Source organism: Cryobacterium ruanii, assembly GCF_004404055.1.
Taxonomy (GTDB): Bacteria; Actinomycetota; Actinomycetes; order Actinomycetales; family Microbacteriaceae; genus Cryobacterium; species Cryobacterium ruanii.
This window is the reverse complement of sequence record NZ_SOHK01000004.1, coordinates 114,221-164,330: the sequence shown is the minus strand read 5'-3', so window position 1 is coordinate 164,330 and position 50,110 is coordinate 114,221. Positions and strand designations below refer to the sequence as shown.

General features: G+C 63.8%; 45 protein-coding genes, 1 tRNA gene and 2 pseudogenes (1 of these 48 only partly in view). 29 read left to right on the top strand and 19 right to left on the bottom strand.

Annotated elements, in window-relative coordinates; translation table 11 throughout:
• Together E3T47_RS01520 and E3T47_RS16710 are read right to left on the bottom strand one after the other, a co-directional pair.
• On the bottom strand, positions 1-588 hold a 588-nt coding region (locus E3T47_RS01520; protein ID WP_166805577.1), incomplete at its 3' end, for a DDE-type integrase/transposase/recombinase.
• Between the two features lie 12 nt (positions 589-600).
• Positions 601-984, bottom strand: a pseudogene (locus E3T47_RS16710) (transposase); the annotation flags it as partial.
• A gap of 67 nt (positions 985-1,051) precedes the next feature.
• On the opposite strand from E3T47_RS16710, the pseudogene E3T47_RS16210 reads away from it, so the two are divergent.
• The 3 genes and pseudogenes from E3T47_RS16210 to E3T47_RS01505 form a co-directional block, all read left to right on the top strand.
• A pseudogene (locus E3T47_RS16210) lies at positions 1,052-1,469 on the top strand (transposase); the annotation flags it as partial.
• A gap of 490 nt (positions 1,470-1,959) precedes the next feature.
• On the top strand, positions 1,960-2,943 hold the full coding sequence (locus tag E3T47_RS01510; protein WP_134553876.1) for a GDP-mannose 4,6-dehydratase: 984 nt from the start codon (positions 1,960-1,962) through the stop codon (positions 2,941-2,943).
• A 3-nt stretch (positions 2,944-2,946) separates the two neighbouring features.
• Entirely contained in the window at positions 2,947-3,933 is a 987-nt protein-coding gene (locus E3T47_RS01505) for a GDP-mannose 4,6-dehydratase (RefSeq protein ID WP_134553875.1), read from the top strand.
• 54 nt (positions 3,934-3,987) lie between these two features.
• Here the strand turns inward: E3T47_RS01505 and E3T47_RS01500 are convergent, their stop codons facing one another.
• The 4 genes from E3T47_RS01500 to E3T47_RS01485 form a co-directional block, all read right to left on the bottom strand.
• Positions 3,988-5,163: a glycosyltransferase gene (locus E3T47_RS01500; RefSeq protein WP_134553874.1), complete on the bottom strand. Its 1,176-nt coding sequence runs from the start codon at positions 5,161-5,163 to the stop codon at positions 3,988-3,990.
• A 166-nt stretch (positions 5,164-5,329) separates the two neighbouring features.
• Entirely contained in the window at positions 5,330-6,799 is a 1,470-nt protein-coding gene (locus E3T47_RS01495) for a sugar transferase (RefSeq protein ID WP_134553873.1), read from the bottom strand.
• 304 nt (positions 6,800-7,103) lie between these two features.
• Positions 7,104-7,820 (bottom strand): response regulator transcription factor, encoded by a 717-nt coding sequence (locus E3T47_RS01490; protein WP_134553872.1) that lies wholly within the window; start codon positions 7,818-7,820, stop codon positions 7,104-7,106.
• A gap of 74 nt (positions 7,821-7,894) precedes the next feature.
• Positions 7,895-9,205, bottom strand: a complete 1,311-nt coding sequence (locus E3T47_RS01485) for a sensor histidine kinase (RefSeq protein WP_134553871.1) — start codon at positions 9,203-9,205, stop codon at positions 7,895-7,897.
• 151 nt (positions 9,206-9,356) lie between these two features.
• Here E3T47_RS01485 and E3T47_RS01480 point away from each other — a divergent pair, with 151 nt between their 5' ends.
• A complete protein-coding gene (locus tag E3T47_RS01480) occupies positions 9,357-10,325 on the top strand; it encodes a beta-propeller fold lactonase family protein (RefSeq protein WP_166805576.1) in 969 nt (322 codons plus the stop codon).
• Positions 10,326-10,421: 96 nt separating this feature from the next.
• On the top strand, positions 10,422-11,981 hold the full coding sequence (locus E3T47_RS01475; RefSeq protein ID WP_134553869.1) for an amidohydrolase: 1,560 nt from the start codon (positions 10,422-10,424) through the stop codon (positions 11,979-11,981).
• 7 nt (positions 11,982-11,988) lie between these two features.
• Here the strand turns inward: E3T47_RS01475 and pstB are convergent, their stop codons facing one another.
• From pstB to E3T47_RS01435, 8 genes are all read right to left on the bottom strand, one after another.
• Positions 11,989-12,768, bottom strand: a complete 780-nt coding sequence (gene pstB / locus E3T47_RS01470; protein WP_134553868.1) for a phosphate ABC transporter ATP-binding protein PstB — start codon at positions 12,766-12,768, stop codon at positions 11,989-11,991.
• A 30-nt stretch (positions 12,769-12,798) separates the two neighbouring features.
• Entirely contained in the window at positions 12,799-13,887 is a 1,089-nt protein-coding gene (gene pstA, locus E3T47_RS01465; protein WP_134553867.1) for a phosphate ABC transporter permease PstA, read from the bottom strand.
• Positions 13,887-14,828 carry a phosphate ABC transporter permease subunit PstC gene (pstC, locus tag E3T47_RS01460; RefSeq protein WP_134553866.1) on the bottom strand — a complete coding sequence of 314 codons (942 nt, stop codon included), beginning with the start codon at positions 14,826-14,828 and terminating at the stop codon, positions 13,887-13,889. Before pstC ends, pstA begins: the two co-directional genes overlap by 1 nt.
• Before the next feature lie 157 nt (positions 14,829-14,985).
• Complete coding sequence (pstS, locus tag E3T47_RS01455; RefSeq protein ID WP_134553865.1) at positions 14,986-16,080, bottom strand: phosphate ABC transporter substrate-binding protein PstS; 1,095 nt, start codon at positions 16,078-16,080, stop codon at positions 14,986-14,988.
• Positions 16,081-16,237: 157 nt separating this feature from the next.
• A complete protein-coding gene (locus tag E3T47_RS01450) occupies positions 16,238-17,182 on the bottom strand; it encodes an NUDIX hydrolase (protein WP_134553864.1) in 945 nt (314 codons plus the stop codon).
• Positions 17,182-19,353: an RNA degradosome polyphosphate kinase gene (locus tag E3T47_RS01445; protein ID WP_134553863.1), complete on the bottom strand. Its 2,172-nt coding sequence runs from the start codon at positions 19,351-19,353 to the stop codon at positions 17,182-17,184. The genes E3T47_RS01450 and E3T47_RS01445 overlap by 1 nt, the downstream gene beginning before the upstream one ends.
• Positions 19,354-19,487: 134 nt before the next feature.
• Positions 19,488-20,375, bottom strand: coding sequence for a mycothiol synthase (gene mshD, locus E3T47_RS01440; RefSeq protein WP_134553862.1), 888 nt, complete (start codon positions 20,373-20,375; stop codon positions 19,488-19,490).
• Positions 20,344-21,036, bottom strand: coding sequence for a response regulator transcription factor (locus E3T47_RS01435; protein WP_134553861.1), 693 nt, complete (start codon positions 21,034-21,036; stop codon positions 20,344-20,346). The genes mshD and E3T47_RS01435 overlap by 32 nt, the downstream gene beginning before the upstream one ends.
• A gap of 72 nt (positions 21,037-21,108) precedes the next feature.
• On the opposite strand from E3T47_RS01435, the gene E3T47_RS01430 reads away from it, so the two are divergent.
• The 4 genes from E3T47_RS01430 (at position 21,109) to E3T47_RS01415 (ending at position 24,463) form a co-directional block, all read left to right on the top strand.
• Complete coding sequence (locus E3T47_RS01430) at positions 21,109-21,363, top strand: hypothetical protein (RefSeq protein WP_134553860.1); 255 nt, start codon at positions 21,109-21,111, stop codon at positions 21,361-21,363.
• 142 nt (positions 21,364-21,505) lie between these two features.
• On the top strand, positions 21,506-22,291 hold the full coding sequence (locus tag E3T47_RS01425) for a heme-binding beta-barrel domain-containing protein (RefSeq protein WP_134553859.1): 786 nt from the start codon (positions 21,506-21,508) through the stop codon (positions 22,289-22,291).
• A 185-nt stretch (positions 22,292-22,476) separates the two neighbouring features.
• Positions 22,477-23,685 carry a CAF17-like 4Fe-4S cluster assembly/insertion protein YgfZ gene (gene ygfZ / locus E3T47_RS01420; RefSeq protein ID WP_134553858.1) on the top strand — a complete coding sequence of 403 codons (1,209 nt, stop codon included), beginning with the start codon at positions 22,477-22,479 and terminating at the stop codon, positions 23,683-23,685.
• Positions 23,686-23,710: 25 nt separating this feature from the next.
• Positions 23,711-24,463: a phosphoglyceromutase gene (locus E3T47_RS01415; protein ID WP_134553857.1), complete on the top strand. Its 753-nt coding sequence runs from the start codon at positions 23,711-23,713 to the stop codon at positions 24,461-24,463.
• 205 nt (positions 24,464-24,668) lie between these two features.
• Here E3T47_RS01415 and phoU read toward each other — a convergent pair whose 3' ends face one another.
• Positions 24,669-25,325 (bottom strand): phosphate signaling complex protein PhoU, encoded by a 657-nt coding sequence (gene phoU, locus E3T47_RS01410; RefSeq protein WP_134553856.1) that lies wholly within the window; start codon positions 25,323-25,325, stop codon positions 24,669-24,671.
• Between the two features lie 178 nt (positions 25,326-25,503).
• On the opposite strand from phoU, the gene E3T47_RS01405 reads away from it, so the two are divergent.
• Positions 25,504-26,694, top strand: coding sequence for a sensor histidine kinase (locus E3T47_RS01405; protein WP_134553855.1), 1,191 nt, complete (start codon positions 25,504-25,506; stop codon positions 26,692-26,694).
• Positions 26,691-27,374: a response regulator transcription factor gene (locus E3T47_RS01400; protein WP_134553854.1), complete on the top strand. Its 684-nt coding sequence runs from the start codon at positions 26,691-26,693 to the stop codon at positions 27,372-27,374. Before E3T47_RS01405 ends, E3T47_RS01400 begins: the two co-directional genes overlap by 4 nt.
• Positions 27,375-27,430: 56 nt before the next feature.
• On the opposite strand, the gene E3T47_RS01395 is transcribed toward E3T47_RS01400, so the two are convergent.
• Complete coding sequence (locus tag E3T47_RS01395; protein WP_134553853.1) at positions 27,431-27,946, bottom strand: hypothetical protein; 516 nt, start codon at positions 27,944-27,946, stop codon at positions 27,431-27,433.
• Between the two features lie 178 nt (positions 27,947-28,124).
• On the opposite strand from E3T47_RS01395, the gene E3T47_RS01390 reads away from it, so the two are divergent.
• From E3T47_RS01390 to ptsP, 12 genes are all read left to right on the top strand, one after another.
• A complete protein-coding gene (locus tag E3T47_RS01390; protein WP_134553898.1) occupies positions 28,125-28,607 on the top strand; it encodes a CarD family transcriptional regulator in 483 nt (160 codons plus the stop codon).
• A 146-nt stretch (positions 28,608-28,753) separates the two neighbouring features.
• Positions 28,754-29,956 (top strand): 2-C-methyl-D-erythritol 4-phosphate cytidylyltransferase, encoded by a 1,203-nt coding sequence (ispD, locus tag E3T47_RS01385; RefSeq protein WP_134553852.1) that lies wholly within the window; start codon positions 28,754-28,756, stop codon positions 29,954-29,956.
• Between the two features lie 183 nt (positions 29,957-30,139).
• Positions 30,140-31,111, top strand: coding sequence for a thiamine pyrophosphate-dependent dehydrogenase E1 component subunit alpha (locus E3T47_RS01380; RefSeq protein WP_134553851.1), 972 nt, complete (start codon positions 30,140-30,142; stop codon positions 31,109-31,111).
• A gap of 5 nt (positions 31,112-31,116) precedes the next feature.
• A complete protein-coding gene (locus E3T47_RS01375; protein ID WP_134553850.1) occupies positions 31,117-32,136 on the top strand; it encodes an alpha-ketoacid dehydrogenase subunit beta in 1,020 nt (339 codons plus the stop codon).
• A 1-nt stretch (position 32,137) separates the two neighbouring features.
• Positions 32,138-33,490, top strand: coding sequence for a dihydrolipoamide acetyltransferase family protein (locus tag E3T47_RS01370; protein WP_134553849.1), 1,353 nt, complete (start codon positions 32,138-32,140; stop codon positions 33,488-33,490).
• A 73-nt stretch (positions 33,491-33,563) separates the two neighbouring features.
• Entirely contained in the window at positions 33,564-33,821 is a 258-nt protein-coding gene (locus E3T47_RS01365; protein ID WP_134553848.1) for an HPr family phosphocarrier protein, read from the top strand.
• Positions 33,822-34,004: 183 nt separating this feature from the next.
• Positions 34,005-34,703 carry a PTS glucitol/sorbitol transporter subunit IIC gene (srlA, locus tag E3T47_RS01360; RefSeq protein WP_241981843.1) on the top strand — a complete coding sequence of 233 codons (699 nt, stop codon included), beginning with the start codon at positions 34,005-34,007 and terminating at the stop codon, positions 34,701-34,703.
• A gap of 2 nt (positions 34,704-34,705) precedes the next feature.
• Positions 34,706-35,743, top strand: a complete 1,038-nt coding sequence (srlE, locus tag E3T47_RS01355) for a PTS glucitol/sorbitol transporter subunit IIB (RefSeq protein ID WP_134553847.1) — start codon at positions 34,706-34,708, stop codon at positions 35,741-35,743.
• Between the two features lie 53 nt (positions 35,744-35,796).
• Positions 35,797-36,183: a PTS glucitol/sorbitol transporter subunit IIA gene (locus tag E3T47_RS01350; RefSeq protein ID WP_241981842.1), complete on the top strand. Its 387-nt coding sequence runs from the start codon at positions 35,797-35,799 to the stop codon at positions 36,181-36,183.
• Positions 36,184-36,618, top strand: coding sequence for a transcriptional regulator GutM (locus tag E3T47_RS01345; protein ID WP_134553846.1), 435 nt, complete (start codon positions 36,184-36,186; stop codon positions 36,616-36,618).
• A 141-nt stretch (positions 36,619-36,759) separates the two neighbouring features.
• Positions 36,760-38,082 carry an NAD(P)H-dependent oxidoreductase gene (locus E3T47_RS01340; RefSeq protein ID WP_134553845.1) on the top strand — a complete coding sequence of 441 codons (1,323 nt, stop codon included), beginning with the start codon at positions 36,760-36,762 and terminating at the stop codon, positions 38,080-38,082.
• Between the two features lie 102 nt (positions 38,083-38,184).
• On the top strand, positions 38,185-39,846 hold the full coding sequence (gene ptsP, locus E3T47_RS01335) for a phosphoenolpyruvate--protein phosphotransferase (protein WP_134553844.1): 1,662 nt from the start codon (positions 38,185-38,187) through the stop codon (positions 39,844-39,846).
• 293 nt (positions 39,847-40,139) lie between these two features.
• On the opposite strand, the gene E3T47_RS01330 is transcribed toward ptsP, so the two are convergent.
• Entirely contained in the window at positions 40,140-41,090 is a 951-nt protein-coding gene (locus tag E3T47_RS01330) for a sugar-binding transcriptional regulator (RefSeq protein ID WP_134553843.1), read from the bottom strand.
• Positions 41,091-41,213: 123 nt separating this feature from the next.
• Here E3T47_RS01330 and cysS point away from each other — a divergent pair, with 123 nt between their 5' ends.
• Positions 41,214-42,629 (top strand): cysteine--tRNA ligase, encoded by a 1,416-nt coding sequence (cysS, locus tag E3T47_RS01325; protein ID WP_134553842.1) that lies wholly within the window; start codon positions 41,214-41,216, stop codon positions 42,627-42,629.
• The gene (gene rlmB / locus E3T47_RS01320; protein ID WP_134553841.1) at positions 42,629-43,780 is read left to right on the top strand and encodes a 23S rRNA (guanosine(2251)-2'-O)-methyltransferase RlmB; all 1,152 of its coding nucleotides are present in this window, start codon (positions 42,629-42,631) and stop codon (positions 43,778-43,780) included. The genes cysS and rlmB overlap by 1 nt, the downstream gene beginning before the upstream one ends.
• 67 nt (positions 43,781-43,847) lie before the next feature.
• Here the strand turns inward: rlmB and E3T47_RS01315 are convergent, their stop codons facing one another.
• Both E3T47_RS01315 and E3T47_RS01310 read right to left on the bottom strand, forming a co-directional pair.
• Positions 43,848-45,158: a DUF4032 domain-containing protein gene (locus E3T47_RS01315; protein ID WP_134553840.1), complete on the bottom strand. Its 1,311-nt coding sequence runs from the start codon at positions 45,156-45,158 to the stop codon at positions 43,848-43,850.
• 147 nt (positions 45,159-45,305) lie between these two features.
• Positions 45,306-46,403, bottom strand: coding sequence for an ABC transporter ATP-binding protein (locus E3T47_RS01310; RefSeq protein WP_134553839.1), 1,098 nt, complete (start codon positions 46,401-46,403; stop codon positions 45,306-45,308).
• Between the two features lie 209 nt (positions 46,404-46,612).
• Between E3T47_RS01310 and E3T47_RS01305 the strand changes: the two genes are divergently transcribed.
• From E3T47_RS01305 to E3T47_RS01290, 4 genes are all read left to right on the top strand, one after another.
• On the top strand, positions 46,613-47,527 hold the full coding sequence (locus E3T47_RS01305; protein WP_134553838.1) for a DsbA family protein: 915 nt from the start codon (positions 46,613-46,615) through the stop codon (positions 47,525-47,527).
• Positions 47,528-47,636: 109 nt separating this feature from the next.
• A tRNA-Thr gene (locus tag E3T47_RS01300) sits at positions 47,637-47,709 on the top strand.
• 146 nt (positions 47,710-47,855) lie between these two features.
• Positions 47,856-49,451 carry an ABC-F family ATP-binding cassette domain-containing protein gene (locus E3T47_RS01295; protein ID WP_134553837.1) on the top strand — a complete coding sequence of 532 codons (1,596 nt, stop codon included), beginning with the start codon at positions 47,856-47,858 and terminating at the stop codon, positions 49,449-49,451.
• Positions 49,452-49,604: 153 nt separating this feature from the next.
• A protein-coding gene (locus E3T47_RS01290) for a DMT family transporter (RefSeq protein ID WP_241981841.1) crosses the window boundary here: on the top strand, positions 49,605-50,110 show its 5' portion. Its footprint extends 475 nt past the window's final position; only the first 506 of its 981 coding nucleotides appear in the window; the start codon lies at positions 49,605-49,607; its stop codon lies beyond the right edge, outside the window.

Genomic DNA, 50,110 nt, shown 5'->3' with positions numbered 1-50,110 from the left:
CCCGACGCCACCCCGGCGGTCGGCCCGGCGATCGCATCGGTTTACGCCCCAGCTGTGTGGCCATCCAACCTTTTGGACGTCCCATAATCCACCTCCATATTCGAGGTGTTGCTTCCACCCGTTGAATCTGCCTTGGGTGCCACGATCCGAGTGAAAGATGACCTGCTTGGGCCGTTCACCGTGGAGAGCCATCGCCATGACCAAGGCGTCCTGGATCAGGTCGGTGCGCATGTGGTCGGGGATTGCCCAGCCAATCACGCGGCGCGAGTGCGCGTCGATGACGGTGGCCATATACAGCCACCCTTCCCAGGTCCTCAGGTAGGTGATGTCGTCGACCGAGGCCCGGTTCAGGGCCCCGGTGTCCCACTGCCGTTTGACGGCGTCGACCGGGTAGGCATCCTCGGCTTGGCTGACCGTGGTGGTGCGCCAGCGTTTCGGGCTGATGTCCACCAATCCCAGGCGGCGCATAGTCGTGGCCACGGTCTTGCTGGAGATGATCTCGCCGTCGGCGCGGAGGTCGGCGAGGATCCGCGGGGACCCGTAGATCTCGTCTGAGTCGCACGCGACCCTCTGCTCATGTTCTCCCACCAGACTGCCCTCTCAGACTGGCTGCGGCCCAGCCAGGCGTAGTAGCCCGACCGGGAAACGGCGAGGAGGCGGACCATGCTGAAGTTGTTCTTCTCCGTCAGCATCTGTGCGAACGCTTGGCGTTCGTATCCGAGGCTTCCTGGGCGAAGATGAGGGAGGCTTTTTTAGGAACGCTCGATCCAGTTTCAGGTCCGCGTTCTCTTTATGCAGCCGCAGCAGTTCGGCCTTCTCGGTCTCCGTGATCCCGGCTTCGCCGGCGGTTTGGCTGGCTTTGAACAGGTTCACCCACCGTCCCAGAGTGGCTTCGTTGACTCCGATCTCGCGGGCGACAGTTGCCACCGCGCGACCGGTGTGATTCACCAGCTTGACGTCCTCGTCTTTGAACTCAGGAGTGCACTCCCGGCGTGTGTTTCACATGATGAACATTCTCTCTTGCGAGTTGTCCACTAATGGGGGTCAAGGCCAAACCCTGCAAACCGGTCGTGGTCTCGTCACCGATAAGCAACAATGTTGGCTGGCCGCCTACTCCCAAGAGGACACGTACCTCGAGGTTCAGGTGACCTGAGGGATCTACCAGCGCATCATCGCCGCCTACCGAAACGCCGACAAGAAGATCGGAAAGGCCATGATGCAAGCGGTGATCGGCTCGATAAGTCACGACGTCCCAAGGCTCCTGGTAGAGATCCGCCGTCTCGCCCGGACTCTGTAACAGCGCGCCGTCGACATCCTCGCCTTCGTCGAGACGCAGGGATCCTCGAACGGCCAGACTGAGGCTATCAACGGACGGCTAGAGCGCCTCTGCTGCACAGCCTTGGCTTCCCGAACCTGACGCACCATACATCGCCCGCTCGCTCCTTCAGGCCGGCGGATTCCGACCCTGAATACACTCCTGATTGCGAAAAGTCGCTTCGCATCCCAAATCCAACTGGGTCTGTCTGATCTTCCTTTTGTTTTTCGGCACATGCACCGTAAGTTCTTGGCAGCTATGTGTCTTTTTTCAACGTCCGCCATCAAACGAACCTAGACGGTTTCGGTTGGCTAACGTTGGCGCTTTTGCGGGTCACCCTCAGTGGGCCTGAATCCGAAACATGGTCGATACAATGAAATATCGGTTAGTGGCAACTAAATACTAAAGAAAAAGTATGCGGTCACCCATTCGATGACGACACGTTGTTCGTCGAACCCCGCGCTCCTTATACGGTAGGTGAGGCAGTAAGGAATTCTCCGACATGGTCGGGCGTGCGGTGGTCGTTGATGTACTAGTGTCGCAGTGGGGCGGAAATGAAACGAACCCTGCGCCATGCCTTGTAAGGGATGTGGTGGTCGTCGTGACTTTCTACACTCACCGTCGTGCACAGAATGGAACCTGCTATGCCCCGTGCCCTGATTACTGGAATCACCGGACAGGATGGTATGTATCTTTCGGAACTTCTGCTCAGCAAGGGGTACGCGGTCTATGGCCTTATCCGAGGACAGAACAATCCGAAACTAGATCTTATACGTCAGACAGTACCGGAGGTAAAACTGATCAACGGTGACCTAACCGACGTTTCCAGCCTTACCCGCGTGCTCAACATCGCCCAGCCCGACGAGGTGTATAACCTGGGGGCTATCTCGTTTGTGGCCTACTCCTGGGAAAATTCGTCTATGACCTCGGATGTTACAGGGAAGGGCGTGCTCAATATTCTTGAAGCTACGCGCCTCTACGCCGGTAATGACATCGCCAAAGTGCGTTTTTACCAGGCTTCCTCATCGGAGATGTTTGGCAAGGTTCAAGAGGTGCCGCAGCGTGAAACCACGCTCCTATGGCCGCGGTCCCCGTACGGAGTGGCCAAGGTGTTCGGGCACTACATGACTATCAACTACCGCGAGTCCTACGGCATGCACGCGAGCAGCGGCATCCTTTTCAACCATGAGTCGCCTCGTCGTGGGCCGGAGTTTGTCACACGCAAAGTATCGCAAGCGGTGAGTCGCATCAAGCTGGGCCTTCAATCTGAACTGACTTTGGGTAATCTCGATGCGAAGCGCGACTGGGGTTTCGCTGGCGACTACGTAGATGCAATGTGGCGCATGCTGCAACAACCGGTAGCTGATGACTATGTAATCTCCACCGGCGAAACCCATTCCATCCGAGAATTGTTGGATGTGGCATTTGAGGCTGTCGGCATTGAAGATTGGAGCCCGTATGTGAAACAGGACCCGAGATTTATGCGACCGGCTGAGGTCGACCTGCTGATCGGCGATCCGAAAAAAGCACGCGACGTGCTTGGGTGGACGCCGACGGTTTCGTTCAAAACGTTGGTTCAGATGATGGTCGAGAACGACTTGGCTGAGCAGTCTGTGCTGGTGCACTAGAGAATGACGTCGCCTCGGGCGCTGGTCACAGGAATCACAGGTCAGGATGGCAGCTATCTTTCGGAGAGGCTTCAGGCCTTGGGCTGGGACGTCCATGCTTTGGTTCGTGCGGACGACTTGAGTGTCCCGCAGCCGGGCTTGCTCTCGGTGACAACACATGTGGGCGACCTTGCCGATGCCGCAGGCTTGGAGCGTCTCGTGAACGACACCGAGCCAAATGTAATATTCAATCTCGGTGGTATCAGCTCTGTGGCGTATTCCTGGGAGATGCCTGTCGCGACCGGCCAGATAAGTGGCCTCGCAGCCGTTGCCCTCCTGGAAGCCGCCTGGAGCTTTCAGGAGCGTTCCGGGCGTGATGTGCGCTTTGTGCAAGCGTCAAGTTCCGAAATATTTGGAGACACTCGCGAGGTACCGCAAACCGAACGCACGCCCCTTGTGCCAATTTCACCGTACGGCCTCGCCAAGACCTATGCTCATCAGGCGGTGGCAATGTACCGCTATAAAGGAATGCATGCTTCTTCGGGCATTTTGTACAACCATGAGTCCCCGCGGCGACCGCCGACATTTGTGACGCGCAAGATTACGATGGCGGCCGCTGCGATTGCCAGTGGCGCATCGGAGAAGCTCTTCCTAGGCAACCTCGAATTGAAGCGTGACTGGGGGTGGGCGCCTGACTACGTCGACGCTCTTTTGCTTATGAGCAATGCTGTGGTGGCAGATGACTACGTTATAGCTACGGGAAAGTCGCACTCTGTGAGAGATTTTGTGGTGGCGGCCTTTAAAGCCGTCGGCATTGATGACTGGGAACCGGTTGTTGGCATCGACCAGCGTTTTGTGCGTCCGGCCGATGCGCACGAGATGCGGGGCGATGCTTCGAAAATTCAGTCGGCGCTCGGATGGGAACCCGCCGTTGATTTCGAGCAACTCGTTATGCGCATGGCCCTCCACGACCTGGATCTCTTGGCCGGGGAATCGTCGCGGCACGATTGAGTTTGGTACCGGAACAGTGCCAACTCTCAAAATTGTTCCCTGGGCCCCCGACAGTTACAGAAGTACGCCCGTGCCTAATCGTGTCGATTGCTGGGTGGCTTCGAAACTAGTTTCTCCCCGCAGTCCATGGTTCACCCAACTCTGCAACTCAGATCGAAAAAGAACTGAATCGAAACGTCTCGCCGATTCTTGCACTGCGCCCCGGTCGAGCGAGGAAGCGGCATCGATGGCGCGGATTAGGTCCTCTCCGTCGAATCGATCGAGTTGAAACCCCGATATTCCATGGGTGACTGATTCGCTCGTGCCGCCCACGGTATTGACGAGAACGGGGCATCCGGCGGCCATTGCCTCGATGGGCATAATGCCAAAGTCCTCGATTGGTGGAAAAACGTAGGCTAAAGCTCGCTGATAGAGGCAATACAGTAAGCTGTCACTCGGCGATTGAATGATGGTGACAGGAACTGAGGCGGTTTCGGCCTGGGCGCGCAACTTATCGGCCAGAGGACCATTCCCAGCAATTACCACGGGGAGCCGTGCGCGCTCACCGGCTCTGATGACGATGTCGAGACCCTTGTATTCCACGAAACGCGACGCGCCAAGCAGAAAGGTCTGCGGCAGGCCTTCGATGAGGCGCGTTTCTTTCTCCGAAATCTCACTGGTCCAGTCACGCACGCTCATGATCCGATTGACGTCGACCGGCGGATAAATAACGCGGGAGTCACGATTCCACGACCGAAGAATTCGTTCCCGCACGAACTCGCTATTGGCTGCGAGGTAGCTGTCGGCGCTTGCCGCGCGCCGGTCGATTGCGCGGAGCAGCGGTGATGTTGCTCGAGCGATTGCACGGCGTCCGCGAGGATCGAGCTCTGGCGCCCAGAGATACCGCGCCGGCGTATGCACGTAGGAAAATTTCAGAGGGCTGTGCGTTTTAGTCGTGAATTGAGCGTGGTGGGCGAATACGTACGAACTCGCGAGTACCCAGTCATAATTTTGGTCTGCGCGCCAGTTGCGCCAGGTTGCCGACATGAGTGGCAGAGCGAGTGCCTTGTTTTTTCTCAGCGGGCTTGCGGACATCCAGCTTTGCAGAACTCGATTATCGGGATAGCGACTGGGAGCGTCGTCCCACAAACAAGCGATATCTGCTGTCGAGTATTCCGCCACCATGTTGTCGAGCACGCGCTCCGCGCCGCCTCGAGTTTCTATCCATTCGTGCGCGATGAGTCCAGCCATTACAGCGCCGACGCGATCATAATTCTGGTCCCTGATGTCGACTTCATTTGCGTGGTTCCCCCTGTGCGCCGTCTGACTCAGCACGGCATTTCGTCAACACCATTCTAATGCCCATTATGGGTAAATTTTCGTGCGATCTGCGGCATCCGCTTGCGGAGTAGGCGTTCTAGAAGGCGCCATCGCGGGCCAGCACGGCTTTGGTGGTGCGCCAGAGGATGACGAGGTCGCCGGTGAGCGACCAGTTCTCCACGTAGTAGAGGTCGAGGCGCACGGTTTCGTTCCAGGTGAGGTTGGAGCGGCCGCTGACCTGCCAGAGGCCGGTGACCCCGGGCTTCACGAGAAAGCGGCGGTGCACGTGCAGCTCGTATTCGCTGACCTCGGTTTCGAGGGGCGGGCGAGGGCCAACGAGTGACATGGTTCCGGCGAGCACGTTGAACAATTGGGGCAGTTCGTCGAGGCTGTAGCGGCGCAGAAACCGGCCGGCGCGGGTGACGCGGGGGTCGTTCTGCATCTTAAACATGACGGTGTTGCCGACGACGCGGGGGGTGTCTTGCAGACCGGCGAGGCGCGCTTCGGCGTCCGCTACCATCGATCGAAACTTGAGCATCTTGAAACGGGTGCCGTTGTGGCCGACGCGTTGCTGGCTAAAGAACACCGGGCCCGCCCCGCTCAACCGCACCGCGAGGGCGATGGCGGCAAGGGCGGGGGAGAGCAGCGCGATGAGCAGGGCAGCCACGATGATATCGAAGGCGCGCTTGGTGAAGAGGGTGTGACCTTCGTAGCGGGGGGTTTCCACGTGAATGAGAGGCAACCCGGCGACCGGCCGGGTATGAATGCGGGGGCCGCCCACGTCGATGAGGCGCGGCACCATGATGAGGTGGTGACGGCCGGGCTCGAGGCTCCAGCTGAGCTCGCGCATGCGGGTCGGAGAGATGTCATCGCTGCTGGTGATGATGACTGTGTCGGCGTTGAACGAATCGAGGGCGGTGTGCATATCGTCGATGTCGCCCACCACGGGCACGGTGCCGCCGGAGAGATAGGCGCTGACTTCACCCGACGTGACGCAGGCGCCGACGACGAGGTAGCCGGCGCCGAGGCGGGTTCTGAGCTCGTCGGCGATGCGGGCGGAGGATTCCTGGGTGCCGATTAAGATGACGCGGGAGGTGAACTGGCCGCGCGAGCGCTGCGCCACGAGCCATTGGCGCCACATCCACCGTGAGAAAATGAGCACGACGATGCCGAGGGGGAACGCCAGCAGAATGTAGCCGCGGGCCACGTCGACCTTGAAGAGGTAGGCGACGATGGCGAGCATGCCGAACAGTCGAATGGAGGCCCCGGCGATGAGCTTGTACTCGTCAAACCCCGTGCCGAGCACGCGGTCGTTGCGGGTGCCGTAGATGGTGAGCGCGGCCATCCAGCTGGCGATAAGAATGACCGACACAGAGGTGTACGAGACGGCGAGGTCAGCGCTTGGCACGGCGAGGTTGGCGCTGTCGAAGCCGAACCAGGTGATTTGCACGCCGAAGACCACCCAGATGAGCACGAGCAGGTCGGTAAGTGTGAGGCGGGCCGAGTAGATGGCGTGCCAGTCTTGGGTGCGGTTGGCCACTTTTCGCGTGCGCGTCGTGTTCGACAAGTGCGATCCCCTTCCCCGAAAGTGCGGAAATGAACCGCTACATCAGTTTACATAAATGGGGTTTCCCCATTGAGGGGGGGAGACGAGCAGTTTGGGGTACGTGTACCTGCATATATCGGTGCACCCGCATCTGCCGCTGGCCGGCGTTCGTCGACTCCGTCGACGGGCTCACCCGGCTGAAGGAGCGATACTGAGCCGCTCGGTCGATGGTCGAGGGCGCTCGCAGTCGGAGAATCGCACGCTCAGCGTAAGGAGCGGCATTTGCCGGCAGGTACGGCAGAGCTGGCGTGCCACGTGTTAGCGGTCAGAACTGGCCAGTGCCGCCAGCAGCGAGACGGTAGCCCACGCCGCGCACCGTTTCGATGCGGTCGGCGGGCCCGATCTTCTTGCGCAGGTTGGCCACGTGCACCTCGAGGGAGCGCTCGTCGGCCTTCGTCACCAGCGCGCTCGCATAGCGGTCACTGCGCACCTCGAGAATCAGCTCGGCCTTGCTGTGCACCCGGTCAACCGGCTGCAGCAGCCGCGCGAGCAGGTCGAATTCACTGCGGGTCAGCAGCACTGCTACCCCCGCCATCTCGACCACGCGCCTCGTCGGGTCAAGGCGCAGACCGTCGTGGTGCAGCCATCCGCTCGACTCGAGCGCAGACGTGGCTGGCGCCCGCCGCAGCACCGCCTCGATGCGGGCGCGCAGCTCGCCGGTGCGAAACGGCTTGGCCACGAAGTCGTCGGCGCCAGCGCTGAGACCCTGCACGACATCGATCTCGTCGAAGCGCGCCGAGATCATGATGATGCTGCTCGCCGTGAGCAGTCGAATGCGCTTGAGGGTTTCAAAGCCGTCCATGCCGGGCATGTTCACGTCAAGGGTGGTGAGCGTCGGGGTATGGATGCGTACCAGCTCGATGCCCTCGGCTCCCGTGCCGGCGAGCTTCACCTCGAAGCCGGCCTCGATGAGGATGGTTTCGATCAATTCGCGCACATCTGCATCGTCTTCGATGACCACCGCGATGCGGTCAGAGTTCACGGTGCCCCCAATGTACGAAGCTCTGCTCACTGAACCGGCGCCCGCGAGAGCAAGAAACGTTGCTGCACGGGTGCTCAAGCACCAACGTTGCCGCCCTCGCGACCAGGAGTTTTTGCCGTGCCTTCGCGATCAGGTACCGCGACCGCGCGACCAGAAATCGCGAGCGGCAGGGTCAGCTCGAAGCGGCTGCCGGCCGCCGACGAGGTGACCAGGCGCAGGTCGCCGCCGTGCCTCCGGGTGATGTCGCGGCTGATGCCGAGGCCGAGGCCCGTGCCCCCCTGCGCCGACCGATGGGCGGAGTCGGTGCGATAGTACGGCTCGAACACGAGCGTGCGGTCGGCGGGGGCGATCCCGCATCCGCTGTCGGTGATGGCTAAGGTCATCGTGTTGGCCGTGAGCGTCTCGCTCACCAGCACCGTACCGCCCACACGGTTGTACTTGATGGCGTTGGTCAGCAAGTTGTCGAGTACCTGGCGCATGCGGTTGGGGTCGACCTCGGCCCACAGCGTGTCTGACACGGTCAGGTGCAGCGTCACCTCGCGCGCATCGGCTGCCGCGCGACTCGCCGCGAGGCAGTTCTCGATGAGTCCGCGCAGATCGGTGGCCGCGGTGTGCAGCCCGAGCAGCGCCGTGCCCGTGCTGCGCGCGTGCAGCAGATCGGTGAGAATCGCCTCCATCTGCTCGGCGCTGCGCACGATCACCCCGGCCCGTCGCGCCACCGTCTGCGGCTGCTCGCTGGCTTCGAGCACCAGCTCGGCGTTGCCCAGAATCGACGTGAGCGGAGTGCGCAGCTCGTGCGTGACCGCTTCGATCAGGTCGTCACGGTCGCGCACCGCCTGCTCGGTGAGCGCGGTCTGCTCCGCGAGCTGCACCCTTTTTCGACGCATGCGCGCACCCGTCACCCCCGCCGCCGCCGCCAGAATGAGCAGCGTCAGCGGGTAGGCGACGGTGCGGGTGAAGTTGTCGGGGTCGATGTCGCCGGCGTAGGTCTGCAACAGCCCCACCGGGCTCGTGATCAAAATCAGGGTGATGCCGGCCAGTACACCGCTCACGCTGAAGGAGTAGGCGAGCCAGATCATGGGCAAGATCAGCAGCAGGGCGCCGCCCGAAAGCGTTGCGCCTTCCGCGTGCGCGGTGAACCGAATGCCGAGAAGATCGGCGAGCGGCAGCAGCACCGAGAATCGTTTAAGAACCGGCCGGTTACGCCAGATAGCGGTGACCAGGGTGACCAGCGCGACGATGCTGGCGCCGACGATGTAGATGGATAAATCGAGGGCGTGCGGATGGCTGAGCAGCACCGCCGTGCCCACGACGATCAGCGCCCCGAACACTACGATCTGAAACTCCAGCAGGGAACGACCGTAGCCTTCATAATGCTGTACCATTTTTCCCCCTTGTCGTAGCCTACCGACCGAGCATGTTGAAAACTAGGCAAATCTTGCGGGTTGTGCCTCCAAATCTGCCGTTAATCCTGAGGTGATGCGGGGAGGCTGGAAGAACGCATTTAGGTCGAACTCCTTGCTGAAAGCAACGCTCATGAACAAAGCATTTGCCAGAATCGCCGCGGGCGCGGTGATGACGCTGGGGGCATCCGTTTTTATGGCCAGGGCCGAAGAAGCGACCACACCGGTCAGCGCCGGCGTTGCGGTGGGAACGCTGCCGTGCGACGTTGCCTTCAGCCCCGATGGCCGCCGCGTCTACGTGGTGAACGCCGTGACCCAGAACGTGTCGGTCATCGACGTGGCGAGCGGGCTGGTGGTCGGCACCATCGCGCTGAAGGAATCTCCGCGCAAGATTGCGGTCAGCGCCGATGGCGCCCAAGCCTGGGTGACCCTGTCAACCAGGAACAGCGTCGCGGTCATCGACCTGGCCACCGGCACCCTGCTGGCTCCCATCGCTGTCGGCCATTTTCCCACTTCGGTGGCCTTTGGCCCGGGCGTCGCCTATGTCACGAATTCCGGCGCCCACAGTGTCTCGATCGTTGATATCGCTTCGCGCCAGGCCGTGGCATCCATCGCGGTCGGTGACGAGCCCCGGGCCCTCGCCTTCAGCCCGAACGGCACGCGCGCCTGCGTGGCCAACTTTCGGGTGGGCACGGTGTCGATCATCGACGTTGAGGCCGGCGCGATCTGCCACACGATCACCGTCCCCGGCGGGTTTCCGAGTGCGATTGCCTTTGCCGGTGGTACGGCTTTCGTCGCGCACGGCGGGGGCCGAGTCTCGGTCATCGATGTTGGCGCGGGCGCGGTTGAATGCGAGATCACCGTGGGCAGCGGACCCTGCGGTCTCGCGGTGAGCCCCGACGAGCGCACGCTTCTCGTCACCAACCAGAACGATGACACCGTCTCGGTGGTCGACGTCGCGACCCGCACCGTGCGCGACACGGTCGCCGTGGGCCTGCGACCGGTCGCGGTGGCGATCAGCCCCGACGGCACCGCCGCCTACGTGGCGGATTGTGGCGACAGTACCGTCTCGGTGATCGACCTCGAATGGTTGGCTATCTAGCTGGTGTGCGTGCGCCGGCAACTAGGGCGATGACTGCGGAGCCGGCGCTACACCCGCCTGTAAGGTGACAGGACCCCCTCCACCGAAAGACGCACCATGCCCGATCTCGTTCTGCGCGGTGTCTCGCAGCCCGGCGACACCACGCCCAGCGACCTGCACATCTCCGACGGCATCATCACGCAGATCGTGCCGCGAACCACCACAACGCATGCTCCCACCGTCGACCTCGACGGCCGCACCGTCATTCCCGGCCTCTGGGACGAGCACGTTCACATGACCCAGTGGGCGCTCGCCGGCGCGCGCATCGACCTCTCCGCGGCTGCGTCAGCCCGCGAAGCCCTCGAATTCGTGCGCGCGCAGGTCGCCGCGACGGCCAGGCCGACCCCATTGATCGGAGTTCGCTTTCGCGATGCCATCTGGGCTGACGCACCCACCCTGCGCGGTCTCGATGAGGTGACCCAGGGGCATCCGACCGCGTTGATCAGCCACGACCTGCACTGCGTCTGGCTCAACAGCGCAGCCGCCGAGCGGTTCAACGTGCACGTCGACGCGACCGGGTTGCTGCGCGAACAGGCCGCATTTGACCTCACGAGCGCCCTCGGCCAGCTGCCCGACGCCGAGGTCGACGCGCTCGCCACCCGGGCCGGAGCGCGCGCCGCCGCCCGCGGCGTGGTCGGCGTCGTCGACTTCGAGATGACCTGGAACCGTGACGTCTGGCAGCGCCGCATCGCCGCCGGGTTCGACGCCCTGAGAATCGAGGCCGGCGTCTACCTCGCCGACCTCGACCGCGCAATAGGCGAGCGGATGCGCACCGGCCAGCCGATCGCAGACACCCGCGACCTGCTCACGGTCGGCCCGCTCAAGCTGCTCATCGACGGTTCGCTGAACACCCGAACGGCATTCTGCGTCGACGAGTATCCGCTCGGCGGGCACGGTGTGCTCACCGTGAGCGAAGACGAGCTCACTGACATCTTGCTGACAGCGCGAGAAGTCGGGCTCTTTCCCGCCGTGCACGCCATCGGAGACGCCGCCAACTCCGTAGCCCTGAACGCTTTCGCCCGCGCCGACTTCGCGCCGGGCCGCTTTGACCCCGCCGCCGTTGACGGCCGCATCGGCCAGGCGCGAGCCACCGATCGCGCCAGTCTGAACGAGCGCCGCGCCGCTGCCGGCCGCATCGAACACGCCCAGTTTCTTCAGCCGACGGACTTCGCACGGTTCGCCCGCCTCGGGGTCATCGCGAGTGTGCAGCCCGAGCATGCGCTCGACGACCGCGATACGGTCGAGCTCAACTGGCCCGGCGGCGCCAACCGCGTCTTCGCCCTGCGCTCGCTGCTTGACGCCGGCGCCACCCTCGCCTTCGGATCCGACGCCCCCGTGGCCCCTCTCGACCCCTTCACCGCCATGAGCGCCGCGTCGTGCCGCGCCCGCAGCGACGGCCGCGAACCCTGGCGCCCCGACCAGGTCATCACCCGCAGCCAGGCACTCTCAGCCTCAGCCCGCGGACGCACCCGCCTGCGGACCGGCGATGTCGCCGACATCGCGGTGCTCGACGGTGATCCGTTCACGGTCTGCAACGCCACCTTCGAACGGATGCCCGTGGCCGCGACCCTGCTAGCCGGTCGGGCCACCCACGGCGCCGCCCTCCTGGCCCCCTGAGAGTGACCTAACCGAAGCGCCCCGATACGTAATCCTCGGTCGCCTGCACGCTCGGGTTCGAGAAGATGGTCGTGGTGTCGTTGTACTCGATGAGCTTGCCCGGCTTGCCGGTGCCTGCGATGTTGAAGAACGCCGTGCGGTCCGACACCCGCGAGGCCTGCTGCATGTTGTGCGTCACGATCACGATCGTGTAGTCGCTCTTCATCTCCTCGATGAGGTCTTCGATCGCGAGCGTCGAGATGGGGTCGAGCGCCGAACACGGCTCGTCCATCAAAATCACGTCGGGCTCGACCGCGATAGCGCGGGCGATGCAGAGGCGCTGCTGCTGCCCGCCCGAGAGCCCCGATCCGGGGCGCGCCAGGCGATCCTTCACTTCATTCCACAGGTTGGCGCCGCGAAGGGCCTTTTCGGTGAGGTCGTCGGCATCCGTTTTCGACATGCGACGGTTGTTGAGCTTCACGCCGGCCAGCACGTTGTCTTGAATCGACATGGTCGGAAACGGGTTAGGCCGCTGAAAGACCATGCCCACCTGGCGGCGCACGAGCACCGGGTCCACGCCCGGGCCGTACAGGTTGTTGCCGTCGATGAGCACTTCGCCCTCGACGCGCGCGCCGGGAATGACCTCGTGCATGCGGTTGAGCGTGCGGATGAACGTTGACTTACCGCAACCACTCGGCCCGATGAACGCGGTCACCGTGCGTGGCTCGATGACGATCGAGACGCCCTCGACGGCCAAAAAATTGCTGTAGTACACGTTGAGGTCGTTGACTTCGATGCGCTTGGACATAAGTCCCTTTCTAAAAGCGAGGTTGAAAAATTAGCGGCCCAGTTTGGGCGAGAACCAGTAGGCGATCAGGCGAGCGAGCCCGTTGAGCAGCATGACGATCACGATCAGGGTGAGCGCGCCCGCCCACGCGCGATCCACATACGCCTGCGCATCTGCTCCCTGGTTGGCGTACTGCGTGTACACGAACACCGGCAGCGTCATCATGCGCTCGCTGAACAGGTCGTAGTTCATGCTCGACGTGAAGCCGGCAATGATCAGCAGCGGCGCCGTCTCGCCGATCACACGGGCGATCGACAGCATCACACCGGTCACGATTCCCGCAATGGATGTCGGCAGCACGACCTTGAGAATGGTCAGCCACTTCGGCACCCCCAGCGCAAAAGCCGCCTCCCGCAGTTCGTTCGGCACGAGCTTGAGCATCTCTTCGCTCGAGCGCACGACAACGGGAATCATCAGCACGGAGAGCGCGATCGACCCACCGAACCCAAATCGGATGCCTGGGTCGTTGAACAACAGCGCGAACAGCGCGAAGGCGAACAGCCCGGCCACGATCGAGGGGATCCCGGTCATCACGTCGACAAAGAAGGTGATGGCGCGGGCCAGCCGGCCGCGGCCATATTCCACCAGGTAGATCGAGGCGAGCAGGCCAATGGGCACCGAGATGAGCGTTGCCACCCCGGTCACCATGAGCGTGCCCGTGATGGCGTGCAGCACGCCGCCTCCGGCGCCAACCACGTTGCGCTGCGAGGAGGTGAAGAATGTCGGCGTGAGAAACGCCGGCAGCCCATTCACGACGGTGGTGTAGATGATCGAAATGAGCGGCAGCAGGGCTATGACGAACGCCGTGGTCACGAGCGCCGTCATCAGCCGGTCCATGGCCTTACGCGAGCCTTCGACGAGGCGGGAGAGCACGTAGATGGCCACGCAGTAGAGCACAGTGCCGAGTACGGCCGTGCCGACGAGGTTGAAGCCGTCGACCGTTCCCGAGAGGTAGAGCATCGCGAAGAAGGCGGCCGAAACCGCCCAGCTTGCCAGGAGTACCCAGAGCGCCGACCGCCGGGGCAGCTTGCCCGCGGTGAGCGAATTGGTGAGCGGCGTGGCTTCGGTGACGGATGTCATCAGTTGGCTCCCGAAAATGCCTTACGGCTGTTGATGATGGCACGGGCCAGCATGTTCACGAGCAGGGTGACCACGAAGAGCATGAGGCCGGTCGCGAGCAGAATGTTCACGCCCACGCCGTGCGCCTCGGGAAAGTTCAGCGCAATATTGGCAGCGATTGTCGTGGAATTCTGTGAGGTGAGGAGCTGAAAGATCACTTCCCTGCTGGGGGAGAGCACCATGGCGACGGCCATGGTTTCGCCGAGCGCGCGGCCCAGGCCGAGCATCGATGCCGAGATGATGCCGGGCAGGCCGAACGGCAGCACGGCCATGCGAATCATTTCCCAGCGTGTGGCACCGAGAGCGAGGGCGGCTTCTTCGTGCAGCAGCGGGGTCTGCAGAAAAATCTCGCGGCAGATGGCGGTGATGATCGGCAAAATCATGACGGCTAGCACGATGGCGACGGTGAAAATGGTGCGACCGGTGCCCGACACGGGGCCGGCGAAGGGGGTGAACCAGCCGAACCAGTCCACGAGGGTGGTGTAGAACGGCTGAACGAGGGGGGCCAGCACGCCGATGCCCCAGAGGCCGAACACGACGGACGGCACGGCGGCGAGCAGATCGATGAGGTAACCGAGGCCTTGCGCGAGTTTGCGTGGGGCGAAGTGCGAGATGAAGAGGGCGATGCCGATGGCAACCGGAACGGCCATGATCAGTGCCAGAATTGCCGCGTAGATCGTGCCGAAGACGAGCGGGCCGACATAAGACCAGAAATTGGTGGTATCGCCGTCAAAGGCGGCGGGGTCGGCGACGAAGGCCGGAAGACTTTCGACCAGCAGAAAAATGGCGACGGCGGCGAGCACGGCCAGGATAAGGCTGCCAGCGATGACGGTGGCCGACGAGAAGATGCGGTCGCCGGGGCGTTGCCTGGCCTTGATGGTCGTGGCGGCAGCGGTTGTCATGCCGGTCTCCTAAATAGCGACGAAACTGCAGCGTCGAGCTGGTCAGATTGTGTAGAAATGCGGTGGGTGACGGCTGGACGCAAGTTGCCGTACACCCAGTCTGCCCGATCCACTCTTGCAGTTGTGCAAGAGTGAACCGGGCAGGTGTGATTGGGTGTTACTTGACGGTCGCGAGAACCGTGGCGACGTTGGCTTCGAGCTCGCTCGTCAGCGGTGCAATACCGGCGGCTTCTTCAGCAACAGCCTGGCCGGCGGCGCTGGCGATGTACCCGATGTAGGCCTTGACGAGTTCGCCCTGGGCGGCATCCGCGTACTCGTTGCAGACGATGGCGTAGCTTACCAGGACCAGCGGGTATTCGGCCGGGTTGGTGGTCGTGCGGTTCAGCTCGAGCGCGAGGTCATCGGCAGCGCGGTCGGCCACGAGGGGCGATCCGGCGACAACCTCGGCCGCGGCCTCGGGGGTGTACGCCACGAAGTCGGTGCCGACCATGAGCTTGGCGGTGCTGAGCGTGCCGGCCTGCGAAGCGTCGGCGTAGCCGATGGTGCCAACGCCGTTGGTGACCGCGTCAACGACACCCGAGGTGCCCTGCGCGCCTTCACCGCTCTGGAACGGGAAGGTGTCCGAAGCCTCTGCGGTCCACACGTCGGGTGCGGTCTGGCCGAGGTAGTCAGAGAAGTTCTTCGTGGTACCCGAGTCGTCCGAGCGGTGCACGGCGGTGATCGGGGTAGCTGGCAGGGTCGCGTCGGGGTTCAGCGCTGCGATCGCGGCGTCGTCCCAGCTCGTGATGGTGCCAGCGAAGATCTTGGCGAGCGTGTCGGCATCGATGTTGAGCTCGTCAACGCCGTCGACGTTGAAGATCACGGCGATGGGGGAGATGTAGACGGGCAGGTCGACAGCCTTGCTGTCGGGGGCGCAGGCGGCGAAGGTGCCGGCCAGCTCCTCGTCGCTCATGTAGGAGTCGCTGCCGGCGAAGTCGGTGCCGCCGGCAATGAAAGCTTCGCGGCCCGCGCCGGAGCCGGTGGGGTCATAGTTGACGGTGACGTCGGGGTTGGCGGTCTGGAACCCGGCGCGCCAGGCTTCCTGTGCTGCACCCATCGAGGAGGCGCCGGCGCCGTTGATCGTGCCGGAAAGCGTGCTGGCTGCTTCGTCGCCGGTCGTGGCGACATCGCCTTCATTTGCTGCACAGGAGGACAGTGCGAGGCCTGCAACGATGGCGATGATCGCCGGACGGCCGAAACGCTTGAAGTTCACGTGTAGTCCCTTTCGAGGGTTTGACAAGTCTGTGATTGCTCGGTGGCGGGCCGGTGCCGGCCCATGAAGAGGCTAAACAGGTGAAGTAACCGCCTACCGACCTGTTGGTAAACGGAAGGTAAACGCCAGATAACGCTTGCCGCGGTACAACGAAGAATTAGATCGTCGTGGGGTACGTCTCAATTGCCAGGATGCCCGCAGCCGGGTTCTCCGACGACAGGTGCACGATCGAGAACCCTCCGGTGTCTAAAACCGCTGCGTCCGACAGTGCCGCCGACGGCTGCGAACCGGTCGCCAGCGCGATCTCCCGCATGATCTCTGGCAGTACCGGGCCGTGGCTGCACAAAACGGTGGTCTTGCGGGCCCGCACCCGCTTGCCGACGATGGTGCGAACATCCGCTTCGCCGCTCTCGAGGGCGTCCTGGCTGATCATTTCGGTCTGCTTGATCGGGATGCCCGTGGCGGCGGCCAGCGGAGCCACCGTCGTAACACACCGCGTTGCAGTACTGGAGATGATGCGCAGCGGGCGCCACGCGGTGATCGTGTCGACCAGGCTCGCCGCCTGCGACACCCCGCGGGCGGTCAATGGACGACGCGCGTCGGGCCCGGCACCGGTGCGCGCTGCCGCCTTGCCGTGCCGCAACGCGATCAGGGCGAAGGTGCGGGTCACCCCGGCATCGACCAACGCAGAAAAGGTTTCGAGAATATCGACGTCCGCCGGGTAGCTCAAATAGGTGCGGGCCTTCTTGATGGTGACCCATTCGATCGCGGCGACCTCGCCGTTCGGCACGAAGGTCGACTTCGCGATCGCCTCCGGCGTGATCTCAGCGGCCCAGTAGTGCACGATCTTGGTGCGACCGTCGGGCATGGCGTAGTGCGAGATTCCGAGAGGAACCCCGAGCGCCACCCCGAGCCCGGTCTCCTCCTCGACCTCACGCACCGCGGTGCGGGGTAGCGACTCGCCCGGGTCCACCTTGCCCTTGGGAATGGTCACGTCGCCGTGCATCGTGCGGTGAATGAGCAGCACGTGCATGCGGCCGTCGATCATGCGCCAGCAGACCGCCCCGGCGGCATAAACGGCCGGGTCAGCGACCTTCGCCATCATCGACGCCCAACTGGCCGCTTGCGCGCACTGATCTGCTGCATCAGCTTGTTCTGCATATCGCTCAGGTGCACGCCGTGCTCGTCGAGGTCGTGCCGGGTCCACTGGCCGGTTTCGTCGAGCCACCAGCTCGACGTGCGCGGATCCATCGCCCGTTCGAACAGTGCCTCGATCTCGAGCAGGTGGGCTGGCTCGACCAGCCGCACGAGCGCCTCGACCCGGCGGTCGAGGTTGCGGTGCATCATGTCGGCGCTGCCGATATACACCTGCGTGTCGCCCAGGTTGTGAAAGGAGAAGAGGCGCGAGTGCTCGAGGTACCGGCCGAGAATCGACCGCACCCTGATGTTCTCGCTCATGCCGGCGACGCCCGGCTTGAGGCTGCAGATGCCGCGCACCCAGACGTCGACGTGCACGCCGGCCTGGCTGGCCCGGTACAACGCGTCGATGATGTCCTCGTCGACCATCGAGTTGACCTTGATGCGGATTCCGCTGGTCTTGCCCTCGAGCGCGTTCTCGGTTTCCGCCTGGATCTGCTTGAGCAGGGCCTTACGCAGGTGCAGCGGGGCCACCAGCAGGCGCTTGAACTTCTTCTCAATCGCGTAACCCGACAACTCGTTGAACAGGCGGGTGAGGTCTTTGCCGACCTGCGCATCCGCTGTGAGAAGGCCGAGGTCTTCGTAGATGCGGCTGGTTTTCGGGTTGTAGTTTCCGGTGCCGATGTGGCTGTAGTGCCGCAGCACGCCCTTCTCGTAGCGCACCACGAGGGCGAGCTTGCAGTGCGTCTTCAGGCCGACCAGGCCGTAGACCACGTGCACGCCGGCCTTCTCGAGCTTGCGCGCCCAGGTGATGTTCGCCTGCTCGTCGAAGCGGGCCTTGATCTCCACCAGCGCGAGCACCTGCTTGCCGCTGTCGGCGGCGGCGATGAGCGCCTCGACGATGGGGCTGTCACCGGAGGTGCGGTACAGCGTCTGCTTGATGGCGAGCACGTTCGGGTCGGCCGCGGCCTGCTCCAGAAACGCCTGCACACTCGTCGCGAACGACTCGTAGGGGTGGTGCAGCAGCACGTCGTGCCGCGCGACCGCCGCGAAGATATTCTGCTCGGCGTTCGGCTCGCTCGGCAGTAGCTGGGCCGCCGTGGTCGGCACATGCTTGACGAAGTGCAGGTCGGGCCGGTCGATGCGCAGGTCGAACAGTCCGCCGAGGTCGAGCGGCGCTGGCAGGTGGTAGACCTCCTGCTCGGTCACGTCGAGCTCGCGCACGAGCAGGCCGAGGGTGACCTCGTCCATGTCCTCGGTGATCTCCAACCGAATGGGCGGGCCGAACCGGCGTCGCAGCAACTCCTTCTCGAGCGCCTTGATCAGGTTTTCGGTCTCGTCTTCGTCGATCTCGACGTCTTCGTTGCGGGTCACCCGAAACACGTGGTGTTCCAGAATCTCCATGCCCGGAAATAGATCGCTGAGCTGGTTGGCGATGAGGTCTTCCAGCGCGATATAGCGGATGCGGTCCACCGACTCGTTGCGATCCACCCGCACAAAGCGCGGCAGCATCGGCGGCACCTTGAGCCGGGCGAACTCCTGTTTGCCGGTCTTGGTGTTGCGCACGCGCACGGCCAGGTTCAGCGACAGTCCCGATATATAAGGGAACGGATGCGCCGGGTCGACCGCGAGGGGCATCAGCACCGGAAAGATCTGGTTCGAGAAGTAGGTGCGCAGCGAGCGACGGTCGGCGTCGCCGAGGCTCTGCCAGGCGACGACGTCAACGCCGGCCGCGGCGAGGGCGGGGCGCACGAGGCTTTGAAAGGCGAGCGCGTGGCGGTCCTGCAGCGCGTGGGCGGCCGCCGAGATGTCGCTCAGAACGTCTTGCGGGGCACGGCCAACGTTGGTCGGTACGGCCAGGCCGGTGAGGATGCGGCGCTTCAGGCCCGCGACTCGCACCATGAAGAATTCATCGAGGTTATTCGCGAAGATGGCGAGAAAGTTGGTGCGCTCGAGCACCGGCAGCGACTCGTCCTCGGCCAGTTCCAGCACCCGCTGGTTGAAGGCGAGCCAGCTCAGCTCCCGGTCGAGGTAGCGGTCGTCGGGCAGCGCCGGGTCAAGCTTCTCGAAAAGTGGGTCAAAGTCATCGTCGAAGTCTGTGAGACCCGAGTCTGCTTGGGTAGTTTCGCCATCCATCTGACCATCCTGACACCCTTGGTCACGCCACCGCGACGAACCGGGTGAACGTCAGACGAAATAATCTCAGGGGCCTTGCTTTTTCGGTGCGTCGTGACCTCAAAGTGATGACGGTCACGTTCTGTGCGGCTCAGTCAGTCGGTCAGGCGGCGGTACTGCACATCGACCGTGTGGTCGACGAAACCGAGCGACCGATACAGGTGCACCGGGCCGAGGCTGTCGGCCTCCACGTAGAGCGCGGCAATGGTGCAGCCGGCGTCGGCCAGGCGCTGCAGGCCGGCTTGCATGAGCGCGCGCCCGAGGCCGCGTCCGGCGGCATCCGCATGCACGCCGACCACGTAGATCTCGCCGATCGTCCCGTCGACCTTGAGCCAGTTGTAGCCGATCATGCGCCGGTCGGCGTCGCGCAGAATCAGAAAGTCTTCGGCGTTGAACCACGATTCGGCCTGCCGCGCCGTGAGGTCGACCCCGGTCATCGCGCCCTGCTCCGGGTGCGTCGCGAACACGAGCGCATTCAGCGCCACCCATTCGGCGTCGTCGATCCCGACTCGAAACGCCGAGATGCTCTCGCCCCCCACCAGAGCGGATGCCCCCGCTTTCGCCGTTTCGCCTGCGGCAACCAGCGGCTTGCGCAGCTCCAGCAACGTACGAGCGGCGACAAATCGAAGCTCGGTCGCGAGGGCGCGCGCTGCCGGGTGATCGCCGTGGGACCAGACGGTCAGGCCGTTCGGTTCGGGCGCGGCCAATTCACGAATGGCCTCACGGCCGTACCCGCGTCGCCGATATTCCGGACTGATCACGAGGTCGATCTCCCCGCGTCCGCCGAGCGCCGCCCCGACGACGAGTTCATCCGTCAGAACCAGATAGGCCGTCCGACGGCCGGACTGCAGGTCAAACAGCGCCTGCTCGTTGAACGGCGCATACCCGTCGAAAGCGAGCGCCGAAGCGGCGACGCGGTGAAACTCGGCCAGCCCCGCGGCATCCGCTGGCTTAAACGCGCGTAGAATTCGGCACCCGCTCATCGTTCTCTTCGTGCACGTTGAACCGGTATCCGACGTTGCGCACCGTGCCGATGAGCGACTCCTGATCGCCCAACTTGGCGCGCAGGCGCCGCACGTGCACGTCGACCGTGCGGGTGCCGCCGAAGTAGTCGTAGCCCCAGACCTCGCTCAGCAGCTGTTCGCGGGTGAACACCCGCGACGGGTGCGCCGCCAGAAACCGCAGCAGCTCGAACTCCTTATAGGTGAGGTCGAGCGGTTTGCCGTGCACCTTCGCCGAATAGCTCGCCTCGTCGATGACAACGCCGGCCGCGCGAATCGTGTTCGACGGTTCGGTGCGGGCGAACCGGCCAGCGGTCAAGCGGATGCGGGCATCCACCTCGGCGGGGCCGGCCGTGTCGAGGATGACATCATCGACGCCCCAGTCCGGACTGACGGCCGCGAGGCCGCCCTCGGTGATCACGAGCAACAGGGGAATGGAGCTGCCCATGGTGCGCAGAATCTGGCAGAGCGACTTGGCCGCAGCGAGGTTGCTGCGCGCGTCGACCAAAATGAGGTCCGAATCGGGCGCGTTGATGAGCTGGTCTGCCTGGGCGGGAATCAGCCGAGCGCTGTGCGACAGCAACGCCAGGGCGGGGAGCACGTCATTGTTGGCCGCCGAGGTCAGGATCAACAACTGCGCCACGGGCGCCCTCCAAGCATCTCGAATTTCATACTAGCGTGCCATGGAATGCGGGCGGTCAGGCACAATAGAGACGTGAACTGGCACTGGAAAACGATCGCGACCGTGTGGGTGCTGGCGATTGTGGGCGCCCTTCTCACGGCAATCCTGACCACTGATGACTCGGCGATCGGTTGGATCAGTCTCACCCTGGCAGTCTGCACCCTGGTCACGCTGGGCCTGCAGATCGCGACGGGCTCCAAAGAGGGATACGTCAAAAGGATCACGATGAGCATCACGGGAGCCATCGTCATCCTCGTGGTCGCGACCGTCATCGTCGCCCTGTTCTAACCGCTCGCACTAGACTCGCAGCATGGATCTGTTAGCACTAGAACTTTTCTTCCTCGGCCTGCTTGGACTGGCCAGCTTGTCGATCGCCTGGGTGTCCGGCATGGTCGTTTACAAGCTCTTCCGGGGGCAGCGGTAGGCACGCATGTTTGACCTTCCGGTCGACTTGCCGTCCGAACTCGTTCCACTCTCCTGGTTGATCGGAGTCTGGGAAGGGTCGGGCGTACTCGAATATAAAATCGGCGACGAGTCGGTCAGCCGCACCTTCGGCCACCGCATCAGCTTCAGCCACGACGGCCTGCCGCACCTGAACTACAGTTCCTACACCTGGCTCGAACCCGTGGCGCCCTCGCCCAGTCTCTCCGAAGCGGATGCTGCCGCCCCCGCAACGGATACCGCCCTCGCCGCTCCTCCCGCGGGTGCCGCCTCTCCCGCGCACGCCGCCGCCGAAACGGACGCTGTCCCGGGAACGGACGCCGCGGCATCCGCTCAAGCAGGCGCGTTGAACCTGCCTCCTGGGTCGATGTCCGACGAGAGAACCCCGTTGGTCACGGAAACCGGCTACTGGCGGCTTAGCCGTCACCAGGGCGACGGCGACCCGGGGCCTGGCATGCTGCCCGGAACCGGCGAGCAACCGTTCACCTCGGCCGCGGCCGTGGAAACGTTGCGCAACCGCGACGGTGGCTTCGATATCGAGGTCAGCCTCGTGCATCCCGGCGGTGTCGTCGAGCTTTACCTCGGCCAGGTCAAGGGGCCGCGCATCGACCTCGCAACGGACGCCGTGCTGCGCACCGCGGGTGCGAAACCGTACGCGGCCGCCACCCGCCTCTACGGCCTCGTCGACAATCACCTGCTCTGGGCCTGGGACATCGCCGCTCTCGGCCAAAACCTGCGCACCCACGCCTCCGGCCGCCTCGCCCGCGTGCAGTAGCCCCCACTGTATGAACGGTGCCCAGGCCCGGTTTAGAGACGGGGCCCGCGTTCGTTAGGTGGGCCCGGTCGCGCCATGAGTCCGCCCCGCCACCGAATAAATCCCGCGGCCGTACTGTTGGTACCGATGAACCACGCCCCGAAGCACGATCGCCGACCCGCCCCCGGCCGGCAGAATTGAGCGACATGACTAACCCGGCACAGCCCACCTCCCCGCTGCTCGACCTGCAAGGCGCGGTCCAGGCCGACGGAATCGACACCGGCGTCGCTGCCCACTACGGCAACCCCATGATCGAGCAGCGTTCCCTTGCCGCCGGCCGCTCCATCGTCGACCTCTCCCACCGCGGTGTGCTCTCCGTCTCCGGTCCCGACCGCCTCACCTGGCTCAATTCCATCGCCAGTCAAGAACTTAAGAGCCTTACACCCGGCGCCTCCACCGAGATGCTGCTGCTCGACCCCACCGGACGCCTCGAATACGCCATCCGCGTGCTCGACGACGGCGTCGAAACCTGGCTCCTGGTCGAAGCAGCCGAGCTGCCAGGCCTGCACACGTTCCTCGACCGCATGAAATTTATGCTCCGCGTGCAGGTCGTCGACCATACCCTCGCATACGCCACAATCGGCGCCATGACGGGTGCCCCCGCCACCGTCGGCCTCGCCCCCGCCGCCCCGAACGACGTTCCGCTCACCTGGCTCGACCCCTGGGCCGAAGTCACGCGCGGTGGCTACCAGTACGCGGAAACCCCAGAGCACCCCGGAATCCTCTGGACCTACACCGAGACCCTCGTACCCCGGGCCAGCCTGCCAACCCTGCGCGACGCCCTCGCTGCCGGAGCCCTCGCCGCCGGCGGCGCCGCATCCGCTTCGAACGCGAAAGTCACCCCCGCCGGTCTGCTCGCCCTCGAAGCCCTGCGCATCGCCGCCTGGCGTCCGCGCCGGGCCCGTGAGGTCGACGAGAAGAGCATCCCGCACGAGCTGGACTGGCTGCGCACCGCCGTGCACCTCAACAAGGGCTGCTACCGCGGGCAGGAAACCGTGGCGAAGGTGCACAATCTCGGCCACCCGCCGCGCCGCCTGGTCATGCTGCACCTCGACGGGTCGGAGGGCGTGCTGCCCGCCCCCGGCGACCCGGTGCAGGCCGACCGGTCACGGCCCGAATCGGAAGCCGAACGCGTCACGGTTGGCGCCATCACGTCGAGCGCCATACATTACGAGCTCGGCCCGATCGCGCTCGCGGTCATCAAGCGCACCATTCCGGCCGCGTCGACGCTCTACGTGCAGTCCGAGGGCATCGCCATCTCGGCCAGCCAGGAGATCATCGTGCCGCAGTCGGCCGGCTCCGTCGCCGACATCCCCCGTTTGCCGCGCCTGGGCATCCGCACCCCGGGCCACTAGCCCCGCCCCCCGATAGAGTGGGCACATGTCTGCCCCTTATACACTCGTCCTCCTCCGTCACGGCCAAAGCACCTGGAACCAGCAGAACCTGTTCACCGGCTGGGTAGACGTTCGCCTTAGCGAACAGGGCGCCACCGAAGCTGCCCGCGCCGGCGTGCTGCTCAAGGATGCCGGCCTGCTGCCCGACGTGCTGCACACCAGCCTGCTCTCGCGTGCCATCCAGACTGCGAACCTCGCGCTCGAAGAGGCCGGCCGCTCGTGGATCCCGGTGAAGCGCTCCTGGCGCCTCAACGAACGCCACTACGGCGGGCTGCAGGGCCTCGACAAGGCGGCTACCCAGGCAAAATTCGGCCAGGAACAGTTCATGCTCTGGCGCCGCTCCTACGACACCCCGCCGCCCGTGCTCGACGACTCGAGCGAGTTCTCGCAGGCGCACGACCCGCGCTACGCCGACCTCGGCCCCGACCTGCCGCGCACCGAGTGCCTCAAAGACGTCGTCGAGCGCATGCTGCCCTACTGGCAGTCCGATATCGCGCCCGACCTTCGCGCGGGGAAAACCGTCCTGGTGACGGCGCACGGCAACTCCCTGCGCGCCCTGGTCAAGCACCTCGACGGCATCAGCGACGCCGACATCGCCGAGCTGAACATTCCCACCGGAATCCCGCTCGTCTACCGGCTCGGCGAAGACCTCATGCCGCTCGGCCCCGGCCAGTACCTCGACCCCGCGGCCGCGGCTGCCGGCGCGGCCGCGGTAGCCGCCCAGGGCAACAAGAAGTAGCCGCCCACCCGCGCTAAGGCGCCGAGTGGGCCGGTCTGTGCGCATAACTCCTGCAAATTCTCAGACGCGGTAGAAAGTCCCGCGTGATTCCGGTGCTAAAGAATTGTGCCGGTGCAAATTGCAAGAGTTGTGCGCGTGGCGCCGCAATAAGCCCACAAAAGAAGGCCCCGGAGTAGCTGCTCCGGGGCCTTCTAAATGCCAGAAATCAGGCGTGGTCGTCTTGGTGCCAGGCCCCGGTGCCGAGGTACTGCACCTTTTTGGCAATCGAGACCGCGTGGTCGGCGAAACGCTCGTGGTAGCGGCTGGCGAGGGTCGCGTCGACGGTGTCGGCCGCGAGGCCCTTCCAGGTCTCCCCGAGTACGGCGTCGAACACGCTCAGGTGCAGGGCGTCGACCTTGTCGTCCTCGTTGCGAATGGTCTCGGCGAGGTTCATGTTCTGGTTGGTCAACAGTTCGGTGAGCATGTTCGCGATGCCCACGTCGAGCGAGCCCATTTTGGCGAACGTGCCGCGCAGGCTCTGCGGAATGACCTTATCGGGAAAACGGTAGCGGGCCAGCTGAGCGATGTGGGTGGCGAGGTCACCCATCCGTTCGAGGGAGGCGCTGATGCGCAACGCGCTGACGACGATGCGCAGGTCGCGGGCCACTGGCTGTTGACGGGCGAGGATGGTGATGGCGAGTTCGTCGAGCTGCACCGACAATTCGTCGATCTTCTCGTCTTCGGTGATGGCTTCTTCGGCGAGGCTCACGTCGCTGTCGTTGAAGGCGCGGGTGGCCTTGTCCATCGAGATCGCGACGAGGCGCGAGATTTCGACGATACGTTGTTGAACTTCGGCGAGTTCTTGTTGGAAAACATCGCGCATGGGGGTGATCCTTCCTTGCCGCGCAAACACGCACGATCTGTGAGGCCAGCGTGGCCCCGGATTATGATGACGAATTCAGGTTAACGGCAGGTGCTGCCCACTTGAACACTTACCAAAGTACAGGGCCTGGTGCGGAGCCGTGCAAACGACGGGCAGATACTGTCAGTAATCTGTAGAGATGGAATCGACGTGGCTGGTGTTGCTGTCACTGGCACTCGGACTCGGTGTCGGTGCCGGATTCGTGCTGCTGCTGCACGTAGCCGAGCGTCACGGGCGTCGCGCCTCCGAGGTCGTCAATCCGGCCGTGCCCGACGGTATCGACCAGGTGCTCGACGCCCTCGAGACCGCCGGGGTCGTGCTCGACCCGTCGAACAACGTCATCAAGACCAGCCCCGGCGCACTCACCCTGGGCCTGGTCTGGCACCAGCAGCTCGTGCATCCCGAACTGCTCGAACTCGCCCGGCAGGTGCGGCAGACCGGTGAGCCGATCAGTGAAGACCTCGTGCTGTCCCGCGGCCCGTTCGGCGACGCGAGCATGCGCTTTCGGGTGCGCCTGGCTCGGCTCGGCACCCGCTACGTGCTGCTGCTGGCCGAAGACCGAACCGAAGCTTTCCGCCTCGACGAGGTGCGCCGTGACTTTGTAGCCAACATCAGCCACGAGCTCAAAACCCCCATCGCGTCCGTTGGTCTCCTCGCTGAGGCCCTCGACAAGGCAGCGGATGAGCCGGAGCAGGTTCGCCGCTTCGCCAACCGGTTGACGACAGAGTCGGCCAGGCTCGGCCGGATGACCCAGGAGATCATCGAACTGTCCCGGCTGCAGGCGCAGGACGCCCTGGCCGAACCGGAGAATCTCAGCGTCGACGACATCGTCGCCGCCGCAGTGGACCAGAGCCGCGTCGTCGCCGAGGCTGAGCGCATCACGATCGTCATCGGCAAAAAGTCCGGCGCCCGGGTCTTCGGCGACGAAGCCCTGCTCACCGTCGCCGTGCACAACCTCGTCGCCAATGCGGTGAACTATTCCCTCGAAGGGTCGCGGGTCGGCGTCGGTGTGCGCCTGCAGAAAGGCATCGTGGAGATCACCGTGACCGACCAGGGCGTCGGCATCGCGGAAGCCGATCTCGACCGTGTCTTCGAGCGGTTCTTCCGCGTCGACCAGGCCAGGTCCCGGCACACCGGGGGTACCGGCCTCGGCCTGTCCATCGTCAAACACGTCGTGCAGAACCACGGCGGTGACATTCGCGTCTGGTCGCAGCCTGGCAGCGGATCCACCTTCACCATCCGCCTTCCCGAGGCGGCTGAGCCCATCATCGAACCCCGCCCGAACAAACCGCGACCGGTCGCTCGTGCGGCTGCAGGAGACACACTATGACACGCATCCTCTTGGTTGAAGATGAGAGCGCTTTGAGCGAGCCGTTGAGCTTTCTACTTGAACGTGAGGGCTACGAGGTTGTCGTGGCCGAAGACGGGCCGAGCGCGATCAACGAATTCGACCAGAATGGCACCGACCTGATGCTGCTCGATCTCATGCTGCCCGGCATTCCGGGCACCGAGGTGTGTCGGGAGATCCGCACCCGCTCGACCGTGCCCATCATCATGCTCACCGCGAAGGATTCCGAGATCGACATCGTCGTCGGGCTTGAACTCGGCGCTGATGACTACGTCACCAAGCCGTATTCAACCCGCGAACTCGTCGCCCGCATTCGCGCGGTGTTGCGCCGTCACGAGGATCAGAGTGCGTCCGACGTCGACAGCATGCTGTCGGCCGGCACGGTACGCATGGATGTGGAGCGGCACGCCGTGACGGTCTCCGGCGAGCTCGTGAACATGCCCTTGAAAGAGTTCGAACTGCTCGAGTTTCTGCTGCGCAACGCCGGGCGGGTGCTCACCCGCGGCCAGCTCATCGACCGGGTCTGGGGCACCGACTACTTCGGTGACACCAAAACGCTCGACGTGCACATCAAACGCATCCGCTCCCGCATCGAAGCTGCCCCCTCCGAGCCGGTCATGCTCGTCACCGTGCGCGGCCTCGGCTACCGCTTCGAAGCATAGAAAAAATTAGGCCGCCGTCCCCGAGGGGATGGCGGCCTGATTCGTTTCTTGGCGGGTTACGCGGCGGGTGTGGCCGACGGCGTCGGCGTCTCGGTCGGCGCGAGCGTGGGCAGCAATCCGTCGTATTCGGCCTGGAAGCCGGTCAGTACGGGCAGCAACAGCTCGGTCCCTGTCTCCTCGCCATACTGGAAGAACACCGGGAATAGCGAGCCGGGCTGGCTGTCCATGTTCTCAAGAATGACCGACGGGGCGCCGGCCGTGCCGAACGTCACGGTCGTGTTCGCCTCGACGGGCACGCTCTGTGAGACCTTGCCGGTGCTGGACTCGTACTGCACGAGCACGCTCGTGAGCGTGTCTGTCGGGTTCACGACGGTGACGACCAGGCTGGCCAGTTGACCATCGGTAGAGAACAGGATGCCGTTGCGAATGTGCAGCTCGCCCACTTCGCCACTGACGCCGTCGCTGGCGTCATAGGCGATCGAGGTGGCCGGCGATGCGAAGAACCCGCATGCGCTCGTGCCCAACAGAATGCCAGCCGTCAATACAACGGATGCAGCGATGCGCGCTCTCACAAAACCTCCACTACTGAAGCAGCGTTCGACGGTGAGCCGTCGCTGCAGAAATTCGCTCTGTTCTTAGCTTAGCGGCGTGTTTGCGCACGCGAATGTCGACAGCCTGCCTCGCGGGGGCGCGCGTACTGTAGCACCTCTAAGCTGTGGTAACCTAGAGCTCGCTGAAGGGATGACGTTCATGCTGTTTGAGGTTGGCGAAACCGTTGTTTATCCCCACCACGGCGCTGCGATGATCACCGAGGTGAAAACCCGCATCATCAAAGGTGAGGAGAAGCTGTACCTCAAGCTGAACGTCACTCAGGGCGATCTCACTATTGAGGTTCCCGCTGAGAACGTCGACCTTGTCGGCGTGCGCGATGTGATCGGCAGGGAAGGCCTTGATCGGGTCTTCGAAGTGCTGCGCGCACCGTTCACCGAAGAGCCCACCAATTGGTCTCGCCGGTATAAGGCCAATCTTGAAAAACTGGCCAGCGGTGATGTGATCAAGGTGTCAGAGGTCGTGCGCGACCTGTGGCGTCGCGACCAGGACCGCGGCCTGTCCGCCGGTGAGAAACGCATGTTGGCCAAGGCCCGCCAGATTCTCATCAGCGAGTTGGCCCTGGCCGAAAAGACCGATGAAGAGAAGGCTTCCACCGTTCTCGACGAGGTTCTTGCTTCTTAACTGATGGGTCGCGCTGCCGACGTCGCTTCAGACTGTCAACTTGCCTGCGACGGTGCGATTCGGATGTGAATGAAGTAACCTCTGCAAGGCATGAAACTGCACAGCAACCACCCGATGCTTTGGTTTCTCGGAGATCCCTATAACCTATGAGTCAACCAAAACTTCCCCAAATCGCCGTAATCGTTTTGGGGGCCGGAAACGGTACGCGCCTCGGACGCGCAGAGCCCAAAGCGTTCGTGCACCTGGCGGGGCGCCCCACCCTCAGTCACGCCCTTGAGGCCGTTTTCGGAATGCGGGAATCGCCGCAGATCATCGTGACCGTTCCGCAGTCGTTCGTACCTATGGCCATCGAGCTGGCACGGGCCGTTCCGGGTAACGTCGGCGACTCGGTCACCGTCGTTGTCGGCGGTTCAACGCGGCAACAATCGGTCGCTGCGGCACTGCTGGAATTGGCGCCATCGGTCGAGATCGTTCTGGTTCATGACGCGGCCCGGCCGCTGACCCCGAGCGTGCTGTTCGACTCCATCGCCGCAGAGGTGCAACGCACGAAGGCAGCTGTGGTGCCCGGCCTTCCGGTGGCCGACACAATCAAGCGCATTGATGAGTCCGGCCTCGTCGTCGAAACCGTGGATCGATCAGAGCTCACCGCCGTTCAGACTCCGCAGGGGTTTCCGCGCGACGAGTTGGTCCGCGCCCACGCGCTGGCCGACGGCGAATTCACCGATGACTCTGCTCTGGTCGCTGCTGCGGGCTACGCTGTGTCGGTCATCGCCGGCGACTCGCTCGCGTTCAAGATCACAACCGCCTGGGAGTTGCGCCGCGCTGAACAGCTTTTCAGTGGATCCGCTGCCGCGGGGATTCGCGTGGGAACCGGGACGGATGCTCATGCGTACGACGATGGCACCCCCATGTGGTTGGGGGGACTGTTCTGGCCCGGAGTAGCGGGACTAAAAGGGCATAGTGACGGCGATGTCGTCTGCCATGCCATCTGTGATGCCATGCTGTCCGCAGTGCGACTCGGCGACATGGGAAGTGTTTTCGGCACGACGGAGCCGCGGCTGGCTGGTGCGCGGGGTGAAGTATTCCTTCGTGAAACGCTGGCCCTCGTCAAGGACGTTGGGTTTGTTGTCGGCAACGTCTCCGTGCAGCTGGTGGGGAACAGACCGAAATTCGCACCGCGTCGTCTCGAATCCGAATGGCTCCTCAGTCACCTTCTCAACGCGACCGTCAGCATTTCGGCGACGACGACCGATTCCCTGGGTTTTACCGGACGAGGCGAGGGTATGGCCGCCATCGCGACGGTGCTCTTGCATGCTCGCACAGCGGCGGAACCGGCCATCGCCGTGTAATCGTCGGGCCGGCCACCCCGATAGCTTTTCACGACTTGCGCGCCTCTGAACATACGTGCATACTTGGCACAAACGTGAATATGCTACTCACAAAGGTGCGCGTCCCTCATTTACGGAGCCACAGCTGTGGGTGCTCTTGGGTAAACCAAGATTCCTACTTACCGCTCCGGAAGGGCGCGCATCATGAAACAGATCGCCGTTGATCCTGAATTATCTGTGTCCGTACTGCGCACAATGTGGAAGATCCGTCGTTTCGAAGAAGCAGTAGAAGATCTCTATGGTCGTGGACTCATGCACGGAACCATGCACCTCTCCATCGGGCAGGAAGCAGTGCCGACGGCCGCCTGCCTGGCTTTGAACATCGACGACTACATCACCTCGACCCACCGCGGACACGGTCACTGCATTGCCAAGGGCGCCGACATGGAGCGCATGATGGCCGAGCTCCTCGCGAAGGAAACAGGTTACTGCCGTGGTCGTGGCGGTTCGATGCACATCGCGGATACCGCTACGGGAAACCTGGGGGCCAACGGCATCGTCGCCGGAGGCATACCGATCGCTGCGGGAGCAGCGTTATCCGCCAAAATGCGCGGAACCAAGCAGGTTGCAGTGTCGTTCCATGGAGACGGCGCCATGGGCGAGGGAGCCTGGCACGAAGGCGTCATCCTCGCGGCCATGTGGCAACTCCCCGTGGTCTTTCTGTGTGAGAACAACATGTACGGTATGTCGATGCCGGCCGCTGCGGCCTTCAACCTTGAGAAGCTGTCCGATCGCGCCAAGGGCTACGGAATTCCCGGAGTAACCGTCGATGGCAACGACATCCAGGCAGTCTACGAAGCGACCCAGGAGGCCGTCGACCGGGCCAGGGATGGGGGCGGTCCAACCTTCATCGAGGCCAAGACCTACCGCTGGAGGGGGCACTCGAAGTCCGACAAGAATCTCTACCGCACGCGAGAAGAGATCGAAGAATGGCGCTTGCGGGACCCGATCCCCAAGTTCGAGGACATCGTCCGTGCGGCCGGCACGCTCACCGACGACGACCTCGAAGCAATCCGCACCAACGTTCGAACCGAGCTGCGCACCGCTGTACAGCGCGCGAATGCTGCTCCCGATGCCACCGCGGATGACCTGCTCTCCGCCGTTTACGCGAGGTAATGGCCATGACGCCCACACAATCAACCCTTGCCGCCGTCGAGACTACGGTCATGACCTACGCCGAAGCAATTCGTGAAGCTCTCGCTCTCGCCATGGCCGCCGACCCGGCTGTCTTCCTCATGGGTGAGGATGTCGGAACCTATGGTGGCGCCTTCGGCGTGACCGGCGAGCTGATGCATACGGTCGGTGCTGACCGAATCCGTGACACGACTATCAGTGAGCTGGGCATCGTCGGCCTCGGTGTCGGTGCCGCCATGACGGGTATGCGTCCGATCGTTGAGATTCAGTTCTCCGACTTCACGGCACAGGCGATGGATCAGATTGCCAATCAGGCCGCGAAAATCCACTTCATGCTCGGCGGTGCCGTCAACGTTCCCATGGTGATCCGCGCACCCGGCGGATCCGGTACCGGTGCGGCTGCCCAGCACTCGCAGAGCCTGGAGGCCTGGTTCGTGCACGTTCCTGGACTCAAGGTGGTCATGCCGGCTACGGCGGATGATGCCAAGGGGCTGTTGCTGGCTGCCATCGACGACCCGAATCCGGTGATGTTCCTAGAGCACAAGCTCCTCTACAAGACCACCGGCGACGTCAGCGTCGGGAACGCCCGAATTCCCCTCGGAGTCGCCGCAGTGCGCCGACAAGGAACCGACCTCACCATCATCGCCACCGGCATCGAGGTCAGCCGGTCGATGGAGGCGGCCGAGGAGCTGGCCAAGATTGGCATCAGCGCCATGGTCGTCGACCCGCGCACGCTCAAGCCGCTGGACACCGACACCATTCTGCGCACGGTCAAGGCCACCGGTCGAGTACTGCTCGTGCAGGAAGCCGTGCGCACCCTCGGGTTCATGTCGGAAATCTCGGCGATCATCGCCGAGTCCGATGCCTTCACCCACCTGCGTGCCCCGATTAAGCGCCTAGCCGGCCTCGATATCCCCATCCCCTATGCACCGAAGCTCGAACGCGCTGCCGTGCCACAGGTCGAAGACATCGTGCGCGCTGCCACCGATCTTGTTCGGGAGTGGTAAGATGGTTGACCTGCCACTGACCATGCCGAAGATGTCCATGACCATGGAGGAAGGCACCATGGTCGCCTGGCTGAAGAACGAGGGCGACTTCGTGAAGGCCGGCGAGGCAATTTGCGAGGTGGCCACCGATAAGGTCGATATGGAGGTCGAGTCGCCCTTCGACGGTACGCTCGCCCGGATCATGGCCTTTGAAAATGATGTGATCAAGGTGGGTGTCGCCATCGGCATGATCACCACTGACGCCGATGACCTGCTCGGTGGAGTCTTCGACGAGCCGGTGCCGGAGGCATACGTCGAGCCCGTCCGCCCGATCAAGTCGGCCATAGTTGCGCCGGAGGCGGCTGCCATTCTCGCGGTACCGGCCAGCACTCCCGTCGCTGCGACGCTCGCAGCCACGCCCGCCCCCGTCGTAACCGCGGCATCCGCTGCCACCGCAGAGTGGATGCCTGCTGTTCCGCTCGCCCGCGTCATCGCGCGCGAACACGGCCTCGAGCTGCGCACGATCATGCCAACCGGGCCGTGGGGAACGATCCGGGTAGCGGATGTCGAGGGTGCAATTTTCGGAACCACTGGTGCGCCGATCGCGCGCGCCGTTCCAGCGCATATTGTGGCACCCGCACCCGCACCCGCACCAGTACCAGAGGCGGTTGTGGCACCGGCAGCCGATGCCCCATCGATCGATGCGGCCGCCGGCCGCCGCCGTCGCACCCGGCTGCAGGTCGCCCGGGTTATGACGGCTTCGGCACTGGTACCCCAGTTCACCGCCTTTCTCGAACTGGACCTGTCGAAATTGGCGCGTGTGCGCAAGACCGAACTCGGCGGGGCCAGTTGGACCGCTCTTTTGGTGCGCGCGCAGGCACTCGCCCTCCGCGGGCTGCCGCAGCTCAATGCCACGTGGACGACCGACGGTGCCGTGCCCAAGGACGACATCGGGATTGCCCTCGCCATAGATGCGCCGAACGGCCTCCTGGCGCCCGTCCTGAGAAATCCGGACGCAGTCCCACTTGCGGAGCTGGTGCGAGAGATCAACGAGGTCATCGTCGCGGCCCGGGACGGTAAGACCGACCCATCGCGGCTCACCGGCGGTACGAGCGTGTTCTCCAACCTCGGAGGGCTTGGCGTGGACTCGTTCAATGCCCTGCTGACACCGCCGCAGGCGACGGCCCTCTCGGCGGGAGCAGTGAAGGATCGGATAGTCATCACCGACGGCGCTTTTGGTGCCCGTCTGACCTGCATCGTGGGAATCACAGTCGACCATCGAGTCGCCGATGGTGGAGACGCCGCTCGTTTTCTCGCTAGTCTCAAGGAAATAGTTTCCACTCCACAACGCTTGCTGGATGGCATCGTTTCTTGAACAACCCGGTACCTTTCTCCAATCGGAGGCGTCGTACCTTTCTCCGCTCGGAGACCAAGCCAATGGATGGAAAATGACTCAACGAACTGTACGCGTGGCCTCCGAACACGGTCTGCACGCGCGCCCTGCCTCGCTTTTCACAAAAGCCGTCAACCGTAGTGGCGTCGCCGTGACGGTCACCAGGGGGGACAAGTCCGCCAACGCCGCAAGCATTCTCGGTGTGATCTCTCTGGGCGTCATGTGCGGCGAAGAAGTGTCGATCGAGGCGAGCGGCGACGGAGCCGACGCGATCCTCGACGAGCTGGTGGAGTTGCTCGGGCGTTCGGACTAAGCGTCACGGGTGGCTCCGCCGCCGTGGCATGCTCCGCCTACTTTCCAAACAAAAGTGTAGTAAAACATCACATATGTGATTATGATCTAAAAGAACACAGTCGATGATGACACTTTCCTGGTCTCAGGAGTCGGCAATTCATCCAATGCCGACAACCCTGTTGCGGCTTAGAGAGGTAGAACAATGATCGGTATCTTGGACCTGGTCGCCAGCGTGGTCGACCCGGCACCTCCCGTTCCATCAGGCGACAACCCCGTTCTGATGGCATTCACGTGGGGCGCCGAGCAGTTCATCGGGTTGTTTAATGCTTCGGGCGCTGCCTTCATGGGGCTCGTCACCGGAATCCTTCCCACCCTGATCGTGCTGTTGACGCTGATGTACGCAGTCACGACCTGGATCGGTGAAGCACGAATGACACGTGCCGTGCAGTGGTCGGCCCGATGGGCAATCACCCGCTACACGGTCATGCCCGTGATCGCCGTCATCGTGTTGACCAACCCCATGTGCTACTCCTTCGGAATGTATCTTCCGGAACGTCAGAAGCCGGCGTTCTACGATTCGGCCGTGTCGTTCGTGCACCCCGTAACGGCCTTCTTTCCGCACGCTAACGCCGGCGAGATTTTTGTCTGGACGGGTGTCGCCGCTGGAGTCCTCAAGGTCAGCCCGGGCTCCTACGCGCAACTGGCACTGCTCTACTTCGTCACCGGGATTGTGGTGATCTTCATTCGCGGCGTGGTTACGGAGCGGATCACCAAGATGCTCATTCAGCGCGAGGGGCTCACCGAGGTCTTCGACAACTATGACCGGGCCTTTGCCGCGGCATCCGCCGCGTCACGTTCCTCCAAAAAGACCACTCTTGCGCCCATCGATGGGATGGCTTAACCATGTTGAAAACTCAATACAATGATGTATTTGTCAGCGCTGGCAACGGCGGATGGGGTGCCGGACTTCTGGTCAGTCCCACCAACGAGCGAAACGTTGTGCTGTCGGTCACCGGGGGAGGCATTCATCCCGTCGCCGCTCGAATCGCTGAACTTTCCGGAGCAGAAGCGGTTGATGGATTCACGACGGGGATGGACGACGCTCGAGTTGCGGTCGTCGTCATTAACTGCGGAGGCACGGCCAGAATCGGCGTCTACCCAAAGAAGAAGCTCCTAACCGTTGATGTGTTCCCCGGTGAGCCTTCGGGCCCGCTGGCTAAATACATCACCGAAGACCTTTTCGTCTCGGCCGTCGGAGTGAGCAACGTTGCCATAATCGACGGTGCGCTGGCGGCCGCTCCCGTGGCAGAAGCACCGGCCAGTGCTCATGTCAGCAGCTCGCGCCCAACCGTCGTTCCCCAGGAGCGAATCCGGGTGCAGCCGCAACGCGGCGGCAGGAAGGGTGTCGTCGGGGCGTTTTCCGCCGCGGCGGCGGGCTTCGGTGCCATCGTGGGAAACATCATCAACACCCTGTTGTCGTCGGGTCGCCAGGCCATTCAATTAACCCTCCAGACAATCCTTCCGTTCATGGCTTACGTGAGCCTGCTCATCGGGTTCGTCACGTTCACCGGAATCTCCACCTGGATCGCCAATGCTGTGACTCCGCTTACGTCCAGCCCATGGGGTCTGATTCTGCTCGGTGTGATCACCGCGCTGCCCTTTCTGTCGCCCATCCTTGGGCCGGGAGCGGCAATCGCGCAGGTCGTCGGTGTGCTCATGGGTACTCAGATCGCCACGGGTGCTCTGCCGATTGCCTATGCCCTGCCGACGCTCTTCGCCATCAACGGACAGGTCGGGTGTGACTTCGTGCCGGTCGGCCTGGCCCTCGGCGAGGCCAAGCCAGAGACAATTGCCGTCGGTGTTCCTGCGGTCTTGTTCTCCCGCCTGATCACCTCACCGATCGCGGTCATCATCGCCTGGTTGGTCAGCTTCCTGCTGTAGTCCTTCGCAAGTCCAATCGCGGCACTCCAGCCTTCGTCACCACCGGATAGATAGTGAGCATTCCCATGGAGCAGTACTTTCACAGCGAGGTCGTCTCGATTGGCGAAGACGCTATTGAAATGGTCGAGGGCGGTGTAGTCATCTTCTTCGGGGAACCGTGTCCGGCGGAACTGGCCGAAGTGAGCATCGTGCACAAGTCCATCGCGCATGACCCGCAGCGCGATCCCCAGCCGGGAGACGTGTTGCGGGTCGGCGATGCTCAAGTCACCGTCACTGCGGTTGGGGAACGCGCAGGAGACAACCTGCGGCAGCTGGGCCACATCGTGGTCTACTGCAACCCCGAGCTCGGAACGAACCTCCTTCCCGGTGCTCTGCACGCGCAGGGCAATTTGGGCCTTCCGCAACCGGGCGCCACGATCGAACTGATTGTGGGTGCCTAAGTGGACACCGGAAGATTCGCTCTGTTTCTATTGGGCGCGCTGCTGTTGAGCGGCCTGTTTAGCTACTTTCAGCAGCGCGCCTATACCGGAGTGACCCGGCGACTGGCGCAGCAGTTCGCCGGCAATAGCACCCACGTTCTCGTTTCCGGCCGCAGCAAGGGTATCCTCCGCGGTGCAGTCGTCGTCCTCGTTATCGATACGAGCGCACGAGAAGTGCTGGCTGCCGAGGCCATGGTTGGCCGAAGTGTGCTGGCCAAGTTTCGCGTACGGGCGGAACTTCTGGGGTCCTCCGTCACGGTCGTTGAACGTGCCACGGGCAAGAGCGTGAAGAAGGCCGTTCAGGGCTGCCTGGAACAGGCCGAGATCGTGCGCCGCAAGGGGGCCGGCAATCGGGCGCCGAGTCGTTCGGGACCGGCGCGCACCGAACCCGCCTAAGCCCGGTTCGCGCCGCATTCTTTCGCCGCAGCGGGCGATTCGCCGGCGTCGTTGGGACCACGCTCACGCATTAATGTGTTCACATAAGTGAGAATTTCGAGCACATACATGCATGAAATTCAATTATTACTGGAGGATCTGATGGGCTACACACGCAAACTGCTTGAACGAGAAGCGAAACTCGGTCGCCCGGTCCGGGTTGGTCTGGTCGGTGCCGGTCAGATGGGATCGGGTTTCATCGCACAGATCGCACGCCAGAAGGGCGTGGACATCACCGCCGTCGCTGACGTCGCGGTCGAGAAAGCGATCGCCGCCCTGCACAACGCTGGTATCGACGACGTCGTTCAGGACAGCGATGTTTCAGTGTTGAGCCAGGCGATCGAGGCGGGTCGCCACGTCGTCGTAAACGACGCACTGGCCCTCACAAAGCTCCCGATCGACCTCGTCATCGAATGCTCTGGTGTTCCGGAGATCGCGGCGAAGGTTGCGTTGGCCTCCCTGCTGGCCGGCAAAGACGTTGCACTGATGACCGTCGAGGCTGACGTGACTGTCGGATTGCTCTTGGCGCGCATTGCCGCCCAGACCGGAAATATCTACACGGTTTGCCGCGGCGATGAGCCGGTGGAATGCCTCAAGCTGGTGGAATACGTGCAGGACATCGGACTCGAAGTTGTGTGTGCGGGCAAGGGCAAGAACAATCCATTAAACAGCGCAGCCACTCCCGCCATGCTGGTCGAGGAAGCGGCCGCCAAGGGCATGAACCCGCGAATGCTGTGCAGCTTCGTGGACGGCACCAAGACCATGATCGAGATGGCGGCCCTCGCGAATGCCGCCGACCTGCAGCTGAGCAAGCGTTCCATGAATGGACCGCCGGCCACCGTTCCAACCCTGCACGACATTTTCAAGCCTAAGAGCGACGGCGGCATCCTTCCCGCGAATGGAGTCGTCGATTACGCGACCGGCCCCGTCGCTCCCGGTGTCTTCGTCGTTGCCAAGGCTGATGACGACGTCGTGCGGGAAGAGCTTCGCTACCTCAAGCTCGGCGACGGCCCGTACTTCTCCTTCTACCGCCCATACCACCTCGCGAGCGTTGAGGCCGTGCTCTCGATCGGTGAGGTCATCATCGATCGCCAGGCGTCGCTCGCTCCGGCCGCCTGGAACGCCGACGTGTCGGCGATGGCCAAGCGTGACCTCGTCGTGGGCGAGAAGATTGATGGCATCGGTGGCGAACACGTTTATGGTGATGCCGTCTCTGCCGTCGAGGCCCGCGCTGGTCGCGAACTGCCGATTGGTCTTGCATCCGCTGCCACGCTGCGTCGCAACGTGGCGCAAGGCACCCCGATCACCTACGACGACGTCACGCTCGACGAGACCAAGACGATCGTGATCCTGCGCAAGCTGCAGGATGCGCTGCTGACCGATGGACTCCTTGAAGATACCCAGCTGCTGTCGCTGATCAAATAGCGACCGGCTAGATCGCCGGACATCACCGTTCCCCAATGAGCTGTGATGTCCGGCTTTGCGGGTTAACGAGATGGTTGAACGTTGAACAAGAGGAGTACTTCCGTGAAGGAACTGTGCGGTATTGGCGTCGGTCGGACCATGGCGCTCGGCCCGGTGTTACGCATGCCGGCCGCCCTGTCGGAACCGGAGCTGGCTCTTCGCACTACTGATGCCCGGGCCGAACAGCGCCTGGTCGGCAGTGCGCTCGCCACGGTCTCGGCCGATTTGCTCCAGCGCGGTGAAGCAGCGAGCGGTGTAGCGCAGGACGTGTTGGAAGCACAGTCGATGATGGCGCAGGACCCGGCGCTCGTCGATGAGGTGAACGCGCGGATCGACGCTGGCAGTACCGGAGAACGCGCGGTCTTTGAAGCTTTTACTGAATTTGCCGCCCGTCTCACGGAGCTGGGCGGATACCTGGCTGAACGAGCCGCCGACCTGCACGACGTCGCGCAGCGGATCATCGCTGTGTTGCGGGGGGTACCCGCACCGGGCCTGCCGAAATCGCAGACGCCGTATATTCTCGTGGCGCGGGATCTGGCCCCGGCCGACACGGTGCTTTTGGACCCGCTCCTGGTGCTTGCGCTCGTCACGAGTGACGGTGGACCGACCTCGCACACAGCGATTCTGGCGCGCTCTCTCTCCCTTCCGGCCGTCGTTGGCGTCGACGGCGCGGATGAGCTACTGGAGGGCACCACAATCATCGTCGATGCTGCAACCGGCCGGATCACGGTTGGCCCGGGGAGCGTGGAGCTTGCCGCTGCGGAGGCTCGAATAGGGGCACTTGCCGCAGAACAACACATCGAGCTTGCCCCCGGTGCGCTGCGCGATGGAGAGTTGTTGCCATTGCTGGCCAATCTGGGATCCAGCGCGGACTGCGCCCAGGCCGTGCGCTTAGGGGCCGAGGGAGTTGGGCTGTTTCGCACGGAATTCCTCTTCTTGGACTCCCAGACCGCGCCTACGGTTGCCGAGCAGCAGGCGCACTACACGTCCGTCTTGGCGGCCTTTCCGGGGCAGAAAGTGGTCGTGCGATGCCTCGACGCCGGTGCCGATAAGCCGTTGAAGTTTCTGCACGGGGGCCGGGAGGAGAATCCGGCCCTGGGCCTTCGCGGGCTCCGGGCGCTGCGGGCCAATGAAGAAGTGCTGCGCGATCAACTCACCGCCCTCGCTGGTGCCGAGCGCGCTACCAGCGCCGAACTCTGGGTGATGGCGCCGATGGTCACGGATCTGGCGGAGACCAGATATTTTGTTGAGCTCGCCCGAAAGCTGGGCGTTCGTGTGGCCGGAGTGATGGCCGAGATTCCTTCCCTCGCGCTGATGGCCGATCAGGTAGTACTCGCCTGTGACTTCGTGAGCATTGGAACGAACGATCTCACGCAGTACACGATGGCTGCCGACCGCATGCTGGGCTCCGTCGCGTCGTATCAGGACCCCTGGCACCCTGCCGTGCTGCGATTGGTCAAGCTCATCGGCGACGCTGGTACGGGCGCTGGCAGGCCGATCGGTGTCTGTGGTGAAGCTGCCAGCGACCCCCTCTTGTCCGTTGTGCTGGTCGGCCTCGGTGCGACGTCGCTCTCGATGACCGCGGCAGCCCTGGCGGATGTTCGGGCCGAACTTCTGCGATACACGCGTGTCGAAGCCGCGCAACTCGCCGCCCGTGTTCTCGGAGCTTCCAGTGCGGCCGAAGCACGCGCCTTAGCTCGGGACTTCGTAGCGAACTCGCTCTAGCACGCAATAGCGGCACGGAGAAAGGGGGAGTTCAAAGAGCCGCCTCTTCGTGCCGTGAACGAGTCGTGCCTAAACGCCGTTCCCGGCAGCTACTGCCGCCGGGAGGCGCGGCTAAGCCGGTCGGTGCCCGGGTCGTTGCCATGGCTTTGGTGAAGAATCCCGGCTAGCCGATTGCTCTGCTGAGCCGGCACATTAGATCAGTGACCCGACAAGTCCGACCGCCTCGAGCACGCCGCCGGCCTGAACAATCTGATTTCCGTCTTCGGCGACCTGCTCGCCCAGGAAGCGAGTGCTTAGTCCAGAGCGAGAAGCGCTGTGGCCAAAGCGGAATCGACCACCAGCGAGTGCAGTAGCTTGCCCTTGAGTGCTCCATGGGTTCCCGCCGCTTTCTGTACGCCGGCAGCGACGCCGACCACCTTGGGAATCTTGCGCAGACTCGCGAGGTCGATCGCAATAACGTGGTCATTGACGGACGAATCAACGGGCCGGCCGCTGCCGTCGAAATAACGTGTGCAGCAGTCACCCACGGCACCGGAATCACGGAACTGGGCAAGTTCGGTGGCTGACAGCGACATTGAATCGATGATTGCGGAGGATGCGCCCTCGCCAACGCTGCCGATGCCGACAATGGCCACCTGGGCTTCGCTGGCTGCTTCCAACACCGTTCGAATCGACGTTTCGGTGAGGAACGCCGTGCGGGCTGTCGTGGATTCAACCACGGCCGGCGCGTACAAGCGCCGATGGCGGGCGCCCAACTTGATCGCGAGTGCTCGAACGAGAACATTCCCGTCTCGGGCCGCATCCACGATCGACAGTCCGCCAACCAGTGGAAGAATTTCGAGGGTGGAGTGTGTGGGATCGCGCGCGGTTTCCTCCACCACTGCCTGAACAGCCGACCCCCAGGACACCGCGATCGATCCTTCGAGGGGGAGGTGATCCATGAGCCACTGAGCGCCCAATTCGCCCACACGTGCTAGCTGCATTTCTGGTGCTCCGCTTGGCGCGACACGTGCTTCCTGGAGTCCGTATTTTTCGATCAGGTCGCGTTCCAGCTTCGAATCTCGCCGAAACGGAGCGTTGATTCGGATATCGACAATCCCATTGGCGCGGGCGCTCGTGAGAACCCTCGACACGTTGGAACGAGAAATGCCCAGTTCGGTGGCAACTTCGGCTTGGGACTTGCCCTCGATGTAGTACAGAGTCGCCGCGCGAACAAACATTTCCTGCTCGCGTGGGCTGGGCATTGGTGGCTCCCTGGGTCAGATCGCCCGCTGGCGTGACGTAGACTCAAATTGTATCAGCATGAGTCCATGCCCGGGTCCCGCGCCCGCCGGGCCGGGTCAGACCCCTGACCTAAACTGGGAGGCGTGACCATGCAACTGTACGATTCGAAGGCCCAGGCCTTGCGTGACTTCGTCCCCCTCGAAGCGGGCCGGGTCTCGATGTACGTGTGTGGGCCCACCGTGCAGTCCAGCCCGCACATCGGACACCTGCGCAGCGCCCTGGTCTACGACCAGCTGCGCCGCTGGCTCAGCTACCGCGGCCTGAACGTCACGTTCGTACGCAATGTCACCGACATCGACGACAAGATCCTGATCAACGCCAAGGGCTCGAGCGAGCAGTGGTGGGCCCTCGCCTACCGCTTTGAGCTGGAGTTCACCGCCGGCTACCAGCGCCTCGGCATTCTCGCGCCGACCTACGAGCCGCGCGCCACGGCGAGCATCTCCGAGATGCAGGCCATCATCGCCACCTTGATCGAACGCGGCCACGCCTACGCTGCCCCCGACGCATCCGGCGACGTCTACTTCGACAGCGCGAGCTGGCCAGCCTACGGCGCGCTCACCCACCAGTCGCCCGCCAATATGGAGGCCGCGACTGATGCCTCGCCCCGCGCCAAACGCGACACGCGCGACTTCGCCCTGTGGAAGGGTTACAAGGCCGACGAACCCGCCTCGGCCGCGTGGACCTCGCCGTGGGGCCAGGGCCGACCGGGCTGGCACATCGAATGCTCGGCCATGGCCGCCCGGTACCTCGGCGACCACTTCGACATTCACGGCGGCGGCCTCGACCTGCGCTTTCCGCACCACGAGAATGAGCTGGCGCAGTCGACTGCGGCCGGCAGCGACTTCGCGAACTACTGGGTGCACAACGGTCTGGTCAACGTGAACGGGCAGAAGATGTCCAAGTCGCTCGGCAACTCGGTGTTCGCGGCCGAGCTGCTCGACCAGGCTCGCGCCATCGTCGTGCGCTATTTTCTGGGCGCCGCCCATTATCGCTCCACCATCGACTACAGCGACGGATCGCTCGCCGAGGCCGAAGCGGCCCTCGAGCGCGTCGAAAGCTTTCTCGACCGGGCCGATCGCCGGCTGGCTGGCACCCGGTTCGCCGGGAGCGGCGTCGAGGTCGTGCCCGAGGATTTCGCGACTGCCATGGATGACGACCTCGCCGTTCCGCAGGCGCTGGGTGTGCTCCACGACACCGTGCGCGCCGGCAACGCCGCGCTGGATGCCGAAGACCTGCACGCTGCGGCATCCGCTCGCAGTGAAGTGCTCGCGATGAGCGAAGTGCTGGGAATAAACCCTTTGTCGCCCGGCTGGGCCGTGGCAACAGACGAACCGGCCATGGTGGCCCTGAGTGCGTTGGTCGAGCGACTGCTCGGCGACCGCAACCTCGCCAGGGAAAACCGCGACTATGCGGCTGCCGACCGAATCCGGGACGAACTCGTCGCCGCCGGAATCACCATCGAAGACACCCCGTCGGGTGCCCATTGGAGCTTTGACTGATGAAAAATCTAGACCGCAAATCGCGCACCGGAGCGGTGCGTAAGGGCAGCCGCGGAGCGCAGGTCGGCTCCGGCGGCCAGGGCCGCCAGGCGCTCGAGGGCAAGAAGCCCACCCCCAAGGCCGAAGACCGTCCGTATCACCCCGCCGGTAAGCGCAAGGCGGCCGCCGAGCGGTTCACCGCGGCGGGCGGTTTCAACTCGCGTCCAGCAGCGGATGCTTCCGCCAACCGCGGTTCGTCCCGCGGCGGCCCGGCCGGGGCAGCCCGCGGCGGAACGCCTCGTGGTGGCACCCGCGGCGCCTCGCAGGCACCCCAGCGCGGCACCGGAAACAGCGGCGGCGGCGGATCCTCGACGCGTCGTGCGAAGCAGATCGACGAGCACGAGATCGTCACCGGCCGCAACTCGGTGCTCGAGGCGCTGCGTGCGAAGATTCCCGCGCTGACGCTCTACATCGCCGCGCGCATCGAAATGGATGAGCGGGTCAAAGAGGTGTTGCTGATGGCGACGAGCCGCAACATCCCCATTCTCGAGGTCATGCGCCCCGAACTGGACCGTCTCGCCGGTCGCGACGCGGTACACCAGGGTCTGGCGCTCAAGGTTCCCGCCTACGAGTACGCGCACCCGATGGAGCTGCTCGAGCTCACCATCAGCCGCGGCCATAAGCCGTTGTTCGTGGCCCTCGACGGCATCACCGACCCGCGCAACCTGGGTGCGATCATCCGCTCGACCGCTGCGTTCGGCGGTCACGGAATCATCGTGCCGCAGCGCCGCTCGGTCGGCGTCACGGCTTCAGCCTGGAAGACCAGTGCTGGCGCGGCAGCGCGCACGCCCGTCGCGATGGCGAGCAACCTCACCCAGACCCTGAAGGCGCTCAAGGCGCAGGGCGTGTTCGTGCTCGGTCTCGACGGCGACGGCGACGTATCGCTGCCCGACCTCGGCACCGGCTTCGCCGAGCGGCCCATCGTGATCGTCGTCGGCAGCGAGGGCAAGGGTCTGTCCCGCCTCGTCACCGAGACCTGCGACGCGATCGTCTCGATTCCCATCAGCGCCGCGACCGAGTCGCTCAATGCCGGAATCGCCGCCGGAGTCACCCTGTACGAAGTGGCCCGTCTTCGAGCCCAGATCAAGGCAGCGAAGGCCGCCAAGCTCTAAGACGACTGTTGCCCGTTCGGACGAGTGCGGCCGGTGCGCCAGCCGCACTCGTCCGAACGGGCGCCTGCTAGACCTTGAGCATCCAGTCGTCGGCATCGTCGGGGTCCGCCGACGTGTCTTCCCCGAGCTGTACCCGAATCGGCAGCGTGATCGAGCCGGTGAGGGGGTCGATCACGGTCGCCTCGTCGCGTCGGTGCCTCAGTACGTCCTGCACGTACGAGGTCACGGCCTCGGCTAGCGGAATGTCCCGCGACTGGTTCTGTGCCATATACCAGCGGTGATCGAGCAGTTGGTGAAATACCTGAGCACGCTCGAGTTTGCCACGCAGCTCCTCGGGGATGGCTCGCACGACCGGCTCGAACACCCTCACCAGCCACTCGTGCGCCACCATCTCCTCATCGGCGCCCGGATCCCCATAGGCAGCCCGATACGAGTCGAGGTCGTTCAGCAGGCGGCGGGCCTGGTTCTCTTCGGCGTCCAGCCCGGTCAGGCGCAGCAGCCGGCGTTGGTGATGCCCGGCGTCGACGACCTTCGGCTGGATGCGCACACTCGAACCGGTACTGTCGGTCTTGATCGCAAGCTCCTCGATGTCGAAGCCGAGGTCGTTGAGGCGTTGCACCCGCTGGGCGATGCGCCACCGTTCGGAATTCGAGAACGACTCCGAACCGGTGAGCTCCTTCCAGAGCAGCCGGTACGCGGCGACGATCCCGTTGCTCACCCGAATCGGGTCGAGTTCGTCGGCGACACGGCCGCCGGCCTCGAGGTCCATAAGCTCGCCGGCAATGTTCACCCGGGCAATTTCGAGGTCGTTCTCACGCTGGCCGTTCGAGAGCCCGCCAGAGTACAACTGCCCGGTCTCAGCATCAACGAGGTAGGCGGCGAACGCCCCGGCATCGCGCCGGAACAGGGTATTCGACAGTGACACGTCACCCCAGAAGAACCCGATCATGTGCAGCCGCACCAGGAGCACGGCGAGGGCGTCGACCAGTCGGGTCGCGGTATCCGGGCGCAGGGCGTGCGAATACAGTGCCCGGTAGGGGAGGGAAAACTTGAGGTGACGCGTGACTAGAACCGAATTGAGCGGCTCTTCCGCGGCATCCGTTCTGTTGGTGATGACGGCGACCGGTTCGACGCAGGGAATCTCGAGGTTGGCGAGGGTACGCAGCATGTCGTATTCGCGCTTGGCCATCTCGCTCGTGGTCTCCTTGATGGCGACCACCCGTCCACTCAAATGCGCGAACCGCACGAGGTGGCGCGAGATGCCCTTGGGTAGTGAGGCGATGTTCTCATTCGGCCAGGCGTCGAGGGGCAGCTGCCACGGCAGATCGAGCAGGGCAGGATCGGCCGTAGCCGAGGTGATATTGAGGGAACCGCTCATGTTTTGACCCTAACTTACGAAAAAAACGGCCGAAGGGAGCGAACTCCCTCCGGCCGTTCCAAAAAAACCGACCAGTAGTTCACGACCAGCCGGTCACGACCAGCCGGTCACGACCAGCCGTTCAAAAAACACCGGTCAGAAAGTGGACTAGTCGGTGACGGCGCCGCCGAGGCGCAGGCCGGTTTCGGCGTCGAACACGTGCAGGTGGTTCGGTGTGGCCGTGAGGTACACCGTCTCGCCGGCGTTCGGGTGCGAGCGGCCGTCGACGCGAGCGACGATATCGGTGCGCTTGCCTTCGATCGTGGAGTGACCGTAGAGGTAGCCGTCGGCGCCGAGTTCCTCGACCAGGTCGACTTCGATCTGCAGGCCATCACCCGCGATGGACGACATCTGGATGTCCTCCGGGCGAATGCCCACGGTGACCTTCTTGCCGGTGGAGCTGGCGAGGGTTTCGCGCTGCACGGGAACGGTCGCGGTGCCGAACTTGATGCCGCCGTCGACGGTGTCAGCGAGGAACAGGTTCATCGCGGGGCTGCCGATGAAGCCGGCCACGAAGACGTTTTGCGGTTTCGCGTAGAGATCGCGGGGCGAACCGACCTGCTGCAGGATGCCGTCCTTCAGGACCGCAATCCGGTCACCCATGGTGAGCGCCTCGGTCTGGTCGTGGGTCACATAGACGGTCGTGACGCCGAGTCGACGCTGCAGCGACGCGATCTGCGTACGCGTCTGCACGCGCAGCTTCGCGTCGAGGTTCGACAGCGGCTCGTCCATCAGGAACACCTGGGGCTGGCGCACGATGGCGCGGCCCATAGCCACGCGCTGACGCTGGCCACCGGAGAGCGCCTTCGGCTTGCGGCTGAGGTACGGCTCCAGGTCGAGCAGCTTGGCGGCTTCGAGCACGCGCGCGGCGCGCTCGTCCTTGTTGATGCCGGCGATCTTGAGCGCGAAACCCATGTTCTCGGCGACGGTCATGTGCGGGTACAGCGCGTAGTTCTGAAAGACCATGGCGATGTCGCGGTCTTTCGGCGGAACATCCGTCACATTACGCTCACCGATGAAAATATTGCCGTCGTTGACCTCTTCAAGCCCGGCGAGCATGCGCAGGGAGGTGGACTTTCCGCAGCCGGACGGGCCGACCAAAACCAGGAATTCGCCATCGGCGACCTGCAGGTCGAGCTGGTCAACAGCCGGTCGAGTGGAACCCGGGTACAGCCGGGTCGCTTTGTCAAAGGTCACTGAAGCCATGATTATTTCTCCTTCACCGGCAGGAACGTGCCGGACGATCCGTTGTGAATAGGATTTGTGCGTCGGGCGCCGAAGCGCGAGACCTTACCATTATTACACTACGGATGCCCCGGCGCGGGTCTGCGCCCGTTTGGTCGTTTCCCAGTCAGGGGACCTACTATTCCAAAAGTGCCTTCAGGCGCGCCCCTCCTTCTCGAAAGCGATTCTCTATGACTATTGGCGGAACCAGCGACAGTAGTCCCTCAAAGAATCGCCGGCGTGACGCCGCCCGGGTGAAGGCGAAGCAGCTTCGAGTCAGCCAGAAGAAGAAGGACCGCCGCAACAGGGTTTTCCTGCAGGGTGGCATCGGCATCGCCGCCATCGCCATCGTCGTTCTCGTCTCCGTCATCATCGTGAACTCGATCAAACCGGCCGGTCCCGGTCCTAAAAACATGGCCAGCGGAGGGGCGCTCATCGGCGAGGGCATGATCACCGCCCTCACGCCGGCGCTGCAGCCCGACGCCAGTCCGCGAGCATCCGAACCCGATCCCACCGGCGCCGTCGCGAACATCCGCATCTACGTCGACTACCTGTGCCCCCTCTGTGGCGACTTCGAAGAGGCCAACACCGAGCAGATCGCCCAGTGGGTCGACTCGGGAGCGGCAACGGTCGAAATCCACCCGGTCGCCATCCTCACGAGCAAGTCGGCCGGTACCAAGTACTCCCTGCGGGCGGCCAACGCCGCAGCCTGCGTCGCCAACTACTCGGCCGACGACTTCTTCGACTTCAGTTCCGCACTGTTCGTCGACCAGCCGGAAGAGACCTCGCCCGGTCGCAGCAACGACGAGATCAAGACCGTCGTAAGAGAGGCCGGCGTTAGCACGGCGCTCTCCAGCATCGATTCCTGCATCGACAACGGCACCTACGAATCATGGGTCAAGGCCGCTACCGACCGCGCGCTTGACGGCCCCATTCCCAACTCCTCAATGAAATCCATCATCGGAACGCCCACCATCCTGGTCAATGGCAAGCCGTACACCGGTTCGCTTGAAGATCCCAAAGAGTTCGCCTCCTTCGTGCAGCAGGCGCTCGGCGAGACCTACTCCACCTCGACACCGACACCGACCCCGCCGCCCGGCGGTTAATAGCTGCGCAGAGCGAACGCGCCGGCTCGCACCGTGCGCATCCTCTGCGCTGTTGCCCGGGGTGGCGCGGAAATCATTTAGGATGGACTTTCGAGGCCTGTGGCCTCATGCCGGCCTGGCGCAATTGGTAGCGCACCACTCTTGTAAAGTGGGGGTTACGGGTTCAAGTCCCGTGGCCGGCCCTTTAGCCCCTACTCCCGACCGGGAGGCAGGGGCTTTTCCGCGCCCGGGAAGCTCGGCCCCGCCGGCCGCACGACCCGCCACGTACACTGATGGCTGGGGTTTTAAGAGCGGATGACTGCCCCGCGCTCCCCGAGAGGAAACACGCATGAGCCTGATCCGGCTGAACGACGTCAGCATCCGCTTTGAGAACACGCAGATTCTGCGCGAAGCGTTCTTTCGCCTCGAACCCGGTGACCGGGTCGGCCTGATCGGCAGGAACGGCTCGGGCAAGTCCACCATTCTCAAGCTCATCCTCGACCAGGTCTCGCCCGACACCGGCGAGGTTACCCTCGAGGACGGCATCCGGGTCGGCTACTTCTCCCAGTTCTCCGAGCTCAACGGCGCGCAGACCATCACCGAGGTGCTCGATGACCTGTTCGTGGCGGTGAAGGCGGCCCTGGCCGAACTCGCGGCGATCGACGCGGCGATCGCCGTCGATTCCTCGGCCAGCGCCGAACTCGACCGGTTGATCGGCCGCCAGGGTGAGCTGTTCGAAGAGATGGACCGCTTGGACGGTTGGGACTACAAACGTCACATCGATACGGCCCTGACCACCCTCGGCTTCAACGAGGCCCACCGCGTCTGCGCCATCGATGAGCTCTCCGGCGGCTGGCGCAACCGGGCGGCCCTGGCCAAGATCGTGCTCGAAGCCCCCGATGTGCTGCTGCTCGACGAGCCCACCAACTACCTCGACGTGGCCGGCGTCGAATGGCTCGAAGCCTGGTTCAAGAGTTTCACAGGTGCCGCCATCGTTGTCTCGCACGACCGCAAATTTTTGGACGCCGTCGTCACCCGCATCATCGAAGTCGAGAACTTTCACCTGCACGAGTACCCCGGCAATTTCGGCGAGTACATCGTGCAGAAGCAGTTTCGGCTCAAGACCCTCGAGACCCAGTTCGTGCACGAATCGGAGCTGCTGGCCTTCGAGGCCGAGGGGATCGCCGACCGCCGAGCGGCCGCCAAGGCGGAGAGCCGCCAGCTCGGTAACCAGCTCGCGCATATCAAGAAGTCGCGCACGCCGCGCCCGGTCGACCAGATCATCACCGAGATCTACGGCAAGCTGCACGTCAAAGACGTGCTCTGCCGAATCGACGGCCTGGCCAAAAGCTACGGGGACAAAGTCTTGTTCGAGAACCTCAGCTTCGAGGTGCGCCGCGGCAACCGCATCGTCGTGCTCGGCAGCAACGGCAGCGGCAAGACCACCCTGCTGCGGGTGCTCACCGGCGAGGAAACTGCCGATCGCGGCGACGTCGCCTGGGCCAGCGGTGCCGGCGTCGTCTCGTACAACCAGATCCTCGCCGAACTCGACGAGAGTGACACGGTCAGCCACGCCGTCAACGCCATGCCCGGCAGCCTCGCCCTCACCGCGACGAAGAAATCGGTCAACCGTTTTCTGACCATGTTCCAGTTCAGCGAGGCTGACCTCAAACAGAAGATCGGCAACCTCTCGGGCGGCCAGCGTGCTCGCGTGGCCATGGCCCAGTGTCTGCTCTCCGGCGCGTCGGTGCTGCTGCTCGACGAACCGACCAACCACCTCGACATGTCGAGCACGCAGGTGATGGAACGCGCCCTCGTGCACTTTCCCGGCGCCGTCGTGGTCGTCAGTCACGACCGGTTCTTCACCGACAAGATCGCCAATCGCCGCCTGGTCTTCGGCAGTGACGGGGCCGCCCCCGGCGAGATCGAGGTACGCGCTGCCTGATGCCCCACCGCTTCTGTCCTTCCTCCAGGCGGGGCTTCGGCCCGGAACGTGGGCCCGGTTTATAAACTGGGCCCGGGGCCATACGGTGGGCCCGGCCGCACTGGCGGCCCGCGCGCGGTCCGCGGCGCCGACGCAGCATCGTAAAATTGCCACGTGACCTCGACCCGTGCACCACATCTGACGAATGCCGGCGCGCCGGTCTGGCTTGCTCTCGTCTTCTCGGTGTTGATCGGCGCCCTGTACGCCGTCCAATCCCGGGTGAACGGCGAGCTCGGGCACCAGATCGGTGACGGATTCACCGCCGCCGTCATCTCCTTCGGCTCCGGCCTCGTCATCCTCAGCCTCGGACTCATCGTGTTCCGCCGCGGACGTCGCGGCTTGCAACTCGTCGCCCGCGGCGTGAAAGCGAAACGCCTGTCCTGGTGGCACCTGCTCGGCGGCCTGGCTGGCGCCCTGTTCGTGCTCTCCCAGGGTCTTGTCGCCGCGCCCCTCGGCATCGCGCTGTTCACCGTTGCCGTGGTGGCTGGCCAGACGGTGAGCGGCGTGCTCATGGACCGCTTTGGCATCGGACCGGGCGGCCGACGAAAACTGCACGCCTCCAAGATCGTCGGCGCCGGGCTCGCCCTGGTCGCCGTAGCCTTCACCGTCAGCGGTGAACT

Coding starts and splice junctions, on each gene's coding strand:
- ispD (WP_134553852.1), top strand. CDS start 28,754: ATGAGTCAACCAAAACTTCCCCAAATCGCCGTAATCGTTTTGGGGGCC.
- E3T47_RS01510 (WP_134553876.1), top strand. CDS start 1,960: ATGCCCCGTGCCCTGATTACTGGAATCACCGGACAGGATGGTATGTAT.
- E3T47_RS01305 (WP_134553838.1), top strand. CDS start 46,613: ATGACTATTGGCGGAACCAGCGACAGTAGTCCCTCAAAGAATCGCCGG.
- E3T47_RS01315 (WP_134553840.1), bottom strand. CDS start 45,158: ATGAGCGGTTCCCTCAATATCACCTCGGCTACGGCCGATCCTGCCCTG.
- srlA (WP_241981843.1), top strand. CDS start 34,005: ATGATCGGTATCTTGGACCTGGTCGCCAGCGTGGTCGACCCGGCACCT.
- phoU (WP_134553856.1), bottom strand. CDS start 25,325: ATGCGCGATGTTTTCCAACAAGAACTCGCCGAAGTTCAACAACGTATC.
- E3T47_RS01340 (WP_134553845.1), top strand. CDS start 36,760: ATGGGCTACACACGCAAACTGCTTGAACGAGAAGCGAAACTCGGTCGC.
- E3T47_RS01500 (WP_134553874.1), bottom strand. CDS start 5,163: ATGGCTGGACTCATCGCGCACGAATGGATAGAAACTCGAGGCGGCGCG.
- pstC (WP_134553866.1), bottom strand. CDS start 14,828: ATGACAACCGCTGCCGCCACGACCATCAAGGCCAGGCAACGCCCCGGC.
- E3T47_RS01445 (WP_134553863.1), bottom strand. CDS start 19,353: ATGGATGGCGAAACTACCCAAGCAGACTCGGGTCTCACAGACTTCGAC.
- E3T47_RS01450 (WP_134553864.1), bottom strand. CDS start 17,182: ATGGCGAAGGTCGCTGACCCGGCCGTTTATGCCGCCGGGGCGGTCTGC.
- srlE (WP_134553847.1), top strand. CDS start 34,706: ATGTTGAAAACTCAATACAATGATGTATTTGTCAGCGCTGGCAACGGC.
- E3T47_RS01480 (WP_166805576.1), top strand. CDS start 9,357: ATGAACAAAGCATTTGCCAGAATCGCCGCGGGCGCGGTGATGACGCTG.
- E3T47_RS01370 (WP_134553849.1), top strand. CDS start 32,138: ATGGTTGACCTGCCACTGACCATGCCGAAGATGTCCATGACCATGGAG.
- E3T47_RS01310 (WP_134553839.1), bottom strand. CDS start 46,403: ATGGCTTCAGTGACCTTTGACAAAGCGACCCGGCTGTACCCGGGTTCC.
- E3T47_RS01295 (WP_134553837.1), top strand. CDS start 47,856: ATGAGCCTGATCCGGCTGAACGACGTCAGCATCCGCTTTGAGAACACG.
- E3T47_RS01375 (WP_134553850.1), top strand. CDS start 31,117: ATGACGCCCACACAATCAACCCTTGCCGCCGTCGAGACTACGGTCATG.
- E3T47_RS01405 (WP_134553855.1), top strand. CDS start 25,504: ATGGAATCGACGTGGCTGGTGTTGCTGTCACTGGCACTCGGACTCGGT.
- E3T47_RS01415 (WP_134553857.1), top strand. CDS start 23,711: ATGTCTGCCCCTTATACACTCGTCCTCCTCCGTCACGGCCAAAGCACC.
- E3T47_RS01365 (WP_134553848.1), top strand. CDS start 33,564: ATGACTCAACGAACTGTACGCGTGGCCTCCGAACACGGTCTGCACGCG.
- E3T47_RS01425 (WP_134553859.1), top strand. CDS start 21,506: ATGTTTGACCTTCCGGTCGACTTGCCGTCCGAACTCGTTCCACTCTCC.
- E3T47_RS01400 (WP_134553854.1), top strand. CDS start 26,691: ATGACACGCATCCTCTTGGTTGAAGATGAGAGCGCTTTGAGCGAGCCG.
- ygfZ (WP_134553858.1), top strand. CDS start 22,477: ATGACTAACCCGGCACAGCCCACCTCCCCGCTGCTCGACCTGCAAGGC.
- E3T47_RS01380 (WP_134553851.1), top strand. CDS start 30,140: ATGAAACAGATCGCCGTTGATCCTGAATTATCTGTGTCCGTACTGCGC.
- pstA (WP_134553867.1), bottom strand. CDS start 13,887: ATGACATCCGTCACCGAAGCCACGCCGCTCACCAATTCGCTCACCGCG.
- E3T47_RS01485 (WP_134553871.1), bottom strand. CDS start 9,205: ATGGTACAGCATTATGAAGGCTACGGTCGTTCCCTGCTGGAGTTTCAG.
- E3T47_RS01330 (WP_134553843.1), bottom strand. CDS start 41,090: ATGCCCAGCCCACGCGAGCAGGAAATGTTTGTTCGCGCGGCGACTCTG.
- mshD (WP_134553862.1), bottom strand. CDS start 20,375: ATGAGCGGGTGCCGAATTCTACGCGCGTTTAAGCCAGCGGATGCCGCG.
- rlmB (WP_134553841.1), top strand. CDS start 42,629: ATGAAAAATCTAGACCGCAAATCGCGCACCGGAGCGGTGCGTAAGGGC.
- E3T47_RS01390 (WP_134553898.1), top strand. CDS start 28,125: ATGCTGTTTGAGGTTGGCGAAACCGTTGTTTATCCCCACCACGGCGCT.
- E3T47_RS01505 (WP_134553875.1), top strand. CDS start 2,947: ATGACGTCGCCTCGGGCGCTGGTCACAGGAATCACAGGTCAGGATGGC.
- E3T47_RS01475 (WP_134553869.1), top strand. CDS start 10,422: ATGCCCGATCTCGTTCTGCGCGGTGTCTCGCAGCCCGGCGACACCACG.
- pstB (WP_134553868.1), bottom strand. CDS start 12,768: ATGTCCAAGCGCATCGAAGTCAACGACCTCAACGTGTACTACAGCAAT.